The 57,671-nt window shown below is 42.2% G+C and carries 52 protein-coding genes and 1 tRNA gene (1 of these 53 running past the window's edge); 16 read left to right on the forward strand and 37 right to left on the reverse strand.

Annotated elements, in window-relative coordinates:
* The 14 genes from AAEY99_RS12100 to AAEY99_RS12165 form a co-directional block, all read right to left on the reverse strand.
* On the reverse strand, positions 1–431 hold a 431-nt coding region (locus AAEY99_RS12100), incomplete at its 3' end, for a flagellin N-terminal helical domain-containing protein (RefSeq protein ID WP_502959502.1).
* Positions 432–522: 91 nt separating this feature from the next.
* Positions 523–1,728 (reverse strand): flagellar hook-associated protein FlgL, encoded by a 1,206-nt coding sequence (gene flgL / locus AAEY99_RS12105; protein WP_351010631.1) that lies wholly within the window; start codon positions 1,726–1,728, stop codon positions 523–525.
* 10 nt (positions 1,729–1,738) lie between these two features.
* Complete coding sequence (gene flgK / locus AAEY99_RS12110) at positions 1,739–3,646, reverse strand: flagellar hook-associated protein FlgK (RefSeq protein ID WP_351010633.1); 1,908 nt, start codon at positions 3,644–3,646, stop codon at positions 1,739–1,741.
* Positions 3,646–4,788, reverse strand: a complete 1,143-nt coding sequence (flgJ, locus tag AAEY99_RS12115; RefSeq protein WP_162022648.1) for a flagellar assembly peptidoglycan hydrolase FlgJ — start codon at positions 4,786–4,788, stop codon at positions 3,646–3,648. Before flgJ ends, flgK begins: the two co-directional genes overlap by 1 nt.
* Before the next feature lie 17 nt (positions 4,789–4,805).
* The gene (locus tag AAEY99_RS12120; protein ID WP_351010636.1) at positions 4,806–5,912 is read right to left on the reverse strand and encodes a flagellar basal body P-ring protein FlgI; all 1,107 of its coding nucleotides are present in this window, start codon (positions 5,910–5,912) and stop codon (positions 4,806–4,808) included.
* 10 nt (positions 5,913–5,922) lie between these two features.
* Positions 5,923–6,597 carry a flagellar basal body L-ring protein FlgH gene (gene flgH, locus AAEY99_RS12125; protein WP_101085425.1) on the reverse strand — a complete coding sequence of 225 codons (675 nt, stop codon included), beginning with the start codon at positions 6,595–6,597 and terminating at the stop codon, positions 5,923–5,925.
* Between the two features lie 9 nt (positions 6,598–6,606).
* A complete protein-coding gene (flgG, locus tag AAEY99_RS12130) occupies positions 6,607–7,395 on the reverse strand; it encodes a flagellar basal-body rod protein FlgG (RefSeq protein WP_123777077.1) in 789 nt (262 codons plus the stop codon).
* Between the two features lie 11 nt (positions 7,396–7,406).
* Entirely contained in the window at positions 7,407–8,150 is a 744-nt protein-coding gene (flgF, locus tag AAEY99_RS12135; protein ID WP_101085429.1) for a flagellar basal-body rod protein FlgF, read from the reverse strand.
* A gap of 282 nt (positions 8,151–8,432) precedes the next feature.
* Entirely contained in the window at positions 8,433–9,821 is a 1,389-nt protein-coding gene (gene flgE / locus AAEY99_RS12140; RefSeq protein WP_351010637.1) for a flagellar hook protein FlgE, read from the reverse strand.
* A gap of 60 nt (positions 9,822–9,881) precedes the next feature.
* Positions 9,882–10,667, reverse strand: a complete 786-nt coding sequence (gene flgD, locus AAEY99_RS12145; RefSeq protein ID WP_335690246.1) for a flagellar hook assembly protein FlgD — start codon at positions 10,665–10,667, stop codon at positions 9,882–9,884.
* Between the two features lie 23 nt (positions 10,668–10,690).
* Positions 10,691–11,107: a flagellar basal body rod protein FlgC gene (gene flgC / locus AAEY99_RS12150; protein WP_101085435.1), complete on the reverse strand. Its 417-nt coding sequence runs from the start codon at positions 11,105–11,107 to the stop codon at positions 10,691–10,693.
* 2 nt (positions 11,108–11,109) lie between these two features.
* Positions 11,110–11,508 carry a flagellar basal body rod protein FlgB gene (gene flgB, locus AAEY99_RS12155; protein WP_182743881.1) on the reverse strand — a complete coding sequence of 133 codons (399 nt, stop codon included), beginning with the start codon at positions 11,506–11,508 and terminating at the stop codon, positions 11,110–11,112.
* A gap of 136 nt (positions 11,509–11,644) precedes the next feature.
* A complete protein-coding gene (locus tag AAEY99_RS12160; RefSeq protein ID WP_101085440.1) occupies positions 11,645–12,478 on the reverse strand; it encodes a CheR family methyltransferase in 834 nt (277 codons plus the stop codon).
* A 72-nt stretch (positions 12,479–12,550) separates the two neighbouring features.
* Positions 12,551–13,471: a chemotaxis protein CheV gene (locus tag AAEY99_RS12165; RefSeq protein ID WP_162022644.1), complete on the reverse strand. Its 921-nt coding sequence runs from the start codon at positions 13,469–13,471 to the stop codon at positions 12,551–12,553.
* Positions 13,472–13,840: 369 nt separating this feature from the next.
* On the opposite strand from AAEY99_RS12165, the gene flgA reads away from it, so the two are divergent.
* The 3 genes from flgA (at position 13,841) to AAEY99_RS12180 (ending at position 15,527) form a co-directional block, all read left to right on the forward strand.
* On the forward strand, positions 13,841–14,548 hold the full coding sequence (gene flgA / locus AAEY99_RS12170) for a flagellar basal body P-ring formation chaperone FlgA (RefSeq protein ID WP_101085442.1): 708 nt from the start codon (positions 13,841–13,843) through the stop codon (positions 14,546–14,548).
* 74 nt (positions 14,549–14,622) lie between these two features.
* Positions 14,623–14,952: a flagellar biosynthesis anti-sigma factor FlgM gene (flgM, locus tag AAEY99_RS12175; RefSeq protein ID WP_011636631.1), complete on the forward strand. Its 330-nt coding sequence runs from the start codon at positions 14,623–14,625 to the stop codon at positions 14,950–14,952.
* 101 nt (positions 14,953–15,053) lie between these two features.
* Positions 15,054–15,527: a flagella synthesis protein FlgN gene (locus tag AAEY99_RS12180; protein WP_182743882.1), complete on the forward strand. Its 474-nt coding sequence runs from the start codon at positions 15,054–15,056 to the stop codon at positions 15,525–15,527.
* A 290-nt stretch (positions 15,528–15,817) separates the two neighbouring features.
* Here AAEY99_RS12180 and AAEY99_RS12185 read toward each other — a convergent pair whose 3' ends face one another.
* The 4 genes from AAEY99_RS12185 to AAEY99_RS12200 all read right to left on the reverse strand — a co-directional run bounded on the left by AAEY99_RS12185 (position 15,818) and on the right by AAEY99_RS12200 (position 18,617).
* Positions 15,818–16,378 carry a chalcone isomerase family protein gene (locus AAEY99_RS12185; RefSeq protein ID WP_351010639.1) on the reverse strand — a complete coding sequence of 187 codons (561 nt, stop codon included), beginning with the start codon at positions 16,376–16,378 and terminating at the stop codon, positions 15,818–15,820.
* A gap of 80 nt (positions 16,379–16,458) precedes the next feature.
* On the reverse strand, positions 16,459–16,938 hold the full coding sequence (locus AAEY99_RS12190) for a DUF2947 domain-containing protein (protein ID WP_011636628.1): 480 nt from the start codon (positions 16,936–16,938) through the stop codon (positions 16,459–16,461).
* Positions 16,939–17,150: 212 nt separating this feature from the next.
* A tRNA-Arg gene (locus AAEY99_RS12195) sits at positions 17,151–17,226 on the reverse strand.
* 182 nt (positions 17,227–17,408) lie between these two features.
* A complete protein-coding gene (locus AAEY99_RS12200; protein WP_351010640.1) occupies positions 17,409–18,617 on the reverse strand; it encodes a flagellar assembly protein FlgT in 1,209 nt (402 codons plus the stop codon).
* Between the two features lie 269 nt (positions 18,618–18,886).
* Here AAEY99_RS12200 and AAEY99_RS12205 point away from each other — a divergent pair, with 269 nt between their 5' ends.
* Together AAEY99_RS12205 and AAEY99_RS12210 are read left to right on the forward strand one after the other, a co-directional pair.
* Positions 18,887–19,597, forward strand: a complete 711-nt coding sequence (locus AAEY99_RS12205; RefSeq protein WP_101085450.1) for a FlgO family outer membrane protein — start codon at positions 18,887–18,889, stop codon at positions 19,595–19,597.
* Positions 19,594–20,040 (forward strand): LPP20 family lipoprotein, encoded by a 447-nt coding sequence (locus AAEY99_RS12210; RefSeq protein WP_011636625.1) that lies wholly within the window; start codon positions 19,594–19,596, stop codon positions 20,038–20,040. Before AAEY99_RS12205 ends, AAEY99_RS12210 begins: the two co-directional genes overlap by 4 nt.
* Positions 20,041–20,122: 82 nt before the next feature.
* On the opposite strand, the gene AAEY99_RS12215 is transcribed toward AAEY99_RS12210, so the two are convergent.
* Positions 20,123–21,055, reverse strand: coding sequence for a DUF6268 family outer membrane beta-barrel protein (locus tag AAEY99_RS12215; RefSeq protein ID WP_101085452.1), 933 nt, complete (start codon positions 21,053–21,055; stop codon positions 20,123–20,125).
* Positions 21,056–21,204: 149 nt separating this feature from the next.
* Positions 21,205–21,855 carry a TetR/AcrR family transcriptional regulator gene (locus AAEY99_RS12220; protein WP_162022626.1) on the reverse strand — a complete coding sequence of 217 codons (651 nt, stop codon included), beginning with the start codon at positions 21,853–21,855 and terminating at the stop codon, positions 21,205–21,207.
* Positions 21,856–22,099: 244 nt separating this feature from the next.
* Here AAEY99_RS12220 and AAEY99_RS12225 point away from each other — a divergent pair, with 244 nt between their 5' ends.
* From AAEY99_RS12225 to AAEY99_RS12235, 3 genes are all read left to right on the forward strand, one after another.
* Positions 22,100–23,221, forward strand: a complete 1,122-nt coding sequence (locus AAEY99_RS12225; protein WP_351010642.1) for an efflux RND transporter periplasmic adaptor subunit — start codon at positions 22,100–22,102, stop codon at positions 23,219–23,221.
* Positions 23,218–26,283 carry an efflux RND transporter permease subunit gene (locus tag AAEY99_RS12230; RefSeq protein WP_351010644.1) on the forward strand — a complete coding sequence of 1,022 codons (3,066 nt, stop codon included), beginning with the start codon at positions 23,218–23,220 and terminating at the stop codon, positions 26,281–26,283. The genes AAEY99_RS12225 and AAEY99_RS12230 overlap by 4 nt, the downstream gene beginning before the upstream one ends.
* A gap of 144 nt (positions 26,284–26,427) precedes the next feature.
* On the forward strand, positions 26,428–28,434 hold the full coding sequence (locus AAEY99_RS12235; RefSeq protein WP_351010645.1) for a methyl-accepting chemotaxis protein: 2,007 nt from the start codon (positions 26,428–26,430) through the stop codon (positions 28,432–28,434).
* A 245-nt stretch (positions 28,435–28,679) separates the two neighbouring features.
* Here AAEY99_RS12235 and AAEY99_RS12240 read toward each other — a convergent pair whose 3' ends face one another.
* From AAEY99_RS12240 to purL, 5 genes are all read right to left on the reverse strand, one after another.
* Positions 28,680–29,129, reverse strand: coding sequence for a host attachment protein (locus AAEY99_RS12240; RefSeq protein ID WP_101085462.1), 450 nt, complete (start codon positions 29,127–29,129; stop codon positions 28,680–28,682).
* 363 nt (positions 29,130–29,492) lie between these two features.
* Complete coding sequence (gene cydX, locus AAEY99_RS12245; protein ID WP_011636618.1) at positions 29,493–29,603, reverse strand: cytochrome bd-I oxidase subunit CydX; 111 nt, start codon at positions 29,601–29,603, stop codon at positions 29,493–29,495.
* Positions 29,604–29,620: 17 nt separating this feature from the next.
* Positions 29,621–30,760: a cytochrome d ubiquinol oxidase subunit II gene (gene cydB / locus AAEY99_RS12250; RefSeq protein WP_335690171.1), complete on the reverse strand. Its 1,140-nt coding sequence runs from the start codon at positions 30,758–30,760 to the stop codon at positions 29,621–29,623.
* A gap of 15 nt (positions 30,761–30,775) precedes the next feature.
* Positions 30,776–32,332: a cytochrome ubiquinol oxidase subunit I gene (locus AAEY99_RS12255; RefSeq protein ID WP_162022620.1), complete on the reverse strand. Its 1,557-nt coding sequence runs from the start codon at positions 32,330–32,332 to the stop codon at positions 30,776–30,778.
* 1,139 nt (positions 32,333–33,471) lie between these two features.
* A complete protein-coding gene (purL, locus tag AAEY99_RS12260) occupies positions 33,472–37,353 on the reverse strand; it encodes a phosphoribosylformylglycinamidine synthase (RefSeq protein ID WP_351010686.1) in 3,882 nt (1,293 codons plus the stop codon).
* 355 nt (positions 37,354–37,708) lie between these two features.
* On the opposite strand from purL, the gene mltF reads away from it, so the two are divergent.
* Entirely contained in the window at positions 37,709–39,139 is a 1,431-nt protein-coding gene (mltF, locus tag AAEY99_RS12265) for a membrane-bound lytic murein transglycosylase MltF (RefSeq protein WP_351010647.1), read from the forward strand.
* A 315-nt stretch (positions 39,140–39,454) separates the two neighbouring features.
* Here the strand turns inward: mltF and tadA are convergent, their stop codons facing one another.
* The 3 genes from tadA to guaB all read right to left on the reverse strand — a co-directional run bounded on the left by tadA (position 39,455) and on the right by guaB (position 43,271).
* On the reverse strand, positions 39,455–39,934 hold the full coding sequence (gene tadA, locus AAEY99_RS12270) for a tRNA adenosine(34) deaminase TadA (RefSeq protein WP_206780909.1): 480 nt from the start codon (positions 39,932–39,934) through the stop codon (positions 39,455–39,457).
* Between the two features lie 188 nt (positions 39,935–40,122).
* Positions 40,123–41,700 carry a glutamine-hydrolyzing GMP synthase gene (gene guaA, locus AAEY99_RS12275; protein ID WP_162022616.1) on the reverse strand — a complete coding sequence of 526 codons (1,578 nt, stop codon included), beginning with the start codon at positions 41,698–41,700 and terminating at the stop codon, positions 40,123–40,125.
* Between the two features lie 104 nt (positions 41,701–41,804).
* Positions 41,805–43,271 carry an IMP dehydrogenase gene (gene guaB / locus AAEY99_RS12280; protein ID WP_101085482.1) on the reverse strand — a complete coding sequence of 489 codons (1,467 nt, stop codon included), beginning with the start codon at positions 43,269–43,271 and terminating at the stop codon, positions 41,805–41,807.
* Between the two features lie 118 nt (positions 43,272–43,389).
* Between guaB and xseA the strand changes: the two genes are divergently transcribed.
* Positions 43,390–44,730 carry an exodeoxyribonuclease VII large subunit gene (gene xseA, locus AAEY99_RS12285; protein WP_101085484.1) on the forward strand — a complete coding sequence of 447 codons (1,341 nt, stop codon included), beginning with the start codon at positions 43,390–43,392 and terminating at the stop codon, positions 44,728–44,730.
* 244 nt (positions 44,731–44,974) lie between these two features.
* Here xseA and AAEY99_RS12290 read toward each other — a convergent pair whose 3' ends face one another.
* Both AAEY99_RS12290 and AAEY99_RS12295 read right to left on the reverse strand, forming a co-directional pair.
* Entirely contained in the window at positions 44,975–45,652 is a 678-nt protein-coding gene (locus AAEY99_RS12290) for a YiaD family glycine zipper/OmpA-like lipoprotein (protein ID WP_162022615.1), read from the reverse strand.
* A 102-nt stretch (positions 45,653–45,754) separates the two neighbouring features.
* Positions 45,755–46,636, reverse strand: coding sequence for a choice-of-anchor H family protein (locus AAEY99_RS12295; protein ID WP_351010650.1), 882 nt, complete (start codon positions 46,634–46,636; stop codon positions 45,755–45,757).
* A gap of 341 nt (positions 46,637–46,977) precedes the next feature.
* Between AAEY99_RS12295 and AAEY99_RS12300 the strand changes: the two genes are divergently transcribed.
* From AAEY99_RS12300 to AAEY99_RS12315, 4 genes are all read left to right on the forward strand, one after another.
* On the forward strand, positions 46,978–47,334 hold the full coding sequence (locus AAEY99_RS12300) for a PepSY domain-containing protein (protein ID WP_242445092.1): 357 nt from the start codon (positions 46,978–46,980) through the stop codon (positions 47,332–47,334).
* Between the two features lie 3 nt (positions 47,335–47,337).
* Positions 47,338–48,021, forward strand: coding sequence for a response regulator transcription factor (locus AAEY99_RS12305; protein ID WP_059747866.1), 684 nt, complete (start codon positions 47,338–47,340; stop codon positions 48,019–48,021).
* A complete protein-coding gene (locus AAEY99_RS12310) occupies positions 48,014–49,342 on the forward strand; it encodes an ATP-binding protein (RefSeq protein ID WP_101085491.1) in 1,329 nt (442 codons plus the stop codon). Before AAEY99_RS12305 ends, AAEY99_RS12310 begins: the two co-directional genes overlap by 8 nt.
* A 179-nt stretch (positions 49,343–49,521) precedes the next feature.
* Positions 49,522–51,042 carry a DUF3300 domain-containing protein gene (locus tag AAEY99_RS12315; RefSeq protein WP_351010652.1) on the forward strand — a complete coding sequence of 507 codons (1,521 nt, stop codon included), beginning with the start codon at positions 49,522–49,524 and terminating at the stop codon, positions 51,040–51,042.
* A gap of 105 nt (positions 51,043–51,147) precedes the next feature.
* On the opposite strand, the gene AAEY99_RS12320 is transcribed toward AAEY99_RS12315, so the two are convergent.
* The 7 genes from AAEY99_RS12320 to AAEY99_RS12350 form a co-directional block, all read right to left on the reverse strand.
* On the reverse strand, positions 51,148–52,551 hold the full coding sequence (locus AAEY99_RS12320) for an ATP-binding protein (protein WP_351010654.1): 1,404 nt from the start codon (positions 52,549–52,551) through the stop codon (positions 51,148–51,150).
* 86 nt (positions 52,552–52,637) lie between these two features.
* Positions 52,638–53,297 carry a response regulator gene (locus tag AAEY99_RS12325; protein WP_162022611.1) on the reverse strand — a complete coding sequence of 220 codons (660 nt, stop codon included), beginning with the start codon at positions 53,295–53,297 and terminating at the stop codon, positions 52,638–52,640.
* 16 nt (positions 53,298–53,313) lie between these two features.
* Positions 53,314–54,210, reverse strand: coding sequence for an FAD:protein FMN transferase (locus AAEY99_RS12330; RefSeq protein ID WP_351010656.1), 897 nt, complete (start codon positions 54,208–54,210; stop codon positions 53,314–53,316).
* A gap of 56 nt (positions 54,211–54,266) precedes the next feature.
* Positions 54,267–55,565: a DUF3570 domain-containing protein gene (locus AAEY99_RS12335; RefSeq protein WP_351010658.1), complete on the reverse strand. Its 1,299-nt coding sequence runs from the start codon at positions 55,563–55,565 to the stop codon at positions 54,267–54,269.
* Entirely contained in the window at positions 55,556–55,795 is a 240-nt protein-coding gene (locus AAEY99_RS12340; protein ID WP_162022608.1) for a DUF4266 domain-containing protein, read from the reverse strand. Before AAEY99_RS12340 ends, AAEY99_RS12335 begins: the two co-directional genes overlap by 10 nt.
* A 4-nt stretch (positions 55,796–55,799) precedes the next feature.
* Entirely contained in the window at positions 55,800–56,312 is a 513-nt protein-coding gene (locus AAEY99_RS12345) for a TlpA family protein disulfide reductase (protein ID WP_243756159.1), read from the reverse strand.
* A gap of 116 nt (positions 56,313–56,428) precedes the next feature.
* Positions 56,429–56,995 (reverse strand): cytochrome b/b6 domain-containing protein, encoded by a 567-nt coding sequence (locus AAEY99_RS12350; RefSeq protein ID WP_101085505.1) that lies wholly within the window; start codon positions 56,993–56,995, stop codon positions 56,429–56,431.
* A gap of 136 nt (positions 56,996–57,131) precedes the next feature.
* Here AAEY99_RS12350 and AAEY99_RS12355 point away from each other — a divergent pair, with 136 nt between their 5' ends.
* Entirely contained in the window at positions 57,132–57,320 is a 189-nt protein-coding gene (locus AAEY99_RS12355) for a hypothetical protein (protein ID WP_351010660.1), read from the forward strand.
* A gap of 273 nt (positions 57,321–57,593) precedes the next feature.
* Positions 57,594–57,671, forward strand: the beginning of a protein-coding gene (locus tag AAEY99_RS12360) for a hypothetical protein (protein WP_351010662.1). The gene runs 162 nt beyond the window's last position; only the first 78 of its 240 coding nucleotides appear in the window; its start codon is at positions 57,594–57,596; its stop codon lies beyond the right edge, outside the window.

Consider the following 57,671-nt stretch of genomic DNA (forward strand, 5'->3'; position numbering starts at 1 on the left):
CTACCAAAAGTACCATCCAATAATTTTTTACCACCAAATGAAGTGGTATCTGCAATACGGGTTAACTCCTCTTGCAGCGCCCCAAGTTCTTTTTGCATTGCCTCTCGGTCACTGCTCGAATTTGAACCGTTGGCAGACTGCAAAGACAAGTCACGCATACGTTGCAAAATATTAGTAGACTCACTCATTGCACCTTCAGCGGTTTGAGCAATAGAAATACCATCATTAGCGTTACGAATCGCGACGCCAATGCCGTTAATTTGACTGGTCATACGGTTGGATATTTGTAAACCTGCAGCATCATCTTTGGCGCTGTTAATGCGCAAACCCGATGCCAATCGTTCCATTGAGGTAGCGGTATTACTTTGCGCTTTATTTAAATTGCCCTGCGCTTTCATTGATGTGACGTTGGTATTAACTGAAATAGCCATATGTAAATTCCTCTTCTTAGTTGAACGCCAAGACTCGGAGCTTGGCTAAACGGTTAATCATTAAACTGTTTAATGTGTGGTGAAACGTGTTTTATATATAGTCAAACAAACTGGTCGAACTTACTTTACTGAACAAACTCGATGCTGCGCTGAGTGCGAGTTGTTGCTTTTCAAATTCGGTAATGGCCGAGGCAAAATCTAAATCTTCTAACTTTGATAGAGCTGAGGTGTTAATCAACTTTTCATCAATATGATTGTCGCTATACTGCTGCAGCACTTTCAGGCTGTTGCCGGTTAAGCTACGTTGCTGACTCATTTGATTGACGCCACTATCAATGTTATTCAAGAGCTGTGCCAACTCTGACTGACCAGCAGGTGTTTGTGCATCGTCACCACTTTCAAATAATGCGATAGCCTTGCTGAACGTATCGAAAATACTGACTTCGGCCACTTCATTGATACTGAAAGAATCGCCAGCTTGGGGCTCTCCATCTAATTTAACGTCGATGCCATTAACGCTAACCGGCACAGATGCGTCAAAAGGCGCAACAGTTCTGACAAGGTTTGCCGTACTGTCATAGACCTCAACATTAAGCCCACCCAAACCATCATCAACAAAGTTAAAAGTATAGGTATCAGCAGTATATGGTGATGTACCTGTTATTTTGGCACTGGTCACAACAAAGTCGCCTTGCTGTAATGACGTATAATTGACGCCATAATCGCCCATGGCATTTGGCGCATTCATAAAGGCGGTATCGCCAGACACATTGGTATTAACTTGTGCACCTGCTGCAATATTACTTTTACGCACACCTGAATCGCCGCTGTATACCACTTCACCATTATTATTAAATGCAAATGGCGCACTGTTGGTTTTATTACCTGCGAATATATAGTTACCCGATTCGTCTTTGGTGTTGGCCATTGACATTAATTGCTCAAGACTTTGACGCATGTCATCGGCAATCACTTGCCGCTCGGCGGAAGTCATGCTGCCGTTGGCGGCACGTAACATCGACTCTTTCATGCTACTGGCTAGTGTGTCTGCCTGGCCTAACTGACTTTCGGCTTGCTGGATATGACTTGTGGCGTAGTCAATATTTTTAAGAAATTGATCAACCAGGGTGTTTTTTTGCTTTAAATTATCAATACCAATCGCGGCAACGGGGTCGTCACCTGCGGTGTTGACTCGTTTGCCGCTCGATATTTGAGCCATTATGGTATTAGTGGCAGACTGCTTTTCTAAAATACTGTTAGTACTTTGTTGAAACATTTGTCCGGTAGAAATTCTCATGGCTTATCTCCTAGCGAACCGAGCTTAATAAGGTGTCAAAAATGGTTTGCGCAGTAGACATAATGCGCGCGGCGGCCTGGTAAGACTGTTGAAAGCGCAATAAATTGGCGGCTTCTTCGTCTAGGTTAACGCCAGACTCACTTTGTACTCGGTCATAGGCTTGCTGATAAATAGCACTGGCGGAGCCCACACGCACTTCAGCAGACTTAGTTTGGCTACCGATATCCAATTTAGTATTTTCAAACACGCTGGTTAAGGTGCCAGTGCCGTTATTCATTAATTTAACGTCTGATAATTTGGCCATTTCAACGGCATTGTTGTTATTGCCTTCGGCAAATGCTAAATCAAACGTGAAGCTATTTGAGGTACCAGAACCAGTAATATCAAAGTCCATACCAAAAGCATTAATATTGTTACCTGTGTACGTGGCGCTTGGGCCTAATGAAACACCTACACTAGTAAATGCTTGATAAGTATTTAATGTAGTGTCGAGCTTGAAAGTAATCGTTGAACCAACTTGGAAACCCGCTACAGTTGAATCCATACTGTTTAAGCTGACTGAAGTGTTGCCTAAATTAGTTGAGGCCGATGTTAAAGTCGGCCCTGCAGCAGCAATGCCTTTAGGGTCGGTCATCACTACTTTTAAACCTGCAGCAGCACCAGCCGTTGGACGAATTTCAAACTTATCACCATCCGCTATTGGGCCGCCGGCAACATTAATGCTAAAACCTGCACTACTTGTTAGTTGAGTACCCGATAATGTTAAGTTTGATACTTTTCCAGTTTGGTTATCTGTTAATTGGTAACCATTCGCTGTGGTAAAACTTAGTTGGTAGGTGCTTCCTGACAATGCGCCCACATCGTCAATATTGACCGACATGGCTGCAGTACCGCTATTAGTAGAATTACTTCCGACACGACCAGATGCCATTAATGGGTCGTTAATATCACGAAAAATATCACTACCAACGTCACCGTTTAAATCAAAACCTTTAGACTGCATTTCATTAAAGGTGTCTGCAATGCCTAATGCTAATTGGCCGAGTTCAGTACTGGCCGGTAATAAGGTGTCGTCTCTAAATGAAAATAATGCGCCAAGTTGACCGCCTAATTTAGACGGATCAATGTTAAGGGTTTTATCGCCAATAGAGGCATTAATGCGTGGTTCATTTGGATAAGGATCGCCGGTACTGATGCCCATCGACATCGACACTTCACCCGATACCAACATCACCGAGCCGCCCAACATAATTGACTTTGCGCCGGTATCTAAAGGGATGACATTAACCTGAGCATACTGGCTGAGCTCTAAAATGAGTGCGTCTTGCTTGTCTAGTACTTGGCTGTCTTGACCTTGAGATTTCATCAACTCTAAATTGATGTTGCCTAATTCTTTGCTTATCTCATTTATACGAGTGGTAATGGATTCTATTTGGCTATTGGTTTGTTTCACCTGGCCATCTAGTTGTGATTGCATTTGATTCAGACCAGCGGCTAACTGTTGCGCAGAACTTAAGCTGTTAGTGCGAATACCAAGATCTGTTGGTAAATCGGCCACACTATTGATGCTTGCAAAAAAGTTGTTTAGATTTTCTGGCACCATTTTACCAATTTGAGAATAAATTTGGTCTAGCTCACTTAACTTACTGTAAGACGTTTCAGCCGCACTCATGCTGGTTTGACCGATGCGTAATTCACGTGCAGCAAACTCGTTGTAAACACGTTTAACATCGGACACATACGTGCCGGTGCCATAAAAATTATTGCCCAAGCGTTGTGATTCTAATGATGACTGGGTAGCAACTTGTCTGTTGTAACCTTCAGTATTGGCATTGGCAATGTTATTACTGGTCACCCCTAACTGAGCTTGAGATGCTTGAACGCCTGTGCGAGCGATATTGAGTAAGTCAATCGACATTATTTAGTCTCCACAGGTAATATAGATTTAAGGCCTTCTTTTACCGACTTCATCACATTGATGACTTTATTGGCATATTGAGGGTCGGTGGCGTAGCCGGCTTTTTGCAATGCTTTAATAAACTGAGTTGGCTCGCTGGCAACTTTACGTGCATCCTGATAACGATCGCCTTGGCTAATAAATGACACAAAGTCATTAAAGCTCTGTTCAAGGTTGTCATACATTCTGAAATCCGCTTTTTGTTGCACCGCAATGCCCTTTTCAAATTCCAATGTATTGACTGAAGTTTTATCACCTTGCCAACGCTTGTCTGCTTTAATATTAAACAGATTATGACTCATAGTACCGTCGTTTCGGCGTACCACTTTTTGGCCCCAACCGGTTTCTAATGCCGACTGGGCAATTAATACCTCAGCTGAGGTTCCTAACGATTTAGCCGCTTTTTCAGCATGGGGATACAAGACTGAAATAAAATGTTCTGGGCTAGTAAATTGACTCACTGCAATGCCTTTAGCTTTAGGAACTGCAAAATCTGTTTGCGGCAATACCTTGCCTACTTGTACTGCTTGACTGGCTAATTGCTCACCGCGTAATACGCTGTTTAACTGTTCACCGTCTAGCACATTAGTAAGTTGGGCTGACATTGGTCGCATCGATTCGGCGCTATCTATAACAGAATGTCCGATAATAGAATGCGATGCGGCTATTTGATCTTTTGGCGCAATAATATCGAGAGTGTCTTTATCTAATTCTGTTGCTGGAGCAACAAACATACTTGGGTTAACTTTATAATCACTATTGCCACGCAATACTGAAGCTGGCGTAATGGGGCTATCATCTGGGTCTAGTTGCTGCACCATCATCTCAGCCAAGCCCAACATGCCTTTATTAGATAAATCGACTGACATTTGCTGATCGCGCATTTGTTCAAAAAATGCAGTAGTTTCACTGTTCATTGGATTGTCTGACTTAAACGCGGCATTAGCATCTCGCATGCTTTTCATCAGCATTTGAATAAAAATACCTTCAAATTGCTTTGCTGCTTCTTTAAGTGCCCCCTTCTCGTCTTTCTGGGCTTGGACACGAAGTGAATCTAGTCCTCCTAGATCCAGAAAGTTCGATGAAGCTGACAACTTTTCCATAGTCATTCCGACAATTATTAGATGATGATAAGTTCACCATGCAAAGCGCCTGCCATCTTTAACGCTTCGAGTATGGCAAGTACGTCTGATGGTGCTGCGCCCACTAAATTCACGGCTCTTACGAGTTCGTCTAGTGTGGTACCTGGATTAAACATAAACATACGACGATCTTTTTCTGACACATCAATCGTACTGTTTGTAGTAACAACCGTTTCACCACCCGCTAATGCGTTGGGTTGTGACACTTGTGTGGCTTCAGCAATGGTGACAGTTAATCCGCCGTGAGTGACAGCTGCGGGTAATAACTTGACGTTTTGGCCAACCACAATGGTGCCGGTACGTGAGTTAACAATCACTTTGGCTGATTCTTCTGCTGGTATAACTTCAATGTTTTCTAATACCGATAAAAACGACACCCGCTGTGATGCATCGCGTGGCGCGCTCACTTGAATAGAAGTAGCGTCAATGGCCTTTGCCATGTCTGGACCCAGTAAATCGTTAATCGCATCTGCGGTGCGTTTAGCAGTCGAAAAATCAGAGCGACGTAAATTAAACGTAAGGTAATCACCGCTAGCAAATGGGCTAATAACGCTGCGCTCAACAATGGCACCACCTGGGATGCGGCCAACCGTAGGGGTATTTTGAATCACCAATGAGCCATCGAGCCCTTCGGCACTAAAACCACTGACAATTAAACTGCCCTGAGCAATGGCATACACATTGCCATCGACCCCTTTTAGGAAGGTTTGTAATAAAGTACCGCCACGTAAACTTTTTGCTTCGCCTAAACTGGACACGGTAATGTCAAGATTTTGACCCGGTTTAATAAAGGCAGGCATTTCGGCATGCACCGCAACGACAGCGACGTTCTTTGAATTAGGACGAACAGAGTCTGGTAAATTAATGCCGAAATTTTTGAGCATGGTTCTGAAGGTTTGTTCGGTATAACGGGTTTTCTCCCCAGTACCTGGCAAACCGACCACCAAGCCATAACCGATTAATTGGTTACTTCGCACCCCTTGAATACTGGCGATGTCTTTAATCCGTTCTGCATGTGCAGGTGCGGTTAGCATTATTATTGATGCGACTATCGATACAGCCGACGTAATCAGTTTAATTTTCATGCATTACTCCTTAAAAAGGCCACCAGTCACTCATAAAGAATGAACTCAGCCAACCGACTTTTTGGGAGTCAGCAAACGTACCGGTACCGCTATACTGAATACGAGCGTTAGCCACTCGAGTCGAATCGATTGTATTGTCTGGATTAATGTCTTCGCTGCGGATCATTCCGGTGACACGAATAAACTCATCACCGTTGTTAATAGAAATCCATTTTTCACCGCGGATCACCAAGTTGCCGTTACTGAGCACTTGGATGATATTGGCCGAAATACTGCCATCTAAACTGTTAGATTGATCGGCGTCAGACTCGCGCTTGGTATTCATGCTGTCGGAGTAACCCAAATCAATTGGGACACCACTGATGGAAATATTTTTACCGCCTGCATAAATGGGCTCTACACTTAAATCTGAGCCTTTTTTGATTTCGTTATTGGCACTTTTCGACGCTTGAGTGGACTCTTTTAAGGTCACGGTAATAATGTCGCCGACGCGATGCGCACGAATATCGGAATACAAGCTTGATGCTTGGCTATCAAGATAAATAGATCCCGTTGGCGCCACCTGCGTCGGAACGGTATCTGGGTATACCGGCGCATAAAATGGGTCATCAGCAATCGGTTTCTTGGCAGTAGAACTACAGCCAGCCAATAACACTACTGAGGCTAACGCAATGTATTTAATCATGTTAGCTCCTTAGAGATTCTGATTAATATAAGACAGCATCTGATCAACTGCTGAGATAACTTTAGAGTTCATCTCGTAAATACGTTGACCTTGAATAAGGTTGACCAACTCTTCTGTTACATTCACGTTAGACGTTTCTAGTGCTCCTTGGCGAATAGAACCTAAGCCGTCTTGCGACGCTGTACCTTGAATAGGTGTGCCACTTGCACCCGTTTCGGTATACAAGTTTTGTCCTAACGGGTCTAAACCTGCCGGATTAATAAAATCGGTCATGGTTAACTGGCCAATAACTTGACTGGCTGCGGTACCAGGGGTTTGCACTGACACTTCGCCCGATGCCGATACCGTAATACTGGTGGAATCATCCGGGATGGTAATTGGCGGTTGCACCACATAACCTGAACCCGGGGTTACAATCTGACCAGTATCATCTAAGCTGAACTGGCCATTACGCGTGTAGGCTGCTGTGCCATCTGGCATTTGCACTTCAAAAAAGCCCGAACCTTCAATCATTAAATCTAATGAGTTATCGGTAGTCAGCATGTTGCCTTGGGTAAACATTTTTTGGGTAGCAACAACTTTAGTACCCGCACCAATGTTTAAACCATTGGGTAACTTGCTGTTGTCTGAGCTAATGCCACCGGCTTGATTAACCGTTTGATAAAGTAAGTCTTCAAATACCGCACGACTTTTCTTAAATCCGACAGTACTGGCGTTGGCCACGTTATTTGAAATAACGGCAATATTAGTTTGCTGGGCATCGACACCGGTTTTACTTATCCATAACGCTGGATGCATAATAATTACTCCTAACTAATTCTCATCAAGGAAGTGGACGCCCGATCAATTTCTTCAGCGTTCTTCATCATTTTGACTTGCATTTCGTATTGACGTTGAATATCAATCATGGCGACCATTTCATGCACTGAGTTCACATTACTGCCTTCAACCGCGCCGCTTTCAACTTGAACGCCGGGGTCATTTGGTGCATTGCCACCCGCAGTTAAGCGAAACAAACCATCTTCACCGCGCATTAGGTTTTCGTTACCAGGATTAACTAATTTAATCCTCGCGACCTCTTCTATCACTTCCGCGGTTGCTCCTTGCGGACGTACTGAAATAATACCGTTGGCGGAAATTTCTATTTTCTCAACCGGAATGGGTAACACAATAGGACCCGAAGCTCCCATTACCGGGCGGTTACTGCTATTTAACAACAAACCTGTACTGTCAATTTTTAAACTGCCCGCACGGGTGTATCCTTCAGAACCATCTGCCGCTTGCACTGCAAGCCAGCCATCACCCTTAACCGCAATATCAAGGTCACGACCAGTGGTTTTAATCGGACCACCGTTAAAATTACTGCCTGGGCTTTCCATCATCGAAAACACCCGTGTAGGCAAGCCTTCACCAAATGCCTGCATTGAACGGGCTTGGACCATGTCAGCTTTAAATCCATCAGTATTGGCATTAGCAAGATTGTTCGCACTCACTGCTAGGGCATTCATCCCCTGCTTTGCGCCACTCATGGCAATATAAAGAAATTTGTCCATTTTTTGCTCCGTCAAACTTTCTGCAAAAATACTATATAAACAGAATAAGCAAGCATCATGCCAATGAGTTTTAAGTTGTGTTGTAAGGAGGTAACTACATGAATCGGTTAATCAATAAAATTAACGAATAACGCGTGAGTGTCAAAAAAGCATCTATCAACACTAGTGAGGTAATAACAAGGAGTAGCGAGGAGTAACAATAACAAGGATAAAGGCAAGGTGTTGCCGTAAACGGCAACACCTATTATCACGTAAACATAAATTGATAAGGTAAACGTAATCTTAGCGGATTTGTAATATGGTTTGATTTAAGGTGTTGTTGACTTCAAGCGTACGCGAGTTAGCCTGGAAGTTACGCTGAGCCGAGATTAAATCAACCAGCTCTGTGGTTAAATCAACGTTTGATTGCTCAAGCGCAGATGAACGAATACTACCAAATGTACCGCTATTGGCTTCTCCGGCTAATGCTGGGCCCGAATCGATACTGGCTTTCCAAGACGTATTACCCACTTGAGTCATACCTTGCTCGTTAGCAAAACGCACTAATGCCACACGTGATAACGGAACCGTTGAGCCATTACTGTAACTGGCGGTAATTAAACCATCTGAACCAATACCTACATTGGTTAATCGGCCCACGGTAATACCATCTTGAGTCAATTCAGTCACTTCAAATGGAGAAGCATATTGAGTCGGATTATTAAATTTTATCGTAAGGGTTTGAGCTCCATCGGCGCCAGGACCTAAAGCACCCGCACCACCAGCACCTAGTGCTTCAGTGGTAATAGTACCAGGGCTACTGCCAGTATAAGCTCCAACTGAGTTAAATTTAAGCACAGCACCTGACCATGTGCCAACACCACTAGGGTTGGCAGCTGATGCGGTACCAGCTACATCACCAGCACCACCACCGGCACCATCTCCATCACTATCGGTATTATAAGTCCCTGCGCCACTTGCTACATCCACAGGGTCACCATCAACTGCATAAAATGCCACCCAATTACTTTCGCCTGTATATGAACCGTTCGTTGGCTTAACAAAGTAGGTGGTCATAATATGCGACTCACCTAAGGAATCATAAATCGTCACTGAGGTAGAATTATTAAATGTATCAGAATCAGCAGGATCAAAATTAGCTGGATCTAATGCTGTTTCACCAACATTAAGATTCATCTGCAAACCAACATTTCCGGTTTGTACTGGGCTACCCGCCGTGTCAGGGATCTTAATTGGTTGGGTTGTGGTTAAACTCACCGAGGTTGAGTTACCGTCTTCATCCACCGGGAAACCTTGTAAAAAATTCCCTGCTGAGTCAACCATATAATTGGCCGAATCAACTTTAAACGCACCCGCACGGGTATATGACTGATCTTGCGAACCTAATTCAGAAGAGGTAACAAAGAAGCCACCACCACTGATCGCCATATCCAATGAGTTACTGGTAAATTGCAAGCTACCTTGATGAAACTGCTGCGCAACTTGTGTAGTAGTTGTACCACCACCTACAGCCGTTTTACTGTTAGAAAAAATTGAATTGGCGTAAACGTCAGCAAATTCAGCTCGAGACTCTTTAAAACCAATAGTATTGACGTTAGCGATGTTATTCGCGGTTGTATTTAAATCTTTTTGCGCGGCAGCGATACCACTCAATGCGATGTTAAATGACATATTACACCTCTCACAATTAATTCATTTATGATGACAACTAACGGTTCGTTGTTAGCCGTACTATGTTTCAGATACTGCGAGTACGTCAGATAACTTAATTCCACCTACTCCACGCAAATTCAAAATTGCTCCTGTTGCTACAGTGCCTAATGACACACTGGTAACATGAGCATAAGTCGATACGGCTAAATCCTCCGACGTTCCATCGACTTTACCACTGGCCTTAATGGCATAATTACCCGCTTTAGCTGGGTTACCACTTTTATCTAGACCATCCCAAGTCACATCAACATTGCCGCCTTTACTGCCGTCGACATTAAAGCTCTTAATAAGCTGACCCGACTCGTCTTCAACCCTTACCGTAATCGTTTCAATTGCTGATGGTGTACTGATCACCCCTTTTATCTCAGAGCTTTCAGTAGAGATAGCGCCGGTATCAGAAGGAATGAGCACTTTGCGGCCAACCAAGCCAGAAGCTTGTAACGCCTGGCTAGAACTCATCACAGTATTAAGGTTAAGGATTTCATCATTAAGATTTGAAATACCATCGACTGTAGAAAACGATGCCATTTGGGCAATCATTTGATCGTTATCAACCGGTTTAAAAGGATCTTGCATCGACAGTTGCTGACTGAGTAAAGCAAAGAAATCCTCTTGCTTTAGCATTTGATCGCTTGATTCAGGGATAGCACTTTCTTCAGGTAGACGGATGCTATCTAGAAACACATTACCCGTAGTCGTGCTGGTCGTATTTGTCTGTACAGAACTTTTCGTTGTAGCGCTAGTATTAGATGCACTACTGGATTGTTGCGGTAAAGACTGACTGTAAGAATTAACGAGGCTCATTGTTACCTCCTTGAATAATCATACTATTTACCCATCCTTAATGTCTGTTGCAACATAGACTTTGTTGCATCAGCCACCTGAACGTTCATTTGATAAGAACGCGATGCAGAAATCATATCCGCCATTTCTTCCATCACATTGACATTAGGTTTATAAATAAAACCATCACCATCCGCCATGGGATGGTCTGGCGAGTATTCTTTTAATAATGGCTTATTACTTTCGACAATGCCTTTAACGGTTACGCCAGGCGAACTGTTTTGCTGGCTATTGGCTTTTAGCATTTCGGCTTCAAAAACAGGATGACGCGCGCGATAGGTTTTATCGACACTGCTAGACACAGAATCAGCATTGGCAATATTACTGGCGGTGGTATTCAAACGCACTGACTGCGCAGACATACCTGAACCAGAAACATTAAAAATATTAAATAAACTCATAATTAATCACCTCGCAATGCTTTACGCATGCCACTAAATTTTCCCTCAAGAAAGCCTAATGACATTTGATATTCGAGCGCATTTTGCATAAATGCTGCTTGCTCTTTCTGCGTATCGACAGTATTACCATCGCCAGTATCAGCTTGATTTGGCATACGATATTGAACATGCTGTTGACTTAACGCCGTTAAATCAAAATGTTTCTCTGTGGTTTGGCTCATACTCAAGCCTTTCTGATGCGAGCTTGCCGCTTGCATAGCAGAAGCAAAATTGACATCTTGAGCTTTATAATGAGGAGTATTGGCATTGGCGATATTACTTGAAATCACTTCTGCTCTTTGAGCTCGAATGCCCAAAGAGTATTGGTGAACACCTAATGCATTATCGAAATTAATCGCCATAAAATTGCCTCCATCAGCTAACTGGTAGAAATAAAGCAAAGGTTATGCCAACAATTTAATTTATGAGGGAATAAAAGATAAAAACAAACATGCCGACGAATGCCGGCATGATAAATAGATTAAGCTATTATATTATCTAGGTTTTCTTTTGATAATAAATTCCAGGATTACAGCGAACCATATTAAATTCTTCGGTTAATCCCGCAAGAGATTCTGACGCACCCAAAAATAAAATACCTTTAGGATTAAGTGCGGCAGCAAATTGCCGCAAAATTTTAGCCTTTGCCTCAGGAGCAAAGTAAATCAACACATTGCGGCAAAAAATAATATCGTATTTACCTAATAGGCTATAACTTTCAAGTAGATTATGGGCTCTAAAGTTAACTAATCGCTTCACATTATCTTTAACTTTCATGTTACCCGAAGGTAAAGCATCAAAAAACTGACGTTTACGTTCTTCAGACAAACCACGAGCAAGTGCTAAACCATCATATTCAGCATTTTTACAACGATCTAGCATAGAAGGTGATAAATCTGTTGCCTGAATTGTCGCGCCTCCTGGTAAAGCACCAGGTTTACGTTGTTGATATTCCAACACCGTCATGGCCAACGAATAAGGTTCTTGACCTGAAGAGCACGCAGCCGACCAAATTTTTAATGGTCTGCCAAGCTTACTGTATTCAGGCAATAGAGTATTGTGCAGTAATTCAAATGGATAACGGTCTCGAAACCATAACGTTTCATTGGTGGTCATCGCATCTATCACTTCAGCGCGCAGTTGCCGTTCTATCGGTTTCATCGACTTTTTAACTACCTCAGACAAAGAAGGCAAATTATGCTTCCCCATCAAAGGTGCTAAACGGCTGCGGACTAAATATTGTTTGTTCTCACCTAACACAATACCGCTATGCTGTTCTAAAAACAGCCTAAATTGATTGTACTCTGCTTCAGCAAGTGATTTATCTGTCACATTATCTTCCTAATAGGTAAGCCTATGAACTCAACCTCCAATATTTTGCAATATTTTGCAATAATAAAAGGTTTATAAACTTAAATGTTTGTTAACCGCTGCGGCTAATTCATCGGGATTAAACTTAGCAATAAAGTCGTTAGCCCCTACTTTTTGTACCATCGCTTGGTTAAATACACCACTTAATGATGTGTGCAATACTACTTTGATATTCTTTAATTTTGGATCATTACGAATTTCAGCCGTTAAGGTATAACCATCCATTTCAGGCATTTCAATATCAGAAATGATTAACGGAATTTCAACTGAAACATCATCCATTTCTGCGGCAATACTTTTCAGTTTTTCCAGCGCCTCTCTACCATCTTTAGCGGTATCGATTTGCAGATTTAATGACTCTAACGAACGAATAATTTGTTTGCGTGCTACAGCAGAATCATCAATAACCATAATATGATAATGCTGTTCTCTATCAATAGTTAATGCTTCATTGAGCTCTTTACTGATAGACGTCTTAACCGGTGAAATTTCATCAAGAATTTTTTCAACATCTAAAATCTCTACCAACTCACCTTCAATCTCTGTCACCGCAGTTAAATAAGAAGAGCGGCCAGAACCTTGCGGTGGAGGCATAATGGCTTCCCAATTCATGTTGATAATACGTTCAACTGAACTGACTAAAAAGCCTTGAATACTTCGGTTATATTCAGAAATGATAATAAAGCAATTTTCTGTTGATGTCAGTGGGCGTCCACCCGTTGCGGCACTTAAATCGATAACGGAAATGGTTGAGCCACGAATATGAGCAACACCTTTAACAAAACGGTTTAATTTAGGCAACGTAGTCAGTGGTGGGCATTGCAACACCTCTTTCACTTTAAACACGTTAATGCCAAACCGTTGACGGCCGCTAAGCCTAAACAATAGCAGCTCGAGTCTGTTTTGCCCGACAAGTTGGGTACGTTTATTTACTGAATCTAAAATGCTCGACATAACAAGGCCTTGTAGTTAACTGTCACCCAAAAGGATAAAAATTGTTCTTTGAAATTATAGTAAACCTTGGTTTAGCATAATACGGTTAGTACATATTTTACTGATGGTCACTCAATTTGAGTCTAAACCATCACCAATCTAACAAATACATCTCAATTTAATGAATCAAAAAGTGGGCATGCAACTTGCTTTAATTTTGTATAAATTAGCTCGCACTGTGAACTGACACTTTTTTGACGAAGGGATAATGTTATTCTTATGTCCCCTAGCCCATTTATTTTAGCTTATTGTGTATGCAGAGATTACTCGCATATTTTTCGTTTTTCAAAGTATAGGTGCATTCTGGCAAAACAAGCTAGTATCTTCATTATGAAAGTATTTTTTTTATGTTTTTTGTGTTCAATAACATTTTCTTTGCCTGCAATTGCTAGCGAAGAAATTATCACACCTTCACTATCGACCATTTATGCGTTAGCTAAAGAGGCGGTAGCCAAAAAAATTGATGCTGACTCAAAAGCTAAAGTGCAAATAACCCCACAAAACCTTGAGGGCAGAATCAGTCCACCAGCCTGTTACCCACCGATTAATGTCGAACTTGCCAGTGAAAGGGCTATTAGTCGAAATAACATGGTAAAACTCAGTTGTAATAGCCCAGACTATGACTATCCATGGCAAATGTATCTCTCTGTTCGAGTCGAAATCCAATACCCTGTTGTGGTAGCTAACCAACTATTGTCCCCAGACCAAATTATTGGCGAACATCATTTACAAGTCATGTATGTTGACCAATATAGCTTAAAAGGTCAGTTTTTTTCCGACACCACGACATTAATCGGCTCGCGGGTGAAACGTCGGGTAGCTAAAGACTCTCCAGTATTAAGTAATAACCTGTGCTTTGTTTGCAAAGGTGACACTGTTTCTATTTATGCTAAAACCACTAATGTAGAAATAAAAACCCTTGGAGAAGCACTGCGTGATGGCAATATCGATGAGGTTATCAGAGTAAAAAACAGTAACACTAGCAAACAATTCGATGCGGTTGTAATTGGCGTTGGCGAAGTTGAAGTAAGAATGTAAAATAGCGTTAAAGTTTTTTCCTGGGGTGCCGATAGCCTGATTGGAAAACCTGATTCATTACGCTGGAGCCTCCCATGGCAATTGATATTAAGCATAACACTGCTACCAATACACAAATGCGCACTGCACGTGACACGCAGTCTGCTACGCAATCTACAACTACTGCAGCCCCAAAATCAGCTGCACCGGTTAAAACAGATTCCGTTAGCATTACCTCTCAAGCTCAACAGCTTCAGAGCGCGCAAACAAAAATGGCATCGTTACCAGAAGTAGACCAAAAAAAGGTCGCTGAAATTAAGCAAGCAATCTCTGAGGGACGATATAAAGTCGATCCAGAAAAGCTTGCAGCGAATATTGCCAGCTTTGAAGCAGAGCTAGGCGGTTTATCGTTTGACAGAGAGTAACCGTTAAACGTTACTCTTTAACTTGTTTTAACGACACACAGATAATAGGTGCAAACTTGCACCATAGATAAGTGTTAGTTAAAAAAACCTAAGAGTAATTTATGACAGAGTTAAACCAGCCATTACACAAGCAAGCAAGCGAAGATCAACGCAAAGAGCTACACCAACTGCTTGATAGTCAAAATCAGACATTAACGCAGCTGAAATCGCTTATTGTTGAAGAGAAAGCGGCATTATCCAAACAAGATGCCGACAAACTGCTGGCGCTTTCCAAAGATAAAACCCAGTGCTTATTCAATATGAAAGCCACTGACGAAAAACTGGCAAGCCACCCACAGCACAATCTGCTCACCACCGATACTGAACTGGCACAACAGGTCTCACGAGCTAAAGCTATTCTCGCCGAGTGCAAAGACATCAACAGTCAGAATGCCAGCTTGATTGAGCTCAATATCGCCAGCCTCAATCGATTTGCCCAGGCATTACAAGCCAGCCGCAATGCCTCAAGCTTGACCTACAATGACAAAGGTAAAACTTCTACCATTTCAACACTGGGCAATGACTTTTCAGCCTGATAAAGCCTTGAGGCTATAAAACTTAGCAACAGCCTAGAGCGCTGCGCTGCTAGGACGCTTCGCAGCTAGAGACTATAAAATCTTAGCGACAGCCTAGAGCGCTACGCTGCTAGGACGCTTCGCAGCTAGAGACTATAAAATCTTAGCAGCGAAGCTGTCCCTAGAAGCACAGCGACCCTAGCAGGACGTAGTCCGCCCTAGAACCTAGCAGGACGTAGTCCGCCCTAGAACCTAGCAGGACGTAGTCCGCCCTAGAACCTAGTAGTCTGCCCTAGAAACTAGCAGGTGATTTATTGAGCTAGCATAGCTTGGCGTAAACTTTGTTGTACCGGAGTTTCACCTAACCAAATCTTAAGTAAAGCCTGACGAAATGCCTCTCCAGCAATATCTCCCTGAGCATTACCATTTTTGATACTGCTCACACCCTTGCCTTTTTGGGTGACAAAAGTAAATTGATCACCGTCGACAATTTCATCTGCAAATAATTGGGTAAAATGTTCAATATCTTTGGCAATTGAGTGTGTGTCATTGTCGGTAGCAGCTTCAAAACCTTCAGTAATGGCATCACGCATTTTGTTTGAAGTGATCATCCCAGAAGTAATCGTTAGCTGGATCACCGCTATCGGCTGAGTAAGCACATCTTCTAGAGTGTGCACTTTTGTCGGCAGATATAAACTACCCACATATAAATCCATAAAAAACTTACTGCGTACACCAGCGCCATTCAATATCAATGGCTGCTCTGCTACTGTAATTTGCTCTGCTACATCAACATCTGCAATCATGCTAGCTTGCGCCAACAACGGCATCATTAACGATAAGCTCAATCCAATTGAAGCTAATAATTTCATATAAACTCTCTAAAAAACTGCAATATCAACGACTACACCATCAGCCGTTTAACCAACAACCGCAACTCAAGTCGGGTAATTTAACCGCGAACGCCTAATTTATATTGGCCATTCTGTAGAAACATCAATGCTTGCTTGTGCTTTGGCGAGATTAAAATTGGACCATCATCAAAAAATAAAAAGCACTTCCAATTACGCACAAACACATCCCAGCGAGTTTCAACAATTTGGTATTTTTCATAGCAAAAGTACACCACCGCATCATCAGGCCATTGAATATGCGCAATAATTGCTTCGGGCATCGCATTATCATTAGAATCCCATGCCGACTGCCAATGCTCCGTTGCCGCCCAAGCATCTTGCTTTATTGGCCAATCACCTTTTTCAAACAGCTCTGCACGACTGCTCTTATTGCTTATCCACTTATCCCACACTTCCATGGCACTTTTATCGGTCAATGGCTTAATCAAGGCCTTATCATCATCTGATACAGGCAAATCTTTATGGTTAAAAATCCACTTACGCTTATAAAGATCAAACGGAATATATGAATGTGACAAACAACTGCTCCTAGCAACAAAAAATGAAGCGCAATTATAGCGCTAAAGCCGATCAGACTGCGATAGCGGAAGCATAAATGATGTGGAGATTTGTCAAAATATTAATACTGAAGATAAAAAGATTAATTGAAGAAAAGTCTGAATCTAGGAAAGAAACGACTAAATGAAAATGAGGGTAAAAAGAATAGTAGCAAGAATTAACATAAATTATATGGTCTCCCCACAGGGACTCGAACCCCGATCGGCCGCTTAGGAGGCGGCTGCTCTATCCTGTTGAGCTATAGAGAGACCCTGTGATTATACTGAGTTTATAATCGAATTAAACCTTTTATATTTAATTGCTTGATTAATAACCAACTAATTCTTAATTGCCTTACTCTTATCGATCAGCACTTAGCACTTAGCACTTAGCACTTAGCACTTAGCACTTAGCACTTAAGTCTGAACAATTAGCTTCTAGTAACCAATCATTAGTTCTTAATCGCAATATCATTTACTTGAATATTGTCTGCACTGTCGATGCCGTCAAATATTGCGGTTGAGCTGTCTTCGGTAACTTGTTCGATAACCACATTGGCACGGCTTTTTGTGGCGATGGCACGCATGGAATTAAATCTGTCTGGGATATTTTTTTGTAATACGATTTGGAACTTATCACCCATTTTAACGCCATTTTTACGACCTAAATTGATGATAATACGATCCCCTTGCCTGGCGACAATTTGGCCTAGTAATGGACGACAGTTTAACTGCTTATCCAGCGACATCACGCTTTGCTGTAAAATATCGCTGATCGCCTGACCATAAGATGATCGCCAAAAGCGCTGGTTAGCAGGTGAGACGATTTCTTGTCTTTCAAATTCCCAAGGCGCTGAGGTGGCGAATGATTCTGACCACACCACTTCACCGCTGATCCCGTGATAAAGGGTTAATTTAAATATAAACTGTCTTAACGGATCATCTTCGACAAAGCCCATATAACTACTTTGAGCAGGTTCGGTCGAAATATCAATGATTTCAGGTTGCAGCAGATATTGGCTGTCGGTGATTTCGCCTAACCAACTGGGAATACGGTATCCTTTAAAGTTGACCAGTTGATTGGTGTTATCAATTTTTTCATCGGCATGTAGTCGTGCAAAACTGTATCGCGACTGCGCATTGATAGCTTTACCTAATTGCTCGGTGATTCGCTCTTCAAAGTGAGCTAATTGGCCATAACGCAACTGTTCGCGTTCTTGTAAATAGGCTTGTGGCAACATAATCGCGGCCTTGAGAGACTGGCTTTTACATTGAGCGTTAGGTTCTTGTTCGCTGAGTTCAAGCTGTAACACCACGGTAATGGTGTGTTGGCTGATCATTTCACTCATTAATTCAACGTTATTGGCCGATCCCATCCGCTGAATTTGAAAGGTATCTTGAGTAAGCCGACCTTGGTTGACTTGTTGTTCGCTGGAAAAGTTAACCCCGGCTTTTAAACTGGCGTAATTTAATGCCTGGCTTATGGCGTCTTCACGGGCTTTATCTATATCGCCATTAACGATTTTAGCCTTACCAGTCACTTCAATTTGTTCAGCCAATACCGACGACGTTACACACAATGCACTCACGCATAGCATTGCTATTACGCCAAGGTGATTAAAGGTTTTTGTTCGGATAACAGGGCTGTGTCGGATCAACATACAATGTCCTAATGTCAAAAAATCGTCTATTTTGCACAATTGTGTAAATTCAGCTTACTCTATTTTAATCAAAGCAAAAATTGTGCCGACTCACTATATTAGTGGTTATTTTCGATGTTGCACTATTACAGTAAAGCTTTTAACGCATTTGCCGATATAAAGACACCAATAAAAAAGAGTACATAATTGGCCTTAGTTATCGATGTACAAGGCGATTAAATGACTCATTTATACCAAGACTAGCGGCATTATTTGTTAGAGGAATTATTATGATTAACAGGCTTTTTATCTCCACGGTCATGCTTGCGTCGTTATCGTTAGCGGCATGCACCCAAACGCCTAATGCTGCCAATAACCTTGCCTTTAGTAATAACGGTAAATTTGTCAAAATCGTCGACGAAGATGAGGTTTATCACGATAAACTGGCTTATGATATTCAGGCTGCGGGAATATCACCCAAAGGCCAAGTGAATGTGTGGGCAGAAAAGTTAGTCAACGAGTTAGTGTTACAAAACGACGCCTTGCGCCCAGATCAACCACTGCTGATTTCTACGCCAGTGATGACCAGTAATTTAAATGCAACCAATGAATTAGCATTACAGTTACAACAAGGATTACTCGCGGCGTTCCACGCTCATGAATTTAACTTAGTCGATTTAAATGTGGCGACAAATTTGCGCGCCACAGAACAAGGCGAGTTTATGTTGAGCCGCAACTGGGAACTGTTACGTGCAGATTTACCGGTTTCACACGTATTAGTGTCAACCATGACCCTAACCCCTGAAGGAATTGTGTTTAACGGCCGAGTGGTTAATGTGACCAATAATCGCGTCCTTTCAGCGGTGCAATCATTTGTGGCAGCATCGAGTTTGTCGGGTTATTTACAACCCTCTGAACTCATTGAATCACGCAATGGTTTACTGTATCGCCACGAGAATAAGGGCGACAGTCGTTACACCGTATTAGGAGATAAGCTATGAAGTCGTTGATGTTAATTATGCTATTGCTGCTCACTGGCTGTGTGAGCAAAGATAAATATGTTCAGTGGGAAACCGAAGCGCCAGCCTCGTTCCCAACGCTAACGGCAATTGGTTATGCCCCGTTGGCGACTCAGCCCAGTAAAGAGCCATCACATCGTATTTTAATGGCGATGCAAGCTTCAAAAATTGCCGCTTACCGTGAGTTGGCTGAACAGGTATATGGACAAAAAATTTCGGCTAATAGCGACGTAAGTGAATGGTTACTAACTGACGACAACGTTAAATCTAGCGTGAGTGGTATTATTCGCGGCGCTAAAGTGGTTAAGACCTACCCTTCTGGTGAGTTTTATGTCACGGAGCTAGCTCTGGACTTTAAACAAGTATGGCAGTTGTACGAACAACAAAATCGCCCTAAACGCGTAAAAGAAGTCACTTACTTTTAATTGAACGTTTACGCTAACTTGTTGATATAAAAATGCCGCTGATGTCAGCGGCATTTTTATTATATTAGGTTAACACTTATCATTAAAACGTCAGTTTAAACACTAAACCTAATGCTGCTTGGTTTTCCATGTCTTCCGTAACGTCGGGATAACTTAACTCCATTTCGCCACCAAAATAATAACCTGCATACGCATTAAGGCTAACATTACTCGTTGCTTGCCAGCCTGCGCGAGCAAAGCCTACCCATTCTTCTACTTCAATGGTTTTGTCATCATCAGCAATTAAAAAACGTTCTGTTCGCATTGAGCTACCCACACCGAAACTCCAGTCACGGTTATACTGATAACTTAACTCTAATCCTGCAGGGCCACTAAAACCAGCTTGGAACGGGTTAGCAAGTACCCACTTCTCGTTTATCTGCCAACGCACGGCTAAGTAAGGTACGGTGCGCACTTCTGAAATATCATTTAAGTATGCAACACCAAAGCCGAGCATATTGCCGGAATCAAAGCGGTACATGCCCGAGGCAACGACACCATAACTTTGCGCATTTGAAGATGATGCAGTATCGGCATAGGCGTATTGCAGTTTGGGGGCTATAAGAAACATCCAATGATTATCAAGACGGTAAGATAACGATAAACCAGCACTGTACTGATGTATGGTTGACCAAGGTTCAGTACTGCTGCGTAACAGAGTGTTTTGGTTCATATCCCAGTCGTAATCGAGATTATCGTAGCCTAGATTTGCCCCAATTGACCACTGACGATTGAGTGGCATGCTGGCCGAAAAACTGGTCTTCCAAGCATCACGTTGTAACTGATTAGGGTTATTGCTATCAGCCCCAACATTAGCGGTACCCGTTGATGTACGAGCCACAGTGAGCGAAAATGGTGAACGTTCTGGCGCTGCTAAAGCATGCTGACTTAACAACAGTCCCGATGCTAGCAAAATTGACAAAGCTGATGTACTCAATGATTTTGGCTGAATTACGTTAACGTTATAAAGCGTCATATCAATCTGCTTCCCTTCAAATAATGAGATAAGTTAGCTATTAACTTGGCTTAACTGCACCTTGGCTTAATAGCACGTTGGGTTAATAGCACCTTAGTTTAATTACGATAATACTGTTATCGCGCCAATTAAGTTCAACTTTTATTGGCTTATTTTACGTCTACTTGGTGGGCTCGCAAAAACATCTCGGCAGTATCTTGTAAATATTGTTGCCTAGTTGTCAGTAAATCACCTATCTCTAATCCTAGCTCTAAACGTAATTTTAGTTCGCCAAATAACATTAAACACAATCTAACTGCGCTTTCGTGCGGATTTTCAAAAAAGTATTCGCCATGTTCATTGACCTTTTTTAAGTAATTTCTAATCAGTCCGAGTACGTGCTTGGGACCTGCGTCATAAAACAATCTAGACACTTCTGGGTGAGTGTCTGCTTGAGCTACGCAAGTTTTAAATACTGTCATGGTTTCTTTGCTAACAATCATTTCACCAAATTGCAGAGCAAACTGCAAAATAACCCGTTGTGGATTTGCTGCATCAATTAAAGCTTCGCCAGTGAGTTGATGCACAACACATTTAGACTCAATCGCAGAAACAAACAAATCATCTTTGGAACCAAAGTGAGAGTAAACGGTTTGTTTTGATACACCGGCATGTTTTGCCACTTCGTCCATGCTGGTGTTAGGAAAACCCTGATGGCAAAAAAGGTCAATCGCAGACTCAAGTACTTGAGCCCGCTTTTGCTCACTGCGGCTCAAACTAACCTGTTCAATGTTATTAAGCGATGTGTGTGTTTTTGTCATGTTGGTTCCGTAAATTAACCCATTAAGCACAATCGAGTGTCAGCGTTACTACTCATTATTTAGCGTTATAGTAACTAAAAATAGACTGGACAGTCTAGTTTTATAAAACTAGACTACCGAGTCTAGTTAACATTTAAGCTACAAGTCACGATTTGCGGTTAATGAGTTCGCTTATTGTTATTAACACTGGTTTTTAAGATAAATCAACATTGGCACAATATATTGCTTTGCAAGGAATAAACTTATGTACGCGTCAAAGGCATTCACCCCAATCATTCGATACTGGGCGCTAGGTTTAAGCTTAATCTCATTAGGCGGTTGTGGCTCTGAGGTAAAAGAGCATTCACAAACAACTGAGTATCAAACGGTATTGTCACAGCCTTTATCATTAAACGACCGTTATCAACACATGCAAACTTATACGGGTACGATTCGCTCGGCCAATACCACCGGAATTGGCTTTGAGCTTGCGGGTAAACTGAATAATATCCTAGTCGACAGTGGCGATACTGTGAGTAAAGGACAAATATTAGCGCAGCTTGATACTGATTTATTAACCGCAGAAAAGCAGCAATTACAAGCCAGTTTATTGCAAACTCAAGCGGATATAGATTTAGCAAAAAGCACCTTAGCCCGTACTCTAAAATTGAAACAACAAAACTATGTGTCTGAGCAGCAACTCGATGAAACCCAGCAACAAGTTATCAGTTTACAAGCTAACCAAAAGCGAATAGAAGCCAGCTTAAGTGCGACCAATTTGAAAATTGAAAAATCAACCTTACTGGCCCCATTCAATGGAAAAATCAGTCAACGTTTTCATAATATCGGCGAAGTGATTGCGCTAGGCAGTCCGGTTTTCACCTTAGTTGGTAACAGTCAGCCTGTGGCTTATATTGGAGTACCCATTGATATCGCACAGCAGTTAACCGCCGAGCAGATGGTAGATGTCCGTGTAGGTAAGCAAACCTTTATCGCTAAAATTGCCGGTATTAGTGCCGAGGTTAATACCATTAGTCGCACGGTTCAGTTGCGTATTCATTTGCCCGACTCAGCCAGAGTGATCAATGGCGAAATAGCTTATTTGGCGTATCAACAAGACGTGCAAGCACCTGGTTATTGGGTGCCTATGTCGGCATTAACCGATGGCGTGCGCGGATTATGGAACGTGTTTGCCTTAGTTGAGGCTGAGCAAGGTTTTTATACCATTGAGCGCCGCGATGTAGAGATTATCTATACCAATGAACAACAAGCGTATATTCAAGGTGCCATAAAACCAACCGATTTAATTGTATCGCAAGGATTACATAAATTGGTCGTTAACCAGAAAGTCACTCTCGCTCAAGCTGAGAAAACGGGGGCATTATGATTAAAGCATTTTTAGAAAATGGCCGCCTAACCAGTTTATTTATCGCATTATTAATTGTTGCCGGATTAGGTGCCATTTCAAGCCTACCTCGCACCGAAGATCCACATATTACTAACCGATTTTCGTCTGTTATCACTCAATACCCTGGTGCATCTGCAGAGCGGGTTGAAGCACTTGTGACTGAGGTATTAGAGAATCAATTACGCCGTTTAGAAGATTTAAAGCTAGTCCAGTCGACCTCTCGCCCCGGGATTTCGGTTATCCAGCTAGAATTAAAAGACACGGTCACAGAGACGGATCCGGTGTGGTCGCGCGCTCGAGATCTTATCGCCGACAGTAAATCATTGTTGCCAGTAGAAGCACAAAATAGTGTATTAGATGATCAACTAGGTTATGCCAACACCGCCATTTTAGGACTTGTTTGGGCTGACGATAGCCCTGTAAGAACCGATATTCTAAATCGTTATGCCAAAGAATTACAAAGCCGTCTAAGACTGCTCAATGGTACTGATTTTGTTAAACTTTATGGCGCACCACAAGAAGAGATTTTAGTTGAGCTAGATGGCAATAACATCAGTCAATTGCATTTAACCCCCGCCAGTATTGCCGCTATTTTAAATAATGCCGACAGCAAAATTTCAGCCGGTGAAGTTAATAACAGCCAATTTAGAGCCTTAGTTGAAGTCTCTGGTGAGTTAGATTCGCAGAATCGTATCCGCCAAGTGCCGTTAAAAGTAGACGACTATGGTCAAATTATTCGCTTAGGGGATGTGGCCAATATTAGCCGCCAAGCTAAGACTCCGGCATCGAGTATCGCTTTAATCGACAGTCAGCAAGGCGTTTTGGTGTCTGCACGCATGCTCAACAATAATCGAGTCGATGTGTGGCAACAGCATGTAAGCAGCGCCATAGATGATTTTTCAGCTAATTTACCGGCCAATATTAAGGTGCAATGGTTATTCGACCAACAAAGCTATACCAGTGACCGATTAGGTGACTTGGTGATTAATCTGCTACAAGGATTTGTGATTATTTTAGTGGTTCTGATGCTAACATTAGGACTGCGCAATGCAGTGATTGTGGCGATATCATTACCATTAACCGCATTATTTACCCTCACCTGCATGAAATATACTGGACTACCGATCCACCAAATGTCAGTAACAGGTTTAGTGGTTGCGCTGGGGATTATGGTCGATAACGCGATTGTGATTGTTGATGCCATTGCGCAACGCCGTCAACAAGGTATGAGCAAACTGGAAGCGGTATCAAAAACCTTACACCATTTATGGCTACCACTAGCAGGGTCGACTATTACCACCATGCTAGCCTTTGCACCTATTGTATTAATGCCTGGAGCTGCGGGTGAGTTTGTGGGTGGCATTGCCATTTCGGTCATGTTTGCCTTACTTGGCTCATATATTATTTCTCATACCATTATTGCTGGCCTTGCGGGTCGATTCAGTCGCAGTGAAAAACCAACGGCTTGGTATCAGCAAGGGATGGCATTCCCAAGAATTAGCCAAGCATTTACCGCCAGTTTACAGTTTGCGTTATCTCGGCCAATACTGACCGCCATCGTAATTGGAATATTACCGATAGCTGGCTTTTTTGCCGCGGGCAAAATGACTGAACAATTTTTCCCTCCGTCTGATCGCGACATGTTCCAAATTGAAGTCTACCTGGCACCTCATGTCAGTATTGATAACACTCTCGAGCAGGTCAAACTGATTGATAAAAAGCTGCAACAGATTGACGATATTATCGCAGCTACATGGGTTGTTGGCGGTAATACGCCCTCTTTCTATTACAACTTAACTCAACGGCAACAAGGGGCAACCAATTACGCCCAAGCGATGATTAAAGTGACCGATTATGCCGCCGCCAATCGGTTAATTTTACAATTACAAAAAGAGTTTGATGCCCAATTTCCACAAGCACAGATTTTAGTGCGAAAACTGGAACAAGGGCCTCCCTTTAACGCTCCGGTTGAGCTGCGAATTTATGGCCCTAATCTTGATACTCTGAAAACCTTGGGTGAACAAGTACGCGGCATTTTAGTCGCCACACCAGATGTAATTCATACTCGTGCCACCCTCAGTTCTGGCGCTCCAAAAGTGTGGTTACAGGTGAATGAAGACGCCAGTTTAATGAGCGGCCTAAGTTTGAGCGACATTGCTAATCAAATTCAAATGGCGACTACCGGGATCATTGGTGGCAGCATTTTGGAGCAAACCGAATCACTGCCAATACGGGTTCGCTTAGGCGACAACAGCCGCGAACAAGCCACTCGTTTAGCCGAGATTAATCTGGTGTCACCATCGGGGTCAGGCATTCCACTATCGGCATTATCTTATAACGAAATAAATGTCAGTCGTGGTGCAATACCGCGCAGAAATGGCGAACGGGTTAATACTATCGAAGCTTATATCACCAGTGGAGTATTACCAGCACAAGTGCTCAACGAGGTTAAAGATGCTATTGCTAATTTGTCCATTCCAGCGGGATATCATCTCGAAATAGGTGGTGAAAGCGCAAAGCGTAATGAAGCAGTAGGGAATTTACTGTCAAACATTGTACTCGTAGTCACTTTATTATTAGCTACAGTGGTGTTGTCGTTTAACTCGTTTAGATTAACCGCCATCATTTTACTGAGTGCTTTTCAATCGGCCGGTTTAGGCTTGTTATCCGTGTATGTATTTGGCTATCCGTTTGGGTTTACCGTCATCATCGGTTTATTGGGGTTAATGGGTTTAGCCATTAATGCGGCCATTGTTATTTTGGCAGAACTTGAGGATATCCCCGAGGCGCGCAATGGCAATTTGGCCCTAATCATTAGCACGGTGAGCAGTTGCGGGCGTCATATTGGCTCAACAACTATTACCACCATAGGTGGCTTTTTACCTCTGATTATCGCCGGTGGTGGCTTTTGGCCACCCTTTGCTATCGCTATCGCTGGCGGTACATTATTAGCCACTATGTTGTCACTGATTTGGGTACCGGTAATGTATACCTTATTGATGAAGCCGAAAGGTATACTTGCTAATCACTCAGTCGCGTAATGATATAAATTTCATCAGAATTTATCATTACTTATCACTTTTTCGTACTAAATAACGGGTAATTAGTAGTCCTTAGATGTACATTTAAACTCGTATACCTACCTATTGAAAATTAATTGTCATAATAATTATGGAATAGTGCATATGAATTATAAAAACTGGCCTATAGCAAAACAAATTGGCTCACTTGCCATATTGTCTTCTATCGTTATCTTTACCGCTATGTCTTGGTTTTCCTATCAATCGGCATCCACTGTATTGCATGACAAAGCAATTCAAGCGATTAAATCACAAATGCACAGTAATACTCATTTAATTGAACTGCAGTTCAACAGTATGCTGGACTTAGCTAAACGAAATGCCGATGTTCTGCGTACCTTATATCCAGGACAATTCTTGATAGAAGATCGCACCGTTGAGGTGTTAGGAATTAAGACCCCTGTACTAGTCCATGATAATGAGCAAATTAACAATTCAAATAATAACGTAGATCACTTTTCGAAGCTTACAGGCGGAGTCGCTACGATATTTGCTCGCGATAATGATGATTTTGTTCGTGTATCAACATCACTTAAAAAAGCAGATGGCAATCGTGCATTAGGGACGTATTTAGGTATTACACATCCCGGTTATCAGCGTTTGGTTAAAGGCGAAGAGTATGAAGGCTACGCCAAGCTTTTTGGTAAAGACTACATGACAATTTATCGCCCAGTAAAAGATCCCAATGGCAAAGTTATCGCTATTCTTTTTATCGGTTTTGATATCACCCGATCTGTTGCACAAATCCAAAACTCACTTAAACAACTGACTCTTGAAGAATCAGGTTCGTATGTCATCATCCGAAACTCTGATCAAAAGATTATCTCTCATCGTGAGTTAACATCAGAAGAACCATATAATGAAACATTGCTTAATGGCCTATCGCTTGAACAGGCACTCACAGATAAAGGGAGTTGGGTTTACAGGTCCTTGTCTAATCAAGAAATGTATTCCTATTCCGTATATATTCCCGGTTGGAATTGGACTTTGGTCGGTTTCGTTCCTGAAAAGGAATTGAGTGATGAAAGCTTAGGCATGTTAAAAATTAACGCCATATTGGCATTGCTAGGCGTAGTTATTATTTCCGTTTTACTTTTTAATGTCATTAATCGTGCAATTAAGCCATTAAAGAACCTACAGAGGCAAATAGCTAAATTAGGCCAAGGGGATCTTTCACAAACTTTCGAACAATGCCCTCAAGAAAGCCACAATGAAGTTGATCACATCACGATAAGTGTGGCCCAAACGGCTGCAAGTTTAGCAGGATTAATTGAGTCGTTAAAACAGTCTGTCAGCAGCTTAGAAAGCCAAGCAATTCTTAGCCAACAAACATCAAAATTGAATGGTAATGAGGCAAAATCACTGTTAAACCAAACAGAACAGATTGCGACAGCTATCGAAGAAATGTCTTCTTCTATTAAAGATGTAGCGCAGAATTCGAGTCAAGTTGCCCAGCAGGCGCAAGAAATTGATGGCGCATCAAACCAAGGACATACACAGTTAACTCAGGCGGTTACAGAACTACAATCCTTGCGTGAACAACTTATTCAAAGTCAAAAAAATATTGAAAGCGTCAACAATGAAACTCAAGCCATCAGTCAGGTTACTGAAGTCATTAACGGAATTGCAGACCAAACTAATTTACTCGCCTTAAATGCCGCAATTGAAGCAGCCAGAGCGGGTGACCAAGGTCGTGGCTTTGCTGTTGTTGCTGATGAAGTTCGCTCATTAGCACAAAGAACACAACGTTCAATTAGTGAGATAGGTACGACTATTAACAAATTACAACAGCAGGTAGAACACACAGCAACACAAATGATCCAGTGTCAGCAACTGGGTGAGTCCTCAGCGTTACAAGCTGATACAGTTAATAATCAACTCACACTGATTAATCATAATATCGGCGAAATGGCAATATTTTCGTCTAGTATTGCCAGTGCCACCAAACAGCAAAGTACGGTAGCAGATGAAGTGTCACGCAGCTTACATACTATTTCTACACTTGCACAAAATAGTGATGAACGGGCAACAAAAGCGGTAAGTGATTCAGAGCAATTAACCAAACTTGCACACAGTATCAAACAACAAATAGGTGTATTTAAAGTGGTTTAACTAAGTGGGATTTTAGCAGACCAGTACTCAATCTACTGAGTGCTGGTTAATTATCTTAATCGCTTAGTTGAGCAACGATAATCGTCACAACGAAGATTTGCGACTTAGGTAATACAGGTTCATGCTTAATGTTATTTCACGACAGTAGTTTACGACAAAAAACAAAAATATCCCATTAAGCTGCCGACATATGAATTAAGAATGATGACAGCTTAATAAACGAACCTAATTATCTAAATTTCAGCTTATGTGGCTAAGCTAGGTAAGATAATTGGCAGCTGACCTCTAATCGAGTCGATGTCCTGCTTTACAATATCTTTATCTATTTCCAGCGTAACAACTTTAGTGACGTTAGTGCTCATTTCTTTGCGTAAGTTACCTAGAAAATGAGGTGCGGCAACAACAATCAATTGGCTAAATTTGTGCGCATTATATTCAGCCTCAAGGTATCGACAAATCTCCCTAGCAAATTCGACAGCCTCATTCTTTTTAGGCTCTGTTTTCCCCCCGACAGAATGATGACTATTGGTTGCTCCTCCAGCCTGACGGCCTGGTAGATCTGAGGTTAGTTCCTGTTCATGCTGCTGTGCTTCGGGATGGATCATGCTCTTAATCTCAATTAATGTAGATTTTGCTGTTTCTGCGTTAAATAGACGTGCATGTGCGCTATCCGCGACTAAAATCCAACTGCTCATTATATATCTCCCGTTAAGTGCATTACTAACAAATTGCCATGTTCAAAAAACAAACAATTAGCGTTAATTAATTATAGACAATATTTCTGTTAACACTTGGGAATTGAGCAGTATTTCCTGGTATCTTTGAATAAAAATCTTACTTAGCAGTGGCGAGTGTACTACATATTTTTTGGGCTTTTTATAAGGCGGCGACTGAACATAAAATTGGCTTTGTTAACAGCCACTAAGTAACAAGCTAATGAATGCTAGTTTGAGTCATAAGTTAAAACCGGTCGATTTTAGTTTTGTAAACAAGATGAGTAGCCAATAAAAAACCGCTTTATTACTAAAGCGGTTTTTTTATATCAAACGATATAACGTTTATAGTTCGTTGTTACGATCCATATTTTCAGTATTCTCAAGCCATAACGCGTTGATGATACCGAATGAACACGCTAACAATACCCCTAAAATCCACGCAAAATACCACATAGACGTTGCTCCTTAATTTAGTAAAGTGAGCTTTTGTTGTTTTCAACATACTCACGATTTAAGCGGCCGTACATCTTGTAGTAAGTCCAAATGGTGTAACTTAATACTGTAGGTACGAAGATAATAGCGGCAACGGTCATCACTTTTAGTGACATTTGACTGGCTGTAGCATCCCACATTGTTAAGCTGACATTAGGTTCTAATGATGAAGGCATAACAAATGGGAACATTGCTGCACCACAGGTTAAAATGACACTAGCAACCGCAAGCGAACTGAAAAAGAACGCAAATCCACTACGATTTAAACGACTGGCAAAAATCACCAATATTGGCATTAATAATCCTAACACCGGGAATAACATGGTAAGAGGATATTTATCATAGTTGGTTAACCAAGCACCCGCTTCAACCGCCACTGTCTTAGTAGTTGGATTTGACGGGCCAGCAAGGTCGAGGGCTGAGGTAATAACATAACCATCAATACCGTTTACAAGCCAAACCCCAGCAGCACCAAACAGAACCACTAATAGACCACCACAAATTTGCGATGCTTTAGCGCTTCTAACGCGCAGCTCTCCGTCGGTCTTCATTTGTAACCATGTAGAGCCTTGCATTATCACCATAGTGACACTCACAAGACCGGCTAATAAGCCAAACGGATTCAATAAACCCAACAGACCGCCATGATAAGTGGCGCGTAAATATTCATCAAAGTTAAATGGTACGCCTTGAAGCAAGTTACCAAATGCCACACCAATGATTAACGGTGGTACAAAACTGCCGACAAATAATGCTCTATCCCATGACTTACGCCATCTTGGATCTTCAATTTTAGAGCGATAATCAAAACCGACTGGACGTAAAAACAATGCAAATAGTACTAGCATCATTGCCACATAAAAGCCCGAAAACGATACCGCGTAGACCATAGGCCAAGCAGCAAATAATGCACCACCCGCCGTCACTAGCCATACTTGGTTACCGTCCCAATGTGGTGCGATAGTGTTAATCATAATACGGCGTTCAGTATCATCTTTACCAATAACGGGTAACAATATACCTACGCCCATATCAAAGCCATCTGTCACGGTAAAACCAATAAACAGCACGCCGATTAACGCCCACCAAATAAATCTTAATACTTCATAATCAAACATAATCAGGTCCTCAGATTAAGCATCTTGGGTTTCGAAATGGTAACGGCCGGTCTTTAAGCTGCTTGGACCAAGACGAGCAAACTTATACATCAAGTAAGCCTCTATCACCAACAGGATGGTATAGAACACCGTAATCGAAATAATACTGAACCAAAGATCCGCCGTCGTTAAACTAGACGCCGACATGAATGTTGGCAGCACTTCAGAAATGGTCCAAGGTTGGCGACCAAACTCTGACACAAACCAACCAGCTTCAATGGCTACCCATGGAAGTGGCAAACTGTAAAGAGCAGCACGAAGTACCCACTTTTTCTCGGCGATTTGATGACGAGTGCTTTGCCAGAAGGCGGCAGCAAACACCAAGAGCATTATCATCCCAGAGCCAACCATTAAGCGGAAACTCCAGAACATAGGCGCCACGGTAGGAATTGAGTCATAAGACGCTGCAATAATTTGCTCTTCAGTCGCATCCACCACTTTGTCGGTATAACGCTTAAGCAAGAAACCATAACCTAGGTCGATTTTGGTTGCTTCAAATTGCTCTCTAACCTCAACCGATTTATCACCTGCACGTAATTTTTCAAGTAAAGCATACGCAACCATACCGTTACGAATTCGTACTTCGTGATCTTTAATAAGATCCTTAATACCGGTTACTTCTCCATCTAAAGAACGTGTCGCAATGATACCCATCGCATATGGGATCTTAACGGCGTAATCCGTGTGCATAGTTTCTTGGTTAGGGAAACCAAATGCCGTAAAGGCTGCTGGTGCAGGTTCAGTGTGCCATTCAGCTTCAATTGCCGCTAATTTAACACGTTGGACTTCACCGACTTCATAACCCGATTCATCACCTAACACGATGACCGATAAAATAGATGCCATACCAAAACTTGCTGCAATAGCGAATGAGCGACGAGCAAAAGGTAAATCTCGGCCTTTCAATATGTAATATGAGCTAATGGCAAGTACAAACATGGCACCGGCAACATAACCAGATGCGACGGTATGAACAAACTTAACTTGCGCGACGGGGTTAAATACCACTTCGGCAAAATTAGTCATTTCCATACGCATGGTTTCGTAGTTAAACACCGAACCCACTGGATTTTGCATCCAACCATTGGCGATCAAAATCCATAAAGCTGACATATTAGAGCCAAGAGCGACAAGCCAAGTGACAACTAAATGTTGGCGTTTGCTGAAGCGATCCCAACCAAAAAAGAACATCCCGACTAACGTAGACTCAAGGAAGAACGCCATTAAGCCTTCAATCGCCAGAGGCGCGCCAAAAATGTCACCTACGTAATGAGAATAGTAGGACCAGTTAGTACCAAACTGGAACTCCATCGCTAAACCCGTTGTTACGCCTAAGGCAAAGTTAATCCCAAACAACTTACCCCAAAATTTAGTCATGTCTTTATAAACTTGCTTATTGGTCATCACATACAGTGATTCCATAATCGCAAGAATAAAGGCTAAACCTAGGGTGAGTGGAACAAATAAAAAATGATACATGGCTGTCAGCGCAAATTGAAAACGCGATAGCTCAACGACCTCTTCGATAATCATTGGCGACTCCTTACTTCAGTACAACCAAATACGACATAGCAACACTCGGTTACCATAATGATGATGTTATACCTGAAAACGGTAATATTGAAGCAGTGGACAACTCACCAAAGAGTGAAAAATGATAAATTAATCTATTTGCCTGTGTTTTCAAGTCCAGTCCTAAACGCCCTATATCTTACGGTATAATGGCTTGGTAGATCATATTTTTTAATCAAAAATGTGATAAGCATTAGATTATTTGCATGAATAATTTTTTGACTTAAAAAATCAGTCCTTTACAGTCGATCTCACACCTATTCGATGCACATTTGATGTCAGATGGATCACAACTCAACAAGAAACTTGTGGTATTCGTTGTAATAAAAATTGTACAACCATCGACCCCCTATCTTGAGGTATTGACAAAAAATGGATAATTGCTAGGAATAAAAAGCAAGCATGTATTATTTTTGACAAAACACCCTGCTCACTCAGATTGTTAATAAAAAGTAGTTAAATACACAAAAAATTAATATTAGATAAATATTTCTATAATTAACAATACACCACGAAATTCATAAAATACTGTTTACATTAGGTATAAGTAAATTTATTTTAAAAATTAAATTAAAATAATACAATAATTCATTAAATAAACTAATGTCAAACATCATTTTTTCTCGTTTGAGCATACATTAGTTCAATTGTATAATTTGCGCACAATTAAGAAGACGAACACTAAGTAGTGCAATGAGTCGTTGTCTTAATTCCAGTGACCTAACCTAGAGAGAATGTGCTATGACTCAATTATTCGAACATATTGCCAACTTGTACAAACGTGTTTTTACTGAAATGTTTACTGCTAAAGAAGTGAAATAAGCGAGCTCACGTTTTTATCTATACCGTGTTTAGTGAATGTTTTTGTTAGCGCAGAAATAATATTAAGCGGTAATCGTTATGATCCAAGGATAACGAATCAGAAAACCCCATAGAATAAATCTATGGGGTTTTTCTTTATCACGACAACATAAAATCAGCAGCGGTAAACAAATTGAAACCAATAAAAAAGGCGACTCAAAGGAGTCGCCTTTTGCTTTAGAAATTAAGTGTTTTAGCTAAATCAAGTGCTTTAGCTAAACTAAAAATTTAATTTGCGATTAGCCGATTTTCACTCGTGCATTACGGAACATGCGCATCCATGGGCTATCTTCACCCCAGTTATCTGGATGCCATGAATTAGCAACAGTTCTAAATACTCGTTCAGGATGCGGCATCATAATGGTTACGCGACCATCAGTGGTACAAATACCCGTTAAGCCATTGGCAGAACCATTTGGGTTTTCTGGGTACTGGGTCGCAATTTGACCATGGCCATCAACATAACGCAGTGCAATAGTGCCCGATGCTTCTGCATTTGCTAACGCTTGAGCATTAGCAAATTCCACTAAGCCTTCACCATGCGATACAGCGATAGGCATACGAGAGCCAACCATACCGTCAAAAAATACCGATGGATTTTGTTGCACTTCAACCAAACTGAATCGAGCTTCAAAACGCTCTGAGCGGTTACGCACAAAACGCGGCCAATGCTCACTTCCTGGAATAATTTCTTTCAGATTAGATAACATCTGACAACCATTACACACGCCAAGGGCGATGCTTGAATCACGTTCGAAGAAACGGCTAAACTCATCGCGAGCACGGTCATTAAACAGAATCGACTTAGCCCAACCTTCACCAGCACCTAACACGTCACCATATGAGAATCCGCCACAAGCCACTAGGCCTTGGAATTCTTCAAGGCTAATACGGCCAGATAAAATGTCCGACATGTGCACGTCGCGGCTTTCAAAACCGGCACGGTCAAAAGCGGCTGCCATTTCAACATGAGAGTTAACGCCCTGCTCACGTAAAATAGCCATTTTAGGGGCAGCGCCTTTAAGAATATAAGGTGCAGCCACATCTTCACTTGGATTAAAGCCCAATTTAACCGTTAAACCTGGCGCATCAGCTTGTTGTTTAAGCTCATACTCTTCACGCGCACATTCTGGGTTGTCACGTAGCGCTTGCATGCGATAGGTTGTTTCTGACCATAAGGTACGCAGTGCAGTACGGCTGTCAGCAAATATCACTCGCTCGCCATCGTTAATGCTAATCTTGTTTGCCGTTTGTAAGCCACCAATGTGATGACACGTTACGCCTTTAGCCTCAAATTGCGCGGCAATGGCTTTGGCATCAACAGCACTGACTTGAATTACAGCACCAATTTCTTCGTTAAATAAACGCTCTAAATCAGTACCATTCAAGCTGGCTAAATCAATCATTAAGCCGGTATTACCTGCAAAGGCCATTTCCACTAAGGTGGTAAATAAACCGCCGTCGCTACGGTCGTGATAAGCCATAACCGCTTGCTCGGCGACTAACTGCTGCATCACTTCAAAAAAGCCCGCTAAGTTAGCGGTTTTATCTAATGTGGGTGCAATATCGCCTAACTCACTATAAACCTGCGCTAAACAAGAACCGCCTAAACGATTTTGGCCATTGCTTAAGTCCAGCATTAATAATGCACTGTCACCTTTATCATCACGAAGTTGTGGGGTTACCGTTTTACGAATATCTTGCACCACACCAAAAGCGGTGATGACTAACGACATAGGCGATGTGACAGTTTTCTGAGTACCATTTTCTTCCCATGCGGTTTTCATCGACATGGAGTCTTTACCGACAGGAATCGTGATACCGAGTTCAGGACAAAGGTCTTCACCAATCGCTTTAACCGCCTGGTATAAACCCGCATCTTCGCCTGGATGACCCGCTGGAGACATCCAGTTAGCAGAAAGTTTAATACGCTTGAACGAGCCAATATCGGTACCGGCAATGTTCATAATCGACTCAGCAACTGCCATACGAGCAGAGGCGTCGAAATCGAGTAATGCTAACGGAGTACGCTCACCCATCGACATCGCTTCACCGCAGTAGCTGTCATAACTTGATGCGGTTACTGCACAGTCGGCAACAGGAACCTGCCATGGACCCACCATTTGGTCGCGATTAACTAAACCAGTGACAGAGCGATCACCTATGGTGATAAGGAAGGTTTTGTCAGCCACGGTTGGCAAGGTTAAAATGCGCTTAACGGCATCTTTTAGCTCAATTTTAGTTTGATCTAACGCTGGCGATACTGCTTTGGCAGTCACCACATCACGGCTCATCTTAGGCGCTTTACCTAATAAAACTTCAAGCGGTAAATCAATCGGCTTGTTATTAAAGTGACTGTCGGCAAGCGTTAAATGCATCTCTGCAGTTGCTTCACCAACCACCGCAAATGGCGCGCGTTCACGGGCACAAATATCAGCAAATTGTTGTAAGTTCTCTGGTGCAACCGATAACACATAACGCTCTTGAGATTCATTACACCAAATTTCAAGCGGGCTCATGCCTGGCTCGTCAGAAGGAACATTACGTAAATTGAATACCCCACCGCGATCAGCATCATTCACTAACTCAGGGAACGCATTAGATAATCCACCAGCGCCCACATCGTGAATAAATTGAATTGGGTTGGTGTCACCTAACTGCCAGCAGCGGTCGATAACTTCCTGACAACGACGTTCCATTTCTGGGTTTTCACGTTGTACAGAGGCAAAATCTAAATCTTCGCTAGACTGACCAGACGCCATAGAAGATGCTGCGCCGCCACCTAAGCCAATGTTCATTGCCGGTCCACCAAGCACAATAAGCTTAGCGCCAACGGTAATCTCACCTTTTTGAACATGTTCTTCTCGGATATTGCCTAAGCCACCGGCAATCATAATCGGCTTATGATAACCACGCACTTCAACGCCATTGTGGCTAGAGACTAATTGCTCGTAGGTGCGGAAATAACCGGTAATGGCAGGACGACCAAATTCATTGTTAAATGCTGCGCCGCCAAGAGGGCCTTCGAGCATGATTTCTAACGGAGTGACGATACGATCTGGCTTACCGTAATCCCCTTCCCATGGTTGTACAAAACCAGGAATTTTCAAGTTAGAAACAGTAAAACCAGATAAACCCGCTTTAGGTTTAGAACCTCGGCCAGTAGCACCCTCATCGCGAATTTCACCACCAGAACCAGTAGCAGCGCCAGGATATGGGCTAATAGCGGTTGGATGATTGTGAGTTTCTACTTTCATCAATATATGCATTGGTTCGGTGTGATAGTTATAAACACCATCGGGATCAGGGAAAAAACGACCCGCTACCGGTCCCGTCATCACTGCGGCATTATCTTTGTAGGCTGATAACACGTAATCGGGCGTGACTTCAAAAGTGTTTTTAATCATTTTGAACAATGATTTTGGCTGTACTTCGCCATCGATTGTCCAGTCTGCATTGAAAATTTTGTGGCGACAATGTTCCGAGTTTGCTTGAGCAAACATCATTAGTTCGATGTCGTTAGGGTTACGCTTTAAACGAACAAAATTTTCAATTAAATAGTCAATTTCATCATCGGCAAGGGCCAAGCCTAGCTTAATATTGGCCACTTCTAAGGCGCGGCGGCCTTCAGCAAGAATATTCACACTGCTAAATTTTGCTGGTTCTGTACGAGCAAATAATATTTCAGCTGCTTCAAACGCCGGCAGCATGACTTCGACCATGCGGTCATGCAATAAACCTTGCAGTAGTTTTTGCTGCTCGGCTGTTAATACTGACGCTTCAACATAATAAGCAATACCACGCTCAAGACGGTTAACTTTGCCTAAGCCACAGTTGTGGGCAATATCAGTTGCTTTAGAAGACCAAGGAGAAATAGTGCCAGGACGAGGAGTAACAAACAGTAAAGTGCCTTGTGGGGCATGAGACTCAATAGCTGGGCCATAAGTAAGAATAGTTTCTAACTGTAGACGTTCATTATCATCTAGTGGTTCACTCAAATTAGCTAAATGTACATATTCAGCATAAATTTGCGATACAGGAAGCGCTGCGTTTTCGCAAGCCTCCATGAGTTTTTGAACTCTAAATGCAGATAGTGCTGGGGCTCCGCGAATGATTTCCATCACGTCTATTCACCTTTATAATATAGGAGGATCAGAATTGGCGCTATTATAGGGAATTGCACACTACAAATCACCTTCAAGCGCAGGTGAAAACAGTGTTTCCTGATAGGGAAAATATCCCATTCAAGTAATGCTAAAATGAATAACATAAACACTTTACCTTTTAACAAAAAATAACCACTAAATGCTGCTTATTTACTCAACTATAGGCGTTTAGGAAAACTACTGATAAAGTAAGCAAAAAATAAGCTAACTCCCCTACATATTTAAAGGCTATTCAACCGGTATTTCATTCGTTTTTACACATCACTCTGGTGACATTAACGAAACAACTTAAGATAACCAATTAATAAATATGATCAAAACCTTATTCATAATCTTACTTTGCGGGATATTATCCGCCTGTCAACCTGTTGATATTCAAGATGTTGATATTGCTGCCCCTGCACCTAAGCGTACCGTATTAAAGGTAGGGACATTATATGGCCCGCAGATTTATCTTAATTCAGAACAGGGTGAAAGCGGATTCGACTTCGAAATGGCGCAGCGCTTTGCTGACTATTTAGCCGTTCCTTTAGAAATGATCCCGTACACCAATCGCAAGCAATTATTCGCGGCATTAAAAGAAAACAAGATTGATATTATTGCGGCTGGCATCGCTAAAACCCCTAACCGTAGTCAACAATTTAAGCTCGGACCCACCTTATATAAAGTCAACCAAGTATTGGTTTATAAGGAAGGCACTCCGGAGCCCAAAGACATTAGCACTCTGTCAGGTGAAATTACTGTCATGGCTAACTCATCTTCAGTCAATACCTTAACCAAATTACAAAAAGACTATCCTGAGTTGATGTGGAATCAAGTCAACGACAAAGACAATGAAGAACTGTTTGCATTAATTGCCAACGGTGAATTGAACTACACCATTTCAGATTCAAATAGTTTATTGATCAATCAGCGTTTTTTACCTGAACTACGCGCGGGGATGATTTTAGAAGAAAAGGTCGAAGTGGTGTGGCTATTACCGCCGAATAACAGCGACCGTTTAATGAGTAAACTATTGGCTTTTTGGCATAAAGAAAGACGTGCGGGTACGCTGGAGCATTTGAACGAGAAGTATTTTGGCCATGTTAAGCGTTTTGATTACGTTGATACTCGTGCCTTTATCCGCGCAATTGATAACATTCTGCCCGAATATCGTAGTTTTTTCGAGCAGTATTCTGGAGAGTTAGATTGGCGTAAATTAGCGGCTGCTAGTTATCAAGAATCACACTGGAACCCGAGTGCTCGCTCACCTACAGGGGTGAGAGGTATGATGATGCTAACCCAACCTACAGCGGCTTATGTTGGTGTAGATGATCGCTTAGATGCAGAACAAAGCATACGTGGTGGGGCATTTTATTTAAAAGACATGATGGAGAGATTGCCTGACACCATCTCTGAAGCTCAACGGATCTGGTTCGCACTGGCTTCCTATAATATCGGTTTAGGTCATGTTGAAGATGCACGACGATTAACTGAATCAATGGGAATGGATCCTAGCGCATGGCGTGATGTCAAAAAAGTATTACCTTTGCTGCAACAATCTAAATATTATAAACAAACTCGATATGGTTATGCCCGTGGTAGCGAAGCTGTTCATTATGTTGACAGTATTCGTCGTTATTACGACACCTTAGTGTGGATCGATAATCAAACCCAAAAGTTGGAGATTATTGAAGAACCTCAACAAATTGAAATCATTGCTGAAGACGCTGCAAAAAATATCCATGAAGCAGCACACTAATTTTTGTGCTGACACGATTATCGTCATAAACCTGACCGATAATTGTCACGAATATAAGGTACTATGGTGCTGAATTTATCGTAAGAAAGCATTCTGCTAAAGTATGCGGTTTATCAGTAACCTCGATGAGGTTAGCCAATATTAAGGGATCACGGTATGAGAAGAAGAGCTATAAGCAATACCATGTCACGTCGTCGTGTCATGCTTAAAGTACATAAAAGCCGCATTCAAAATCGTCAACGAGCTCATTTTTTATTGGTACAAACTGAAAATTAATCTTCCGTTAACCACATAAAAACCAGTCACTCAATCAGTCTATTTTATAGCTAACTGTTTGAGTGCTTTTTTTTCTGCTCTACGTCGTTGAAAAAATGCACTTAGCTGCGCACCACACTCTGCTGCCAACACACCTGAACTGACTTCAAGCTGATGATTAAAAACTGGATGTTGTAATAAATTAATCACGCTACCTGCCGCGCCAGTTTTTAAATCATCTGCACCATAAACAACCCGCGCAATACGACTGTGCACCATGGCACCTGCGCACATAGTGCAGGGTTCTAACGTGACATATAAAGTCGTGTCGAGCATACGATAATTCTCTAACACCTTGCCGGCTTGACGAATACATTCCATCTCCGCATGAGCGGTTGGATCGTGATTCACAATACTTAAATTACAACCACTGGCAATCAATACATCGTCTTTAACCAATACGGCACCCACTGGCACTTCGCCTTTTAGCTCGGCTTGCTCGGCAAGTTGCATCGCTAAACGCATCCACTTTTCATCAATGGCGCGCTGAAGCTGATTCGATTTCTCATTGTGCGCATTAGAAAGTGGGCAAGTATCGCTGGAAACGTGTTTTTTTGGGGTATCTGTCACTCTATAAAACCTAGGTAATTGTCATACGCGGCTATTCTAGCAAATAAAAAAGACGCCGCAGCGTCTTTTTATTTAAAGTAAGGAGTCACGCTACAGCGTTATTCCCATTCAATTGTTGCAGGTGGCTTACCTGAAATATCATAAACCACACGTGAAATACCATCGACTTCATTGATAATACGATTCGACACGCGACCCAAGAAATCATACGGTAAATGCGCCCAATGCGCAGTCATAAAGTCGATAGTTTCTACCGCGCGTAACGATACAACCCAATCATACTTACGACCATCACCCATTACACCTACCGAACGAACAGGTAAGAAAACGGTAAAGGCTTGGCTGACTTTATTATACAAATCCGCTTTATGCAGTTCTTCAATAAAGATAGCATCGGCACTGCGCAATAAATCACAATACTCTTTTTTGACTTCGCCAAGAACACGAACACCGAGACCAGGTCCTGGAAACGGATGACGATAAAGCATGTTGTAAGGCAAGCCTAACTCTAAACCTATTTTACGCACTTCATCTTTAAATAATTCACGTAATGGCTCAACTAAACCCATCTTCATATTGGCAGGTAAACCGCCAACATTGTGGTGCGACTTAATTACATGCGCTTTACCCGTTGCACTGCCCGCTGATTCAATAACATCAGGATAGATAGTACCTTGGGCTAGCCATTTGGCATTAGCGCATTTCTTTGATTCTTCGTCGAAAATCTCAACAAACACACGGCCAATGATTTTACGTTTGGCTTCTGGTTCTGCTTCGCCAGCCATCGCATCTAAGAAACGGTTTTCAGCATCGACGTGAACAATTTTGAGTCCAAAATGATCGCCAAACATTTCTAATACTTGATCCGCTTCATTCAAACGCAGCAAACCGTTATCAACAAACACACACGTTAGTTTATCGCCAATCGCACGATGTAATAACATCGCCACAACCGATGAATCTACCCCGCCAGATAAACCCAGAATAACTTCGTCATCACCAATTTGCTTTTTTAAACGCTCAATAGCATCTTCAATAATTGATGATGGCTTCCAATTGGCTTTACAGCCACAAATGTCTAGCGCGAAATGCTCTAGCATACGCTGACCTTGGCGAGTATGCGTCACTTCTGGGTGAAACTGTACGCCGTAAAAACCTTTCTCTTCATTGGCCATAGCGGCAAACGGACAAGTTGCCGTTTTCGCTACGGTCACAAAACCTTCAGGGATAGCAGACACTTTATCGCCGTGGCTCATCCACACATCAAGCAAAGGTTTGCCTTCTTCGCTAACGGCATCTTCAATGCTTTTAAACAAAGCTGATGTGGTTTGCAATTCAATTTGTGCGTAACCAAACTCACCTTCGCCAACGCCTTGAATCACTTTGCCACCCAGCTGCTCTGACATGGTTTGCATGCCGTAACAAATACCCAATACCGGTACACCAGCAGTAAACACATATTCAGGGGCACGCGGTGAATTGTCTGCTGTGACACTTTCAGGGCCACCGGCTAAAATAATACCATTTGGGGCAAACTCACGAATTTGCGCTTCGCTCACATCCCACGCCCATAACTCACAATACACACCAATTTCACGGATACGACGCGCAATAAGTTGAGTGTACTGAGAACCAAAATCGAGGATTAGAATCTTATGATCGTGAATATTACTCATGAATAACCTTTACATATTAATTAAGTGTAATAACTCGCATCCAATTGATGCGGTCAAATTAACGCTAATAAAACGAGGGCGACATAACGTCGCCCTTATCATAATTACGAACGATAGTTTGGTGCTTCTTTGGTAATGGTCACGTCATGAACGTGTGACTCACCCATACCTGCTGAAGTCACTCTTACAAACTGTGCTTTTTCATTTAACTCTTTAATCGTGGCACAACCGGTTAAGCCCATGCATGAACGCAAGCCGCCCATGTGTTGATGAATGATCTCTTTCAACTTACCTTTGTACGGCACGCGACCTTCAACACCTTCAGGTACGAGTTTGTCTGCTGCGTTGTCACTTTGGAAGTAACGGTCAGATGAACCTTGAGTTTGGCCCATAGCGCCCAGAGATCCCATACCACGGTATGACTTATAAGCACGACCTTGGTAAAGTTCAGTTTCACCCGGCGCTTCTTCAGTACCAGCAAACATAGAACCCGCCATGATGCATGATGCACCTGCAGCTAATGCTTTAGCTAAGTCGCCAGAAAAACGAATACCGCCATCAGCAATAACAGGAATGCCTAAGGCGAGTACTGCTTCAGCAGCATCAGATACTGCAGTGATTTGTGGTACACCGACACCCGTTACAATACGAGTGGTACAAATTGAACCAGGGCCAATACCGACTTTAACGGCGTTAACGCCCGCTTCAACTAGCGCAATTGCACCAGATGCGGTGGCAACGTTGCCGCCAACAATTTGTAAATCAGGGTATTTGGCTCTAGTGTCACGAATACGCTGCAATACGCCTTCTGAGTGACCATGTGATGAGTCAATCAATAACACGTCAACACCGGCTTTTACGAGCGCGTCAACACGCTCTTCATTGCCAGGACCCGCGCCAACTGCAGCGCCCACACGTAAACGACCTAATTCGTCTTTACATGCGTTTGGTTTGCGTTCAGCTTTTTCGAAATCTTTAACGGTGACTAAGCCTTTAAGTTTAAAGTTTTTATCAACCACTAAGACTTTCTCAATACGATGAGAATGCATTAGTTTTTGTACTTCATCTAACTTAGTACCTTCAGTTACTGTGACTAGACGATCTTTAGGGGTCATCATGTCGGCAACGGTTTTGCTCCAATCAGTCACAAAACGCACGTCACGACCTGTAATAATGCCCACTAGTTCGTGTGCATCATTGACTACAGGGTAACCAGCAAAACCATTATGTTCAGTTAATAAACGTAAATCAGTTAAGCTTGTGGTAGGTGTAACAGTAACGGGATCTTGAACAATACCGGCTTCATAACTTTTAACTTTACGGACTTCTTCGGCTTGTTGCTCAATACTCATGTTTTTATGAATAAATCCTAAACCACCTTCTTGCGCCATCGCGATCGCAAGACGAGATTCAGTCACAGTGTCCATAGCAGCAGACACAAGTGGAATATTTAATTCGATTTTAGTCGTTAAACGAGTTTTAAGAACAGCGGTATTAGGGAGTACGGTCGAGTGGGCAGGAACCAACAACACATCATCAAAGGTTAGTGCATCTTTCAGTAAACGTAGCATGGCAACATCTCCCTAGTAAGTAGGATTTGAGGTGAAATATTGCGGCGAGATTATACCTTGCATATTGCAGTTGGTAAATGGAAAATGGATTTTTATTAACGTTAGAATGAGAACTCTCATGAGTGCCACAAAAAACAATGTTTATAGTGTTTCGCAATTAAATAGCGAAGTGAGGCATATTCTTGAAGGTCAAATCGGCAAAATTTGGCTAAATGGTGAAATATCAAACTTTTCGGCCCCAAGTTCAGGGCACTGGTATCTCACCTTAAAAGACGCTCATTCACAAGTTCGCTGTGCCATGTTTAAGGGCCGTAATCAATCTGTGCGCTTTAAACCCGTCAATGGTCAACAAGTGTTGATTAAAGGCGCCATCAGTGTTTACGAGCCTCGTGGCGATTATCAGCTGCTACTTGAGTCAATGTTGCCAGCAGGTGATGGACTACTCGCACAAGAATTTGAAGCATTAAAACTAAAATTGGCCGCTGAAGGCCTATTTTCCCTAGAAACCAAACGCCCTATTCCAACTAATATCCAACGAATTGGTGTCATCACATCGGCAACGGGTGCGGCGTTGCGAGACATCTTGCATGTATTAGCACGCCGAGATCCCTCTATCGAAGTGGTTGTGTACCCCACTCAAGTTCAAGGTGCTACAGCCAGTCAATTAATCTGCCAAGCCATTGTTACTGCCAATCAACGCATGGAAGTTGATGTACTGTTGCTTACCCGTGGTGGTGGCTCGTTAGAAGATTTATGGTGCTTCAACAGCGAACATTTAGCCCATGCGATTTACAACAGTGCACTGCCTGTGGTGAGCGCTGTTGGCCATGAAATAGATACCACTATCAGTGATTATGTTGCCGATGTACGCGCCCCTACGCCGTCAGCCGGTGCTGAATTATTATCGAAAGACAAAGGCAATAAAGCTGAAAAGTTGGCGCTATTGCTATCGCGTTTACAGCAAGGGATGAAACATTACCAATTGCAGCAGTATGGACGATTAACTCAGTTATCTCACCAACTCCAACGCCATGAGCCGCAACATAAACTGCAGCAATTTGAACAACGATTTGACGAAATGCAAATGCGCTTAGAAAATGCCTTACAGCATAAACTCAGTCGCCTAACCTTACGCCACCAGCAATTACATAATCGCTTGCAACAACGTTCACCAATTAATACCTTAACCATAGAAAAACAACGGCTTGGGTATTTAATTGAACGCTTTAACGACGCCAGTAAAGATTATTTTAAACAGGCTGAATCACGAGTTTCACAGGCCGCCCATAAACTTGATACCGTCAGCCCGCTGGCAACCTTGAGCCGAGGTTACTCAATCACAAGTACCAATGAGCATGTTATCGAAAATGCCAATCAATTAAGCAATGGTGATGTAATTCATACTCGGTTAAAGCAAGGAAGTGTCACCTCAACAGTGACAGATGTCTCAACCAAATAACGAACATAAGCTCGATGAAAGAAATGTGCTGGGAATGTGTGAACCAGAGATATTATCGATTATATATGCTTGTTATTTAACTCACTTAACATCCATATATCAAATTACGTGTGCCAAATACATGTAGTCATCTAGATTATTGTTCACTAACTCCGTTATCGGTTAAACAAAAAAGCCATCTTTCGATGGCTTTTTTATTTACAGATCAACAAGCATCGCTTGTTAACCACACTCATGGATAAAACTATTTACCCATTGGTGTTAATACAATTTCTACACGACGATTTTGCGAACGACCTTGCTCGGTAGAGTTGCTGGCAATTGGGCTTGACTCGCCCATACCAGTTGAAGATACTCGTGAACCACTAACCTTCTGGCTCGTCATATATTGCGCAACTTCACTCGCTCGTACTTGTGACAAACGCAGGTTATAAGAATCTGAACCCGAACTGTCGGTATAACCAATCACATTTAAGCGAGTGTCATCATATTCTTTAGCCACTAATACAACACTGTTTAACACTGATTTAGCGCGTGAACTTAAGACAGTTTGATCAACCGCAAAAGTCACTTCATTAGGCATGTTCAGTACAATATTGTCACCGTTGCGCGTCACACTCACGCCAGTTGATTTTAACTGTTTACGCAATTCTGCTTCTTGCACATCCATGTAATAACCAATACCACCACCAAGAGCCGCACCAGATGCTGCACCAATTAATGCACCTTTACCGCGGTCGCTTTTGCTTGATGAAAGTACACCAATGGCTGCGCCTGAAAGACCACCGATAATAGCGCCATTTGTGGCTTTAGCATTTTCTGATTCGCCCGTATAAGGATTAGGTAATTGGCAACCAGACAACAACAGCGCCGAACCGATTAATGAACTGCATAACAATGATGCATTTAACTTTACTGACATACACACTCCTAACTACTTATCCCATATGGATAAGTAAAAACTGACAAAATCAAAAATCGTCATTCTAACGTAGATCTAAGGTACATAAGCATAAATTTTACGTTATATTTTATTAATCAAACGTCGACGAAACCCAATCACTCCAGCGAGTAAGCCAATACTTAACCAAGATAACGCCCCGCCTGAATGTTCAGTTTGGATATACACCTCTTCCACATAGACCGCATCACGGTCGCTACTTTCAAGTGGCAACGCGTACAAGGCATTCGACTCATCACTACTTATTGTCGCAACCGGATCGGCATAACCTAGTTCATATAAATCGATCAACACATCATAGTGATCGGCTTGATAACCACTGGCTAACGTAGTGAGCACTTCGTAATCATCATTACTAGAATCTGCGTGGAGGTTGAATACGTCAGTTGAGTAATAATGGATCCACGGCCCACCATCTTGGCTTAAATATAACTCGGCAAATACATCAGCCTGAATGTCACCCGCACTGCTGGTTATATCAGCATCAAAGGTCACACTAAAGGTTTGATAAAAACCATCATAATCATAGTCATCAAATAAACTTGAATCTGCACCGTAGAAAGAAAAGTCGTAATAAACAACTTGATTTTGCTGCGCCAACGCTCGTTGTTGCTGGTTGGCCGTTGTCGCGGCAGCTTTTTGATTTTTAGCCATCACTTGTTCACGGGTGACTTTTTTATTCAGGGTTGCAACGGTACCTTGCAACTTAGCTTGCTCATGTAAAGCGCTCACCCTAGCCCGCTTGTCCGCTTCAGTTTCTGGCGTTTGCGGATTAATGACTCTTGCTTGACTGTATGTACCAAAAGCTTGTTCAGAGATCCGCTCGGCGCCTTGTACTGTTGGCGAACTTAACCAGAGTGCACTAGCAACACATAAACTTACGCCCCATTTTAGCTGGGTATTAATTGTCGATAGATTGGCTGTCTTGGCAGTATTATGTTTCATGTTAGTTCCTCACAGTCTTGATATTGAGGCCATTTAACCCTAATCAAAATGAACGTAAGCTGAACATAGTAATAAGGTAGACTTCCGATATCGCTAACCTTTAGTGCCACTGTTATAAATCAATACCGCGAAAACATCCCATAGAGGTAAACCATTCAGTTAATGTTCATCTGCTACCCATTATACTGCCAAGTCAAATCATCGATACATTGGCATTTACTGATATCTTACGGGCGTTTATGTTTCGCTTACGGCTATTTACTCAATAAGATTAAGTAGATGTTTCTATATAGAAAGGGATCTTTTACACTGGCAATAATGAGGTTATTAGGGAACACAATATGCAGCGTATGCTCAACGTAAATGCCACCATGTTAGGCCTGATGTTAGCGGTACTTTCACTAGCGTGCTCAGTGCCGTCCTATGCTGCTGCATTACATTCATCAGCAGGTGCTCAGTTCTCCCCAGGCCCCAATAATAATCGTCAAAACAATAACCAGCAGAACAGTAATCTGGTGGTTAATAGCGCTCAACAAGCTGTACAAATGGCTCAACGAAGTTATTCAGGTAAAGTATTAAAAGTGCAATCAGCTAACGTCAATGGACATCCTGGTTATCGAATTAAATTACTCACCAATGATGGAGTCATTTTTTATGTGTTAGTCGATGCCACTAATGGCTCGGTTACAAGGAACTAGCTCATGAGATTATTACTGGTCGAAGACGATTTAGCCCTACAAGCAAACATCAAACAGCACCTTATCGACGCGCAATATACTGTTGATGTCGCCAGCGATGGTGAAGAAGGCTTATTTCAGGCTCAAGAATATCAATACGATGTCGCCATTATCGACGTCGGTTTGCCTAAGCTTGATGGCTTGTCATTAATCAGTAAGTTACGTGAGCAAGACATTAGCTACCCGATCATTATTTTAACCGCTCGAGACAGTTGGCAAGATAAAGTGGTCGGATTAGATGCCGGCGCAGACGATTACTTAAGTAAGCCGTTTCAGCTAGAAGAACTTGTCGCACGAATTAATGCATTAATTCGCCGCTCCGCAGGTAAAGCCAGTCCAGTGATTCAAAATGGTCCCTTTAGCATTAATACCCGCAGTTTAGAAATTAAAAAGAGCCTGCAAATAATTAACCTTAGTGGTTCTGAGTACAAACTATTTGAATACCTGATGCTGCACCCAGGGTCGGTACATTCCAAAAGCAGTTTAATTGAACACATTTATGATCAGGATTTTGATTTAGACTCCAACGTGATTGAAGTGTTTATCCGTCGTTTACGTAAAAAACTCGACCCCGACAATCAATATCAATTAATTGAAACACTGCGTGGTCAGGGCTATCGACTGCGTCAATTAGACCCTGATGCGTAAACTACTCAGCTCGCTTAAAGTCCGCATTGTGATCAGTGCGTTATTACTGATTTTGGTATTATTGCCCATTATCGGCATAACCGTTAATAACGCCTTTGAAACCCAAATTAATGTCGCGGCAAAAAACCAGTTAAAAGCCTATGTTTACTCTGTTTTAGCCATGGCAGAAGTGGAAGATAACCAATTACAAATGCCGTCTCATTTACTTGAAAACCAATTCAATGTGATTGGTTCAGGTCTTTATGCGTTAATCACCACCAAAGATAATCAGCTACTGTGGACCTCAAACTCATTTCTCGGCCTCAACACCCCGATTAACTTACCCAAGCCCGTAACCGGTAGAAGTACCTTCGACTCGATATTGATTAATGACAAGCCACAGTTGATATACAGTTTTAGCGTGAGTTTTGCCACCAGCGAACAGCCTTTTACCATGACGCTGCACATTATAAAAAACCAACAAGAATACCTACAACAAATCCAAAAGTTTTCTAACACCTTATGGACTTGGTTGCTAGTGTTAACCGCCTTATTGGTTATTGTACAGCTCAGCTGGTTGCTATGGACCCTAAAACCTTTAGGCCAATTTAGCCAAGAACTCAGTGCGGTAGAACAAGGCACATCAATGCAACTCAGTACCCGCTACCCTGTGGAATTGCAAAAAGTAGCGCAACAGTTAAACACCTTATTACAAACCGAACAAAATCAGCGTAAACGCTACCGTAATGCGTTAGCCGATTTAGCCCACAGTTTAAAAACACCTTTAGCGGTAATCCAAACTCAAGCTGATTTAAGCGACGCCTCGATGGAACAAATTAACCGTATAAACCAAATTATTGCTTACCAACTAAAGCGGGCACAAAGCGCGGCTGGCAGTGCTTGGCACTTAGGGGTTAATGTTGACAGTATTGCCGTTAAATTAGTCAGAACCTTAAGTAAGATATACCAACATCAAAACCTCACCATTGAGTATCACCCCAACGAACAAGCCCGCTTTAAAGGCGATGAAGCAGACTTAACAGAAATGCTTGGTAATGTGCTCGACAATGCCTGCAAAGCCGCGAAAACAAAAGTGACATTAACCCTTACACAGCAAGATAGTCAGCTGTGCATGACAATTGAAGATGATGGAGAAGGTATTCCGAAAGATAAACAGCAACATATTTTTGAACGGGGGATCCGTGCAGACACTTACACTCAAGGCCACGGGATCGGACTGGCAATCGTTAGAGACCTTGTCGACAGTTATCACGGTAAACTTACTGTTGGCCAATCGGCATCATTGGGTGGCGCTCAATTTGAGTTTACTTTCCAACAATAAACACCTGCTTTAGATTGCCGCTATATACTATTTGTTTAGTTTATCTATCTAGCTTATTGCTCTTGCTTACTCCTCTCGCATAGTTCTAGCGTATTAACTTCCGTTATGAGCTTTCAGCTTATGTTCATCTTCGGCCCGTTATGATGAACCTAACAGTCATCAATGACGCTGGAGATAACATGAAAAAAGCCATTCACGTACCCGCTCAGGCATTGCTCGCCTTAGCCTTGGTCTGTATGCCATTAACCAATGTGCAAGCGGCGCAACCAACTAATTCATACACTTATACCGCAGAAGATGATGTGGTGAGTGATGCTGAGTTGGCACAAATGCTCGCGCCAATAGCGCTATATCCAGACAGTTTATTAACCCACATATTAATTGCGTCAACGTACCCATTAGAAATTGTCCAAGCCAAACGCTGGTTATCAAACCAAGGTAACCGCGACACCAACCAAATTATGACCGAGGTAGAGTCGCAAGACTGGGACCCAAGTGTCAAAGCCTTGGTAGCATTTCCCAATGTATTGCAGCGTTTAAATGATGATTTAGCGTGGACTCAAAGCGTAGGCGATGCCTTTTTGCAAGATGAAGGCCGCATGCTAGACACCATTCAATCATTAAGACAACAAGCTGATGAAGCCAACAACTTAGCCGACCTTGAGCAAGTAAAAGTGTCGCGGGTTGAGCGCCGGATTATTATTGAATCAGTTCGCCCAGAAATTGTTTACGTGCCTTATTACGACAGCCGTATCGTTTATGGCAACTGGCGCTGGAATCGTTATCCACCGGTTTATTGGAATGCACCTGCTTACGTACATTATCGCCCTAACCACAGTGCTATTTACTGGGATAGCGGAGTACGTATTAGCTTTAACTTCTTTTTTAGTGGTTTTCATTGGCATGATCGCCGTGTAATTGCGGTACCAGTAGGTCAAAACTACCGTTACTACACACCACGAAAAATAAGCTACAGCCATGGTGCCCAACATTGGCAACATAAACCTAAGCATCGCAAAGGTGTGGCTTACCAAAGCCAAGTGATCAGCAAACGTTATAATGGCCATTATGAGAAACGTAACAAGCAGGTAAGTTATTCACGCGAAGCCAAACGCCAGCAAGCCAATGAACCTCGTCATTATTCCACCAAGGTGAATGATCAGCGTAAAGACATAAACCATAGCAGCAAGCAGGATAAGCGTAGTGACAAATCAACGTTAAGAAGTGTAGGCCGCAATGAGCCGATTGAGCACAAAAGTAGCCAGCTAAAACGCGAGTTAAGCCAGCAACGTCAACCAGCAGCACAAGTAAAATCATTTGAGCGCAAAGGTGAGCCGATGAAGTCAAACTACAGTCGCCAACGCGATGTGGCCCAAACTAAGCCTAAGTATGAGACAAAACCAGTGGCGAACATAACAAGCAAGCCGCGCACTCAAGAATTACAACAAGCTCAACGTAACACTCGAGTTGAAACATCGCGCCAGCCGCAAGTTAACGCGATGCGCAATCCACAACAGCAAGTGAAACAAATACGCAGGAGTGAACCACAAAAGCAGCAAGTTCGCGAAACAACTCGATCGACGCCTCAGCAAGCTTCGCGATCAATGAGTCAGCAACGTGATAATGCATCATCACGCCGTGCAAGCCAATCGAGAGACACCGGGCCTTCAAGAGAAAAACCGTCTAGAGAAAGACAGTAAACAGTAAAAAAAGCCGCGAACTACAACACAAAACAACATGAGTAGGTCTTGTCTCTCATGTTGTTTTTTGTCTATATAAAATCAATAAAATTGCCAGTATTCACGCTAAACCTGAGCATGGGGTAATACAATACAGACATTTAAGCCATGAGGTTCTACTCGGCTAAAAGTCAATTCACCATGATGTAAACTGATAATATGCTGACAAATTGATAAGCCTAAACCCGCACCATGTGAAGCGTTTTCATCAACACGATAAAAACGGTTTTTGGCTAAGCTGATTTCCTCATCTGACATACCCCGGCCTTGATCAAGCACATAAATTTTTGTCTGTTGCTCGTCCTGAGTAACCTTAATGGTTATTAAGGATTCTTTAGGACTGTATTTACAGGCATTTTCGATAATATTTTTCAGTACTAATTCGATGTAAAACGGATCGGCATTAATGTTCATATCTTTAGGAACAACGATATACCACTCGTAATCGGCAATGACGTGTACTAGCTGATTTATCACATTCTCAATAATATCTTGTAGCTTACAATCGGTTTTATTTAACGCCTCTATCGCATCCACTCGTGATAACAACAACAGCTGCTCCACTGTATGGCTAATGCGGTTTACACCCTCGCCTATGGCTTCTATATATGGCAACGTTGCCTGCTGAATTTGTGGCATTTGGCTAGACAATACATCGCTTAAGCCATCGCTGTGTAACTTAATAATCGCTAATGGCGTTTTAAGTTCATGGGCGGCATCGGCACTAAAACGACGTTCACGGATCATCGTCTCGCTAATGCGCAGCAAGAAGCCGTTAAGGGCTTTTTGCGTTGACGCTAACTCCTTCGGTAAAGTGAAATTGATAGGAGTTAGGTCTTGGGCTGAGCGGTTATCTAAATGACGTTCTAATAACTTAACCGGTTTAAATAAGTAATAAGTTAACAACAACATGAAAAACATCATAATGGGAGTAATGATTAACGGCGAGCGCCAGGTGTTGCTGATAATTAATGACACGATCTCTCGTCGAACATCATCACGCTGTGCGGTTACAATCCATACCTGATGCGACGATGAGAAAAAGCTGTACACATGCCATAACTCATTATCGATGCTACGAGTGTCATAGCCTTGGATGAAATTGGTTAGCTGTTGCTCGCCAGAACTATCAGAATACGCGAGTAACTGCCCCGAGCTGGACAGTAATTGAAATGATAATTTATGCTCATAAGACAAGGTGACAGGATTAGATTGATCAGCAAAGGTTTCTATTTTTGAATCCGCAACATGGAACAAACTTGGCTGCTGGAGCAATTGTGCCAGTTGAGCTTCTGTTAAATGTTCGACATAAAACTGTTCCAACATTTTGGCGGTTTGCACCATCTGCGCATCAAACAATTCTTCGACTTCATGCATAGCATCACGCGTACTGAGTATGCTCGAAAAAGTTACCGTAAGAACAATCCCCACCAGCATAATCAAACTTAATAATAATCGTAATGAAAACATAATATCCTTATTGTATTAAGTGTAATTAAGTCGCTGTTTGGCTGCCCAGCATTTACTTCATCTACCCTATCTAGCTCATAATAAAGCTATACCGTTTCAGTTAAAATATAGCCTATACCGCGCACGGTTTTGATCAGCTCAGTGGCCGTTTTTTTACGTAGATGATGAATATGCACTTCAATCGAGTTGCTGCCCACTTCATCCCAGCCATAAGTTAGCTGTTCAAGTTGATTACGGGTTAATACGCGACCTGCTGATTGAGCAAATTCGAGTAACAATTGATATTCACGGCGTGAAAGCGACACTAACACATCGCGAAAATGCACTTCACAACGGGCAAAGTCGATGTTGAGAGCACCATAGCTAAATTGGTTATTATCTAGGCCATGTTGGCGTCGAATAATCGCCTTAAGCCTAGCAATTAATTCCCTCACATCAAAAGGCTTACTTAAATAATCATCGGCACCAATATCTAAACACATTAAGCGGGTGTCGAAATCAGTGTTGGCTGTTAATACAATAATAGGTAATGAGATACCATTTTTACGCCACTGTTTTAATAAGTCTGCACCATTGCCGTCGGGTAAACTTAAATCGAGAATAATGGCGCTAAAATCTTCATTTCCTAAGGCGATTTGGGCTTGATTATATGATGCTAAATGATCGACCTGAATACCTGATTTAGCTAAGCTCATTACGATGCCTTGTGCTAACAACTTATTATCTTCTACTAATAACACCCGCATTCAATACCCTTATTCATTAACGAAACACCTTAAAATCGACACCTTGTTGCTGTAAAAAACCTTCAGCATCAGCTCCTTTTAGCATCGACATTGTGGCCAACATTCCTGCCATAACACAATTGGGCGCCAGCACAGTGACCGATAATGGCGCTTGCTCTACAGGGTAACCCTTTTTAGGATTAATAATATGCCCATAACGTTTACCGTCCACCTCTATGTAGCGCCGAGTAGTGCCGCTAGTGGCTAACGCCCCCTGGCGAATGGATAACAGTGCCGCAGCGTTATCAAGCTTATGAGGGTTTTCAATCCCCACCTGCCAGCCATCGCTTTTGGTGATCGGGCAAGCAATATCACCACCAAAGTTGACTAATACCGATTGCTTTGGCCAACGACTCGCTAATATTTGTGCGGTGCGATCCACCGCATATTCCTTACCGATACCGCCAAAGTCGACACTCATGCCTGCAGGCATACAGACGGTCTTATCCGTCAATGCAATACGAGCAAAACCCACATTGAGCAAAGCGGCATCAATATCAGTTTGTAACGGCACTCGATGGTTACCATCAAAGCGCCATAACGCCATTAATGGACAGGCACTGATATCAAATGCTGATTCACTTAATTGAAAACATTGTTGAGCAAATTGCAATAAATGCACTGTCTCGGCATCAATCGGGGTCGTTTCACCTTGGGCATGATTTAACTGCCACACCACGTTAGCTTCAATAAAACGGCTGAATTTATGTTCTATACGCTTTGCTTCGTCATAAGCAATAGTCAGCATTTGCCTCGCAATATACTCGTCATCAACTGCCATTAATAATTCACATGGGCTAGCCATAGCATTAAATGAACCTAAAAAGCCCCAAGGACGAGGCTGTAAGCTCATCACTTTTGGGGCTTTTGACATTGTTGTTAGTGGTTCAAGCAAGTTAAATTACTCTGTTTATTGATGACACATTCATCTTAAAACGAATAACTCACTTGAGCTACTATCGCTTTCACCGCTGGGAATAAATCGTAGTTTTGTAGCTGACCAGGTATCTGAGTACCATTATTTTCAGGATTTTGCTGATAATACTCAATACGATAACTTAATTCATGGCCACCCGATAAACGCTGGCCAAATTTAAGTCCTATGGTGTAAGCCGTCATATCACCAATGCGATAATCGGCGCTGGCATACTCTGGTATTGCATCGCCACTCATCAAGAATGGTTGATAAAACTCAGCGGCTTGCTGCTGGTAATAACGTAAGTGCAATTGTGCGTACATAGTTGGACTAAAATTATATCGGTAATGCGTTTCTAAAGTATGCGATTGAATATCCCAATCATCAGTACTATAGCGATATGAAAAATCGACTACGCCAGAATCCAGTGCACCTTTGGTGAGTAAAAACACACTGTGCTTAAGGCGTGAGTCTGGACGATTTTCGTAACGGTAAGCTTGTGTTTGACCGTTAACATCGACCTCACTAAGGATCTTATACGGGTCGGTCATGTAACCTGACACACTTGATAAACCATAGTTAGCTTGCATCAACCAATTACGATTAATAATCTGAGTCACACCAAACATAATATCACTGGTTTGTTTAGTATCATCACCCGCTAAACGCGTTTGATCAAAGGCTGCTTGATAATCGGCATCACTGGCATAATCGCCACGAAACACCATTTCTGACATTGCCACAGGACGACCGCCAACAGGGTCAACCACATCATTGGTAAATGCCCCCGATAACGACAATGTAGTGTTATTTTTATTAAAACTACGTTCAAGACCCGCGTTAATGCCCATCGAAAGATAATCAAACTCTTTTGAACCGTACACACCTACGTTACCGGTCCAATCTTGATTAAGCACTTCTTGCCAGTTAGCGCTAAGCTGAACACGAGTATCATGAAAGGTATCATCTAGCGGTGTTTCGCCAGCACTGACAGTATATTGGCCATCACCTGACGGACGCGTGAAAGTTTGACTGTCACTTTGTGCAACGGCACCAGAAGCTGATGCACCGGTTAAACTGTCGACCACAATTTTAAGGTCCAATAACGAACTGTCACCAAAGGCTTTTTGTACATTACCAATCGCTTCTGCAGCTTGAACACGGTCTTGCTCGCCATAATACATAATGGCAGCATCGACCTTCCAATCATCATTGGCAGGAATCGGTTCTGCTGCACTGGCCTGTTGGCTTAATAAACTACAGCTTGCTAATGCCAACGCACTGGCAATACTTTGCTTAGATGTTAGTTGCATCCACAACCTCCGCCCGCTAATGAGCGACCACCACTAGTACCTTCTTTGCTAAAATAAATATGGTCATCTAACGCGAGATCAAGTTTTTCGCTGTTCAACGCCATATCAGCACGGGCTAATTGATCTTTTTCCCAAGGTTGTACACCTAAGTTCGAACAGCCAACCAAACTACTGACAATGGCTAATGCCACCACAGCTTTGGCAAAGGGTTGATAAAATGCTTTTGTCATCAATTTACTCCTGTAACAACATTTGGATTTCTTGTTCATAGGCGGGAATGTTTTCGGTAAAAAAACCCATGTGAGTTTGCACTAATTCACCTTTACGATTGAACAAAAAGCTACTTGGCATACCTTGTAACTCAAAGGCTTGGGCAATATCACCTTCAGGGTCGAAACGAAGATTAAATTTTGCCGGCAGTTTGCTCAAAAACTCACGGGCTAATGTGGTATCAACATCAAGGTTAATTGCGACTACCTCTAAACCTTGTTGTTGATATTTAGCCTGGATGGCATTCATCCACGGAAATGATTTACGACATGGAGCACACCAAGACGCCCAAAAATCGACATAAACAACTTTGCCAGCAAATTGTTGCAGACTGACACTTGCGCCTTGTTGATCTAACACATCATGTTCTAATGACGGAGCAGCTTGAGCTTGGGCATTAACACCTAACCCTATCGCTAAACTTAACGCTATAAACTTAATGTTACGAAAATGACAAAATAACCCAATTGACATCATATTTTCACCTAATAAACATATTGCAAACAACATAGTCCACCAATCTTAAGATTCACTTAAGCATTGTAAAGATATCGTAAAGACAATTTATGCCATTAAAAAAAAAGAAAATAACATTAGCCTCCAATCATTTTCGACACGATGCCTTTATCATTACCAGACTCGGCCACTAAAATCCCTGCTAAATGTAAACTTATAAAAGGGATGAAATACCACAGTGCCAACTTATGAATTGTTTCAGCCTGCTCTTCTATTGCCTCTGGACCAAACTTGAGTAACAAACCTGTTATTACAGAGAACGCTATGCCAGCATAAAATACCCAATACACCCATGCCTGAAACTTTTGCTTTGTCGTAGCTTGGCGCGAAAAAGGTGACGGATAATGCAGACCAAATTTAGCCATATATACAAACCGAGCAAAAACAAATACGCCCACCGCATAGCCAAAATAAATATGCCACTGGAACATAACGCCACGAATACTTTTAGCAATGCTCACCGCTTGTTTATCGGTAATAATGACATCTAATTTCGCTAAGCCTTGATGAATTATGGCGGCCATATGGTTTTTTTCCATCCACCCAAGCCTTAGTAATACGGTTAATAACATCACCATCATGGTCAAGGCCAACCCCCAATGAATAAGACGATGGAATAATGGATAAGTTGTCTGTGTTTGCATATAAACCTCGGTAGGATTGCGATGATGGGGCCATTATCACGCCGGAATCTTAACAATCACTTATGGATAACAATAATCGAAAAAGAATCTAAAACATGACACTATGGCAATAAAATAACTTTGAACGAACTCACACATGACTCATTTTCTGCACAATACCCGACAAATGGCGTTATTCCTTGCAGGTTTAGGAACTTCATTGGGCGGACTTTATACTTTATTCCCACAGTGGGCTGTCGAAAACCTTAGCCAGTTAACCTATCACTCCAGTGACACAATATTTATTCAGCATTGGGGATTTATGGTGCAATACCAACTCCAATAATTATCTGGTCATTCAGCGGGAGTTCTGCGCCTTCTAGGCAAGTAATAGGATTGTAGACATAGTTGTTCTCGGCAACAGCTCCTGCGTTGCTCTATCTCCTGCGTCCTTGCAGTCGTACGCCAATAAGCTGCATAGAAGGTGCAGAAATCCGCCCTGCGGGAGCTACTCAGGGTTTCCATTTCTTTGTTGCATTGTTTTACAAGGGAACAACCATTCTTTCAACAATGCGCCTCAAACTGGAAACCTGAGTGGCTCTGATTGAGCACATAATTAATGGAATTGGTATTAGTAGGGTGTAGCTTTTTTATTGCGATGGTCCGTTCAACTTGGATAAAACCACTGTTTTGCATT

Origin of the sequence: Shewanella sp. S1-58-MNA-CIBAN-0166, from assembly GCF_040310085.1 — a bacterium.
Classification (GTDB): Bacteria; Pseudomonadota; Gammaproteobacteria; order Enterobacterales; family Shewanellaceae; genus Shewanella.

What these genes read in the sequence shown, in the direction of transcription:
- flgL (WP_351010631.1), bottom strand. Translation starts at nt 1,728, where the DNA reads ATGAGAATTTCTACCGGACAAATGTTTCAACAAAGTACTAACAGTATT.
- flgK (WP_351010633.1), bottom strand. Translation starts at nt 3,646, where the DNA reads ATGTCGATTGACTTACTCAATATCGCTCGCACAGGCGTTCAAGCATCT.
- flgJ (WP_162022648.1), bottom strand. Translation starts at nt 4,788, where the DNA reads ATGGAAAAGTTGTCAGCTTCATCGAACTTTCTGGATCTAGGAGGACTA.
- AAEY99_RS12120 (WP_351010636.1), bottom strand. Translation starts at nt 5,912, where the DNA reads ATGAAAATTAAACTGATTACGTCGGCTGTATCGATAGTCGCATCAATA.
- flgH (WP_101085425.1), bottom strand. Translation starts at nt 6,597, where the DNA reads ATGATTAAATACATTGCGTTAGCCTCAGTAGTGTTATTGGCTGGCTGT.
- flgG (WP_123777077.1), bottom strand. Translation starts at nt 7,395, where the DNA reads ATGCATCCAGCGTTATGGATAAGTAAAACCGGTGTCGATGCCCAGCAA.
- flgF (WP_101085429.1), bottom strand. Translation starts at nt 8,150, where the DNA reads ATGGACAAATTTCTTTATATTGCCATGAGTGGCGCAAAGCAGGGGATG.
- flgE (WP_351010637.1), bottom strand. Translation starts at nt 9,821, where the DNA reads ATGTCATTTAACATCGCATTGAGTGGTATCGCTGCCGCGCAAAAAGAT.
- flgD (WP_335690246.1), bottom strand. Translation starts at nt 10,667, where the DNA reads ATGAGCCTCGTTAATTCTTACAGTCAGTCTTTACCGCAACAATCCAGT.
- flgC (WP_101085435.1), bottom strand. Translation starts at nt 11,107, where the DNA reads ATGAGTTTATTTAATATTTTTAATGTTTCTGGTTCAGGTATGTCTGCG.
- flgB (WP_182743881.1), bottom strand. Translation starts at nt 11,508, where the DNA reads ATGGCGATTAATTTCGATAATGCATTAGGTGTTCACCAATACTCTTTG.
- AAEY99_RS12165 (WP_162022644.1), bottom strand. Translation starts at nt 13,471, where the DNA reads ATGTCGAGCATTTTAGATTCAGTAAATAAACGTACCCAACTTGTCGGG.
- flgA (WP_101085442.1), top strand. Translation starts at nt 13,841, where the DNA reads ATGAAAGTATTTTTTTTATGTTTTTTGTGTTCAATAACATTTTCTTTG.
- flgM (WP_011636631.1), top strand. Translation starts at nt 14,623, where the DNA reads ATGGCAATTGATATTAAGCATAACACTGCTACCAATACACAAATGCGC.
- AAEY99_RS12180 (WP_182743882.1), top strand. Translation starts at nt 15,054, where the DNA reads ATGACAGAGTTAAACCAGCCATTACACAAGCAAGCAAGCGAAGATCAA.
- AAEY99_RS12185 (WP_351010639.1), bottom strand. Translation starts at nt 16,378, where the DNA reads ATGAAATTATTAGCTTCAATTGGATTGAGCTTATCGTTAATGATGCCG.
- AAEY99_RS12200 (WP_351010640.1), bottom strand. Translation starts at nt 18,617, where the DNA reads ATGTTGATCCGACACAGCCCTGTTATCCGAACAAAAACCTTTAATCAC.
- AAEY99_RS12205 (WP_101085450.1), top strand. Translation starts at nt 18,887, where the DNA reads ATGATTAACAGGCTTTTTATCTCCACGGTCATGCTTGCGTCGTTATCG.
- AAEY99_RS12210 (WP_011636625.1), top strand. Translation starts at nt 19,594, where the DNA reads ATGAAGTCGTTGATGTTAATTATGCTATTGCTGCTCACTGGCTGTGTG.
- AAEY99_RS12215 (WP_101085452.1), bottom strand. Translation starts at nt 21,055, where the DNA reads ATGACGCTTTATAACGTTAACGTAATTCAGCCAAAATCATTGAGTACA.
- AAEY99_RS12220 (WP_162022626.1), bottom strand. Translation starts at nt 21,855, where the DNA reads ATGACAAAAACACACACATCGCTTAATAACATTGAACAGGTTAGTTTG.
- AAEY99_RS12225 (WP_351010642.1), top strand. Translation starts at nt 22,100, where the DNA reads ATGTACGCGTCAAAGGCATTCACCCCAATCATTCGATACTGGGCGCTA.
- AAEY99_RS12230 (WP_351010644.1), top strand. Translation starts at nt 23,218, where the DNA reads ATGATTAAAGCATTTTTAGAAAATGGCCGCCTAACCAGTTTATTTATC.
- AAEY99_RS12235 (WP_351010645.1), top strand. Translation starts at nt 26,428, where the DNA reads ATGAATTATAAAAACTGGCCTATAGCAAAACAAATTGGCTCACTTGCC.
- AAEY99_RS12240 (WP_101085462.1), bottom strand. Translation starts at nt 29,129, where the DNA reads ATGAGCAGTTGGATTTTAGTCGCGGATAGCGCACATGCACGTCTATTT.
- cydX (WP_011636618.1), bottom strand. Translation starts at nt 29,603, where the DNA reads ATGTGGTATTTTGCGTGGATTTTAGGGGTATTGTTAGCGTGTTCATTC.
- cydB (WP_335690171.1), bottom strand. Translation starts at nt 30,760, where the DNA reads ATGTTTGATTATGAAGTATTAAGATTTATTTGGTGGGCGTTAATCGGC.
- AAEY99_RS12255 (WP_162022620.1), bottom strand. Translation starts at nt 32,332, where the DNA reads ATGATTATCGAAGAGGTCGTTGAGCTATCGCGTTTTCAATTTGCGCTG.
- purL (WP_351010686.1), bottom strand. Translation starts at nt 37,353, where the DNA reads ATGGAAATCATTCGCGGAGCCCCAGCACTATCTGCATTTAGAGTTCAA.
- mltF (WP_351010647.1), top strand. Translation starts at nt 37,709, where the DNA reads ATGATCAAAACCTTATTCATAATCTTACTTTGCGGGATATTATCCGCC.
- guaA (WP_162022616.1), bottom strand. Translation starts at nt 41,700, where the DNA reads ATGAGTAATATTCACGATCATAAGATTCTAATCCTCGATTTTGGTTCT.
- guaB (WP_101085482.1), bottom strand. Translation starts at nt 43,271, where the DNA reads ATGCTACGTTTACTGAAAGATGCACTAACCTTTGATGATGTGTTGTTG.
- xseA (WP_101085484.1), top strand. Translation starts at nt 43,390, where the DNA reads ATGAGTGCCACAAAAAACAATGTTTATAGTGTTTCGCAATTAAATAGC.
- AAEY99_RS12290 (WP_162022615.1), bottom strand. Translation starts at nt 45,652, where the DNA reads ATGTCAGTAAAGTTAAATGCATCATTGTTATGCAGTTCATTAATCGGT.
- AAEY99_RS12295 (WP_351010650.1), bottom strand. Translation starts at nt 46,636, where the DNA reads ATGAAACATAATACTGCCAAGACAGCCAATCTATCGACAATTAATACC.
- AAEY99_RS12300 (WP_242445092.1), top strand. Translation starts at nt 46,978, where the DNA reads ATGCAGCGTATGCTCAACGTAAATGCCACCATGTTAGGCCTGATGTTA.
- AAEY99_RS12305 (WP_059747866.1), top strand. Translation starts at nt 47,338, where the DNA reads ATGAGATTATTACTGGTCGAAGACGATTTAGCCCTACAAGCAAACATC.
- AAEY99_RS12310 (WP_101085491.1), top strand. Translation starts at nt 48,014, where the DNA reads ATGCGTAAACTACTCAGCTCGCTTAAAGTCCGCATTGTGATCAGTGCG.
- AAEY99_RS12315 (WP_351010652.1), top strand. Translation starts at nt 49,522, where the DNA reads ATGAAAAAAGCCATTCACGTACCCGCTCAGGCATTGCTCGCCTTAGCC.
- AAEY99_RS12320 (WP_351010654.1), bottom strand. Translation starts at nt 52,551, where the DNA reads ATGTTTTCATTACGATTATTATTAAGTTTGATTATGCTGGTGGGGATT.
- AAEY99_RS12325 (WP_162022611.1), bottom strand. Translation starts at nt 53,297, where the DNA reads ATGCGGGTGTTATTAGTAGAAGATAATAAGTTGTTAGCACAAGGCATC.
- AAEY99_RS12330 (WP_351010656.1), bottom strand. Translation starts at nt 54,210, where the DNA reads ATGTCAAAAGCCCCAAAAGTGATGAGCTTACAGCCTCGTCCTTGGGGC.
- AAEY99_RS12335 (WP_351010658.1), bottom strand. Translation starts at nt 55,565, where the DNA reads ATGCAACTAACATCTAAGCAAAGTATTGCCAGTGCGTTGGCATTAGCA.
- AAEY99_RS12340 (WP_162022608.1), bottom strand. Translation starts at nt 55,795, where the DNA reads ATGACAAAAGCATTTTATCAACCCTTTGCCAAAGCTGTGGTGGCATTA.
- AAEY99_RS12345 (WP_243756159.1), bottom strand. Translation starts at nt 56,312, where the DNA reads ATGATGTCAATTGGGTTATTTTGTCATTTTCGTAACATTAAGTTTATA.
- AAEY99_RS12350 (WP_101085505.1), bottom strand. Translation starts at nt 56,995, where the DNA reads ATGCAAACACAGACAACTTATCCATTATTCCATCGTCTTATTCATTGG.
- AAEY99_RS12355 (WP_351010660.1), top strand. Translation starts at nt 57,132, where the DNA reads ATGACTCATTTTCTGCACAATACCCGACAAATGGCGTTATTCCTTGCA.